The 57,671-nt window shown below is 51.6% G+C and carries 46 protein-coding genes, 1 tRNA gene and 4 pseudogenes (1 of these 51 cut by a window edge); 25 read left to right on the top strand and 26 right to left on the bottom strand.

Translation table 11 applies throughout. The features are described from left to right. Window positions 1-447 precede the first annotated feature (447 nt). Window positions 448-1,854, top strand: coding sequence for a glucuronate isomerase (gene uxaC / locus ROR01S_RS11415; protein ID WP_064359502.1), 1,407 nt, complete (start codon window positions 448-450; stop codon window positions 1,852-1,854). 23 nt (window positions 1,855-1,877) lie between these two features. Further along, window positions 1,878-3,422 (top strand): MFS transporter, encoded by a 1,545-nt coding sequence (locus ROR01S_RS11410; RefSeq protein ID WP_064359492.1) that lies wholly within the window; start codon window positions 1,878-1,880, stop codon window positions 3,420-3,422. Between the two features lie 215 nt (window positions 3,423-3,637). Here the strand turns inward: ROR01S_RS11410 and pspE are convergent, their stop codons facing one another. Next, the gene (pspE, locus tag ROR01S_RS11405) at window positions 3,638-3,976 is read right to left on the bottom strand and encodes a thiosulfate sulfurtransferase PspE (protein ID WP_015585264.1); all 339 of its coding nucleotides are present in this window, start codon (window positions 3,974-3,976) and stop codon (window positions 3,638-3,640) included. A gap of 221 nt (window positions 3,977-4,197) precedes the next feature. Here pspE and ROR01S_RS26110 point away from each other — a divergent pair, with 221 nt between their 5' ends. Next, complete coding sequence (locus tag ROR01S_RS26110; RefSeq protein ID WP_015585265.1) at window positions 4,198-4,356, top strand: YqaE/Pmp3 family membrane protein; 159 nt, start codon at window positions 4,198-4,200, stop codon at window positions 4,354-4,356. Between the two features lie 267 nt (window positions 4,357-4,623). Here the strand turns inward: ROR01S_RS26110 and cspE are convergent, their stop codons facing one another. Beyond that, window positions 4,624-4,836, bottom strand: coding sequence for a transcription antiterminator/RNA stability regulator CspE (gene cspE, locus ROR01S_RS11400; RefSeq protein ID WP_007720208.1), 213 nt, complete (start codon window positions 4,834-4,836; stop codon window positions 4,624-4,626). 627 nt (window positions 4,837-5,463) lie between these two features. Then, the gene (locus tag ROR01S_RS11395; protein ID WP_071824652.1) at window positions 5,464-5,730 is read right to left on the bottom strand and encodes a helix-turn-helix domain-containing protein; all 267 of its coding nucleotides are present in this window, start codon (window positions 5,728-5,730) and stop codon (window positions 5,464-5,466) included. A gap of 116 nt (window positions 5,731-5,846) precedes the next feature. On the opposite strand from ROR01S_RS11395, the gene ROR01S_RS11390 reads away from it, so the two are divergent. From ROR01S_RS11390 to ROR01S_RS11380, 3 genes and pseudogenes are all read left to right on the top strand, one after another. Then, window positions 5,847-6,092 carry a helix-turn-helix transcriptional regulator gene (locus ROR01S_RS11390; protein ID WP_015585267.1) on the top strand — a complete coding sequence of 82 codons (246 nt, stop codon included), beginning with the start codon at window positions 5,847-5,849 and terminating at the stop codon, window positions 6,090-6,092. Between the two features lie 250 nt (window positions 6,093-6,342). Then, window positions 6,343-6,600: a YjhX family toxin gene (locus ROR01S_RS11385; protein ID WP_032716428.1), complete on the top strand. Its 258-nt coding sequence runs from the start codon at window positions 6,343-6,345 to the stop codon at window positions 6,598-6,600. A gap of 66 nt (window positions 6,601-6,666) precedes the next feature. Next, a pseudogene (locus ROR01S_RS11380) lies at window positions 6,667-7,497 on the top strand (SAM-dependent methyltransferase); the annotation flags it as partial. Window positions 7,498-7,697: 200 nt separating this feature from the next. On the opposite strand, the gene ROR01S_RS11375 reads toward ROR01S_RS11380, so the two are convergent. Together ROR01S_RS11375 and xylA are read right to left on the bottom strand one after the other, a co-directional pair. Next, window positions 7,698-9,086: a carbohydrate porin gene (locus ROR01S_RS11375; protein ID WP_064359490.1), complete on the bottom strand. Its 1,389-nt coding sequence runs from the start codon at window positions 9,084-9,086 to the stop codon at window positions 7,698-7,700. Between the two features lie 530 nt (window positions 9,087-9,616). Next, window positions 9,617-10,936 (bottom strand): xylose isomerase, encoded by a 1,320-nt coding sequence (gene xylA / locus ROR01S_RS11370; RefSeq protein WP_015585271.1) that lies wholly within the window; start codon window positions 10,934-10,936, stop codon window positions 9,617-9,619. Window positions 10,937-11,382: 446 nt separating this feature from the next. On the opposite strand from xylA, the gene ROR01S_RS11365 reads away from it, so the two are divergent. The 4 genes from ROR01S_RS11365 (at window position 11,383) to ROR01S_RS27825 (ending at window position 15,235) form a co-directional block, all read left to right on the top strand. Then, entirely contained in the window at window positions 11,383-12,822 is a 1,440-nt protein-coding gene (locus tag ROR01S_RS11365) for an MFS transporter (protein WP_160873654.1), read from the top strand. A gap of 59 nt (window positions 12,823-12,881) precedes the next feature. Then, entirely contained in the window at window positions 12,882-14,561 is a 1,680-nt protein-coding gene (locus ROR01S_RS11360) for a glycoside hydrolase family 43 protein (RefSeq protein WP_064359489.1), read from the top strand. Window positions 14,562-14,846: 285 nt separating this feature from the next. Beyond that, complete coding sequence (locus tag ROR01S_RS11355) at window positions 14,847-15,191, top strand: SymE family type I addiction module toxin (protein ID WP_501161681.1); 345 nt, start codon at window positions 14,847-14,849, stop codon at window positions 15,189-15,191. Then, entirely contained in the window at window positions 15,164-15,235 is a 72-nt protein-coding gene (locus ROR01S_RS27825) for a hypothetical protein (RefSeq protein WP_501161680.1), read from the top strand. Before ROR01S_RS11355 ends, ROR01S_RS27825 begins: the two co-directional genes overlap by 28 nt. Before the next feature lie 396 nt (window positions 15,236-15,631). Here ROR01S_RS27825 and ROR01S_RS11350 read toward each other — a convergent pair whose 3' ends face one another. Further along, a complete protein-coding gene (locus ROR01S_RS11350; protein WP_064359488.1) occupies window positions 15,632-16,240 on the bottom strand; it encodes a toll/interleukin-1 receptor domain-containing protein in 609 nt (202 codons plus the stop codon). Then, window positions 16,237-16,443: a hypothetical protein gene (locus tag ROR01S_RS11345; RefSeq protein WP_064359487.1), complete on the bottom strand. Its 207-nt coding sequence runs from the start codon at window positions 16,441-16,443 to the stop codon at window positions 16,237-16,239. The genes ROR01S_RS11350 and ROR01S_RS11345 overlap by 4 nt, the downstream gene beginning before the upstream one ends. Window positions 16,444-16,687: 244 nt before the next feature. Here ROR01S_RS11345 and ROR01S_RS26105 point away from each other — a divergent pair, with 244 nt between their 5' ends. From ROR01S_RS26105 to ROR01S_RS26095, 3 genes and pseudogenes are all read left to right on the top strand, one after another. Next, window positions 16,688-17,194: an SH3 domain-containing protein gene (locus ROR01S_RS26105; RefSeq protein WP_073972296.1), complete on the top strand. Its 507-nt coding sequence runs from the start codon at window positions 16,688-16,690 to the stop codon at window positions 17,192-17,194. An 88-nt stretch (window positions 17,195-17,282) separates the two neighbouring features. Continuing rightward, window positions 17,283-17,510, top strand: a pseudogene (locus ROR01S_RS26100) (phosphorothioated DNA-binding restriction endonuclease family protein); the annotation flags it as partial. An 862-nt stretch (window positions 17,511-18,372) separates the two neighbouring features. Next, complete coding sequence (locus tag ROR01S_RS26095; RefSeq protein WP_073972295.1) at window positions 18,373-19,233, top strand: helix-turn-helix transcriptional regulator; 861 nt, start codon at window positions 18,373-18,375, stop codon at window positions 19,231-19,233. A gap of 205 nt (window positions 19,234-19,438) precedes the next feature. Here ROR01S_RS26095 and ROR01S_RS11335 read toward each other — a convergent pair. Then, window positions 19,439-20,540: pseudogene (locus tag ROR01S_RS11335) on the bottom strand (IS3 family transposase). Window positions 20,541-21,063: 523 nt separating this feature from the next. On the opposite strand from ROR01S_RS11335, the gene ROR01S_RS26090 reads away from it, so the two are divergent. After that, complete coding sequence (locus ROR01S_RS26090) at window positions 21,064-21,867, top strand: AraC family transcriptional regulator (RefSeq protein ID WP_073972294.1); 804 nt, start codon at window positions 21,064-21,066, stop codon at window positions 21,865-21,867. Window positions 21,868-22,170: 303 nt separating this feature from the next. Here the strand turns inward: ROR01S_RS26090 and ROR01S_RS27055 are convergent, their stop codons facing one another. From ROR01S_RS27055 to ROR01S_RS11295, 8 genes and pseudogenes are all read right to left on the bottom strand, one after another. After that, on the bottom strand, window positions 22,171-23,394 hold the full coding sequence (locus ROR01S_RS27055; RefSeq protein ID WP_155728884.1) for a hypothetical protein: 1,224 nt from the start codon (window positions 23,392-23,394) through the stop codon (window positions 22,171-22,173). A 41-nt stretch (window positions 23,395-23,435) separates the two neighbouring features. After that, window positions 23,436-23,939: a fimbrial protein gene (locus ROR01S_RS11325; RefSeq protein ID WP_064359484.1), complete on the bottom strand. Its 504-nt coding sequence runs from the start codon at window positions 23,937-23,939 to the stop codon at window positions 23,436-23,438. Between the two features lie 4 nt (window positions 23,940-23,943). Beyond that, window positions 23,944-24,663, bottom strand: a complete 720-nt coding sequence (locus ROR01S_RS11320; RefSeq protein ID WP_081213139.1) for a fimbrial biogenesis chaperone — start codon at window positions 24,661-24,663, stop codon at window positions 23,944-23,946. Next, window positions 24,629-27,109 carry a fimbria/pilus outer membrane usher protein gene (locus tag ROR01S_RS11315; protein WP_073972292.1) on the bottom strand — a complete coding sequence of 827 codons (2,481 nt, stop codon included), beginning with the start codon at window positions 27,107-27,109 and terminating at the stop codon, window positions 24,629-24,631. The genes ROR01S_RS11320 and ROR01S_RS11315 overlap by 35 nt, the downstream gene beginning before the upstream one ends. A 420-nt stretch (window positions 27,110-27,529) precedes the next feature. Further along, window positions 27,530-28,222, bottom strand: coding sequence for a fimbrial biogenesis chaperone (locus ROR01S_RS11305; RefSeq protein ID WP_064359480.1), 693 nt, complete (start codon window positions 28,220-28,222; stop codon window positions 27,530-27,532). 64 nt (window positions 28,223-28,286) lie between these two features. Beyond that, the gene (locus ROR01S_RS11300) at window positions 28,287-28,871 is read right to left on the bottom strand and encodes a fimbrial protein (protein WP_064359479.1); all 585 of its coding nucleotides are present in this window, start codon (window positions 28,869-28,871) and stop codon (window positions 28,287-28,289) included. Window positions 28,872-29,752: 881 nt separating this feature from the next. Beyond that, window positions 29,753-30,228: pseudogene (locus tag ROR01S_RS26810) on the bottom strand (integrase arm-type DNA-binding domain-containing protein); the annotation flags it as partial. A gap of 199 nt (window positions 30,229-30,427) precedes the next feature. Then, window positions 30,428-30,512, bottom strand: a tRNA-Leu gene (locus ROR01S_RS11295). Between the two features lie 290 nt (window positions 30,513-30,802). On the opposite strand from ROR01S_RS11295, the gene ahr reads away from it, so the two are divergent. The 7 genes from ahr to ROR01S_RS11260 all read left to right on the top strand — a co-directional run bounded on the left by ahr (window position 30,803) and on the right by ROR01S_RS11260 (window position 38,109). Beyond that, entirely contained in the window at window positions 30,803-31,822 is a 1,020-nt protein-coding gene (ahr, locus tag ROR01S_RS11290; protein WP_015585286.1) for an NADPH-dependent aldehyde reductase Ahr, read from the top strand. A 157-nt stretch (window positions 31,823-31,979) separates the two neighbouring features. Next, on the top strand, window positions 31,980-32,852 hold the full coding sequence (locus tag ROR01S_RS11285; protein ID WP_064357604.1) for a carbohydrate ABC transporter permease: 873 nt from the start codon (window positions 31,980-31,982) through the stop codon (window positions 32,850-32,852). Then, complete coding sequence (locus tag ROR01S_RS11280; RefSeq protein WP_064359478.1) at window positions 32,842-33,729, top strand: carbohydrate ABC transporter permease; 888 nt, start codon at window positions 32,842-32,844, stop codon at window positions 33,727-33,729. The genes ROR01S_RS11285 and ROR01S_RS11280 overlap by 11 nt, the downstream gene beginning before the upstream one ends. A 10-nt stretch (window positions 33,730-33,739) precedes the next feature. Beyond that, window positions 33,740-34,564, top strand: a complete 825-nt coding sequence (gene gpdQ, locus ROR01S_RS11275) for a glycerophosphodiester phosphodiesterase GpdQ (protein WP_064359477.1) — start codon at window positions 33,740-33,742, stop codon at window positions 34,562-34,564. Window positions 34,565-34,569: 5 nt separating this feature from the next. After that, the gene (locus tag ROR01S_RS11270) at window positions 34,570-35,643 is read left to right on the top strand and encodes an ABC transporter ATP-binding protein (protein ID WP_048022985.1); all 1,074 of its coding nucleotides are present in this window, start codon (window positions 34,570-34,572) and stop codon (window positions 35,641-35,643) included. Next, the gene (locus ROR01S_RS11265; protein ID WP_064359476.1) at window positions 35,636-36,946 is read left to right on the top strand and encodes an ABC transporter substrate-binding protein; all 1,311 of its coding nucleotides are present in this window, start codon (window positions 35,636-35,638) and stop codon (window positions 36,944-36,946) included. The genes ROR01S_RS11270 and ROR01S_RS11265 overlap by 8 nt, the downstream gene beginning before the upstream one ends. Before the next feature lie 404 nt (window positions 36,947-37,350). Continuing rightward, window positions 37,351-38,109, top strand: a complete 759-nt coding sequence (locus ROR01S_RS11260; RefSeq protein WP_004857393.1) for an IclR family transcriptional regulator — start codon at window positions 37,351-37,353, stop codon at window positions 38,107-38,109. 4 nt (window positions 38,110-38,113) lie between these two features. Here ROR01S_RS11260 and ROR01S_RS11255 read toward each other — a convergent pair whose 3' ends face one another. The 8 genes from ROR01S_RS11255 to iolD form a co-directional block, all read right to left on the bottom strand. Beyond that, the gene (locus ROR01S_RS11255) at window positions 38,114-39,733 is read right to left on the bottom strand and encodes a glycoside hydrolase family 43 protein (RefSeq protein WP_064359475.1); all 1,620 of its coding nucleotides are present in this window, start codon (window positions 39,731-39,733) and stop codon (window positions 38,114-38,116) included. 12 nt (window positions 39,734-39,745) lie between these two features. Continuing rightward, window positions 39,746-41,125: a glycoside-pentoside-hexuronide (GPH):cation symporter gene (locus ROR01S_RS11250; RefSeq protein ID WP_064359474.1), complete on the bottom strand. Its 1,380-nt coding sequence runs from the start codon at window positions 41,123-41,125 to the stop codon at window positions 39,746-39,748. A gap of 359 nt (window positions 41,126-41,484) precedes the next feature. Beyond that, entirely contained in the window at window positions 41,485-43,452 is a 1,968-nt protein-coding gene (locus ROR01S_RS11245) for a YjhG/YagF family D-xylonate dehydratase (protein WP_004857383.1), read from the bottom strand. A gap of 14 nt (window positions 43,453-43,466) precedes the next feature. Beyond that, window positions 43,467-44,375, bottom strand: a complete 909-nt coding sequence (locus ROR01S_RS11240) for a dihydrodipicolinate synthase family protein (protein WP_015585290.1) — start codon at window positions 44,373-44,375, stop codon at window positions 43,467-43,469. A gap of 411 nt (window positions 44,376-44,786) precedes the next feature. Then, window positions 44,787-45,686, bottom strand: coding sequence for a myo-inosose-2 dehydratase (gene iolE, locus ROR01S_RS11235; protein ID WP_004857371.1), 900 nt, complete (start codon window positions 45,684-45,686; stop codon window positions 44,787-44,789). A gap of 23 nt (window positions 45,687-45,709) precedes the next feature. After that, complete coding sequence (locus tag ROR01S_RS11230) at window positions 45,710-46,594, bottom strand: sugar phosphate isomerase/epimerase family protein (protein ID WP_004857366.1); 885 nt, start codon at window positions 46,592-46,594, stop codon at window positions 45,710-45,712. A 42-nt stretch (window positions 46,595-46,636) separates the two neighbouring features. Beyond that, window positions 46,637-47,650 (bottom strand): bifunctional inositol 2-dehydrogenase/D-chiro-inositol 1-dehydrogenase, encoded by a 1,014-nt coding sequence (gene iolG, locus ROR01S_RS11225; protein WP_004857363.1) that lies wholly within the window; start codon window positions 47,648-47,650, stop codon window positions 46,637-46,639. Between the two features lie 47 nt (window positions 47,651-47,697). Beyond that, complete coding sequence (iolD, locus tag ROR01S_RS11220) at window positions 47,698-49,638, bottom strand: 3D-(3,5/4)-trihydroxycyclohexane-1,2-dione acylhydrolase (decyclizing) (protein WP_004857359.1); 1,941 nt, start codon at window positions 49,636-49,638, stop codon at window positions 47,698-47,700. Window positions 49,639-50,166: 528 nt separating this feature from the next. Here iolD and ROR01S_RS11215 point away from each other — a divergent pair. Further along, entirely contained in the window at window positions 50,167-52,080 is a 1,914-nt protein-coding gene (locus tag ROR01S_RS11215; protein ID WP_064359473.1) for a bifunctional 5-dehydro-2-deoxygluconokinase/5-dehydro-2-deoxyphosphogluconate aldolase, read from the top strand. A 150-nt stretch (window positions 52,081-52,230) separates the two neighbouring features. Next, on the top strand, window positions 52,231-53,091 hold the full coding sequence (locus ROR01S_RS11210; RefSeq protein ID WP_004857352.1) for a MurR/RpiR family transcriptional regulator: 861 nt from the start codon (window positions 52,231-52,233) through the stop codon (window positions 53,089-53,091). Between the two features lie 447 nt (window positions 53,092-53,538). Here ROR01S_RS11210 and iolB read toward each other — a convergent pair whose 3' ends face one another. Next, a complete protein-coding gene (gene iolB / locus ROR01S_RS11205) occupies window positions 53,539-54,348 on the bottom strand; it encodes a 5-deoxy-glucuronate isomerase (RefSeq protein WP_064359472.1) in 810 nt (269 codons plus the stop codon). Window positions 54,349-54,366: 18 nt separating this feature from the next. After that, on the bottom strand, window positions 54,367-55,872 hold the full coding sequence (locus ROR01S_RS11200; protein WP_004857345.1) for a CoA-acylating methylmalonate-semialdehyde dehydrogenase: 1,506 nt from the start codon (window positions 55,870-55,872) through the stop codon (window positions 54,367-54,369). A gap of 352 nt (window positions 55,873-56,224) precedes the next feature. On the opposite strand from ROR01S_RS11200, the gene ROR01S_RS11195 reads away from it, so the two are divergent. After that, the gene (locus ROR01S_RS11195; RefSeq protein ID WP_064359471.1) at window positions 56,225-57,046 is read left to right on the top strand and encodes a TIM barrel protein; all 822 of its coding nucleotides are present in this window, start codon (window positions 56,225-56,227) and stop codon (window positions 57,044-57,046) included. A 98-nt stretch (window positions 57,047-57,144) separates the two neighbouring features. Next, window positions 57,145-57,671, top strand: the beginning of a protein-coding gene (locus tag ROR01S_RS11190) for a helicase HerA-like C-terminal domain-containing protein (RefSeq protein ID WP_004857337.1). Its footprint extends 976 nt past the window's final position; 527 of the gene's 1,503 nt are visible here — the first part of the coding sequence; the start codon lies at window positions 57,145-57,147; its stop codon lies off the right edge, out of view.

Here is a 57,671-nt window from a genome sequence, read left to right as displayed (position 1 = left end):
CTTAATCGTTGCTGCTATGCATTTTACGAGATGTACCATACTAGTATTGAGTAGCATATGCAGTAATTATCGTTTGATCAACCACCTCGTTAAAAAAGAGTGACGACGCGATAAAAAGACTCATGGGCTGAACGGATCTTCATTATCTCTGTTGCGGTTAATTGTTTTTATATTGTAAAAAAATAACAAATTCAGTTTAAATTAATCATCCTCTATAACACGATTTTATTTTTAGCCATTTAATTCATCCCGGTTTTTATTTCAGGTTATGAATATCGACGACGGAATACATGCGTTAAGTCACAATTTTATCATTACATCTTGTATGGTAGTAGACAATCAATGAAAAGGAAGCTTACCCTCAACGCCATTATGTTCCCGTCATACACCGGCCCCGGCTTAACGCTGGGGATGCGTAGTAAAAGCGACATCGTGTACGGAGTTTTTATGTCACTGATAAACAATAGCTTTATGATAACCAACGCGCCAGGTCAGCGGCTGTATTCTGAGATAGCAAAAGCGTTACCGATTATTGATTACCACTGTCATCTTGATGCCAGAGCCATTTGGGAAAATAAACCGTTCACGGATATTACTCAGCTCTGGCTGGAGGGCGATCATTACAAATGGCGGGCAATGCGGGCGAATGGAATATCTGAACAAAAAATTACCGGCAATGCTTCCGCCGAAGAAAAATTTGCAGCCTGGGCGCAAACTGTCGAAGCCAGTTTTGGCAATCCCCTTTATCACTGGACCCACCTTGAGCTGAAACATTATTTTGCGATCGACGAAACGCTTAATAGTAAAAACTGGCGCGATATTATGGCACGGTGTAATGCGCAATTACGCCACGACGATTTTTTACCCCAGGCGCTCATCCGCCGTTCAAACGTTGAAGCGCTGTGCACGACCGACGGGCCGCTCGACGACCTGGAATACCATCGGCTGCTGGCAGCAAAAAGTGATTTTTCCCCTCGCGTTTTGCCAACATTTCGTCCTGATGAGCTGTTCGACGCCTGCCCCGATCGCTTCCTGACGTTCGTCTCCCGACTGGCGCAGAAAACCCAGCGGGCGATAACCTCGCTGGATCGGTTCCTGGCCGCTCTCGAAGCGCGTGTTGATTTTTTCCACAGCACGGGCTGTCGCGTATCGGACCACGGTCCGCTGGCGATCCGGTTTTGCCCGCTTGATGAGGCCGGGCAGGCCGCGCTGTTTCAGCGTCGGCTGGCAGGAGAGACGCTGGATGAGCATGCCCTTCAGGCCTGGGAAAGTATGATTTTTGTCGCGCTGGCCAAAATGTACAAACAGCGCGACTGGGCCATGCAGATTCACTTTGGCGCCATTCGTAACAACAACGCGACCATGTTCAACAAGGTCGGCATCAACTGCGGCTTTGACTCGATTGGCGATCAAACTCACCTTGCGCAGAGTCTGAACGCGTTGCTTAACGCCATGGTGGAGAATGACGGTCTACCGAAAACCATTCTTTATAACCTCAATGCCAGCTATAACGACGTGGTCGCTTCGACTCTCGCCAACTTCCAGAGCGGCGAGGATGGCATGAAATCACCGCTGCAGTTCGGCTCCGGATGGTGGTTTAACGATACCCGACGCGGCATGGTTAACCAGCTCAATACGCTGGCCGAGCAGGGGCTGCTGGCCAACTTTATCGGCATGCTGACTGATTCGCGCAGCTTTGTCTCCTACACCCGACATGATTATTTCCGCCGGATCCTCTGCGACCTGGTTGGTGGTTGGGTAGAGAAAGGTGAAGTGCCGGAAGATCGCGCCATCCTCGACGCCATGATCCGCGGTATTTGCGTGGACAACGCCCGTCGTTATTTTCGTTTTTGACCCGTCAGATACAGGGATAAACTATGACTCGTAAGAACAGAAAAGTGACCATCCCCGTCAGTATCGGCTACGGTCTGACGGATATTATGGGCGGCGGCGCATTTACCGTCATTGGCGCATGGCTGCTTTTCTTCTATACCACGTTTGTCGGCCTGTCGCCGATTGAAGCGGCGTCGATTGTCGCGATCGCGCGTATCGTGGATGCTATTGTCAGCCTGTTTATGGGCAGCTTCACGGACCATTTCTATAAAAACTATTTGGGTAAGAAATTTGGCCGGCGGCGCTTTTTCCTGCTGATCGGCGCACCGCTCATGCTGGTTTACACCCTGCTGTGGCTAAACGGCATGAACTACTGGTTCTATCTCGCGGTGTATCTGGCTTTTGAGATCATTGCCGCCATGGTACTGATCCCGTGGGAAACGCTACCCTCAGAGATGACCAAAGATTTTAATGGCCGGACCAAGCTTTCCACATGCCGGATGTTCCTCTCGGCATCCGGGACCTTTCTCGCCACCTTTATCCCCGGCCTGCTGATTGGCGCACTGGGTGAAAATAATGCCGACGCCTATCTGGTTAACGGCGTGGTGTTTGCCGTGATGTTCATGGTCTGCGTCTTTATCTCGTGGAAAGTGACCTGGGAACGCGAGCTGACGCCGGAAATGCTGGCGGAAATGGAAAAAGAGCGCAAGTCCACCACGGCGGCCGAGAAGTTTGTCGCCTTTGGCAACCTGTTTAAGGAGTATGCCTCTACTCTGAAGGTGCGGGCGTTCCGTAAGCACCTGGCGATTTATCTCTTTTCCTTTACGGCGAAGGACGTCTACAACACCGTGTTCGTCTTTTTCTGCGTCTACTGCCTGAACGTCTCGTCCTCTCTGGCGGGCACGCTGCTGTCGATGAGTATCGTCGGGCTGCCGGTTACGCTGGCGGCGGGCGTAGCAATCATTAAGTATGGTCCCTCTCGCCTCTATGTCTTCGCCTATAGCCTGATGCTGCTGTGCCTCGGCGGGTTCTTCCTGGTGTATCAGTTCCCGACCGACAACAAGGTGATGCTGCTGGTGATCATCGCCGGTATCTATCAGGTTAGCCGCTGCGTGCTGGAATTTACGCCGTGGAACGTCTTTCCGTTTATTCCCGATATTGACGAAATGATTACCCGCCAGCGCCGTGAAGGCCTGTTTGCCGCGGTGATGACGTTCTCGCGTAAAACGACGGTCGCCATCGCTACCTTTGCCGTGGGCCTGCTGTTGCAAAGCGGCGGTTTCGTGAAAGGGAGCCAGACTCAGCCTCAGGAAGCGATTAATACCATCGCGACGCTGCTGTTTGCCGGCACCGCCGTGCTGCTGCTGATTGCTCTGTGGCAGGCGCTGACCTTCCATCTGAACAAACGTACGCACAAGATTTTTGTCGATGAGATTGAGCGCCTGAAGGCGAACGGTCTTCAGCAGGACGTCACGCCTGAAGCGCGCCATGTGGTTGAAGACCTGACGGGTTATCGCTATGACACGCTCTGGCGCGATACCCCGCCCGAGCGAGCAAAGGCGGGCGAACCCACCTCGGTACTGAACTGACAGATACCGCCGGCAGCGGCATCATGCCCGCTGCCACGCGGTTGCCCTGCCCGGCTGACCCGATTAAGGTCAGCCGAACCATCGCCGTCTCTTATCCGCCAGACATGCTCCTGATTTGATCATTCGACGACGACAGACGCATAAGCCGCGCAAGTGAAGCCGGAGCAGTGCAAAGAGGTGGATTTAAGGCACATTCTCGCGATGGGGCAAGCGGATTATTTCACCATCTTCTGCGTTTTCTCGACATCCTTCAGTCCGCCTTCGTTGACGGCATTCTTATAGCCCATACTTTGCAGCATTTTTTCTGCTTTGCCGGACTGGTTCCCCGTATTGCAGTACAGGTGCAGCGTGTCATTCTTATCTTTTGCCACTTCGCCGATGCGCGCATCCAGCTGTTTCAGGGGAATATTCACCGCTCCTTCTACATGCGTTTCCTGAAACTGGTCTGGAGTGCGGACATCAATCCAGTGCTCAGCCGCCCACAGTGAGGTGGACGCCATCAGCATGGCGCCGGTCAAGATCGTTTTTTTCATTACCCGGGTCAGATTAAACATGACGATAGTTCTCCTTATTTGTTTTTCCTGGTCACCAGGAATGATACTAGCGAAGGCATCCCGGGCAATCTTTGACCTGATCAGGAAAATGGGCAGAAAGCGGATACTCGATGATATGCGCGCAGAGGCAACACGGCAGGCAAACTGGCGGTCCCCGTTAAAATTACTATGCTTAAAGACAGCGTCACCTGTTTCAACGTTGATTTTTATAGGGAGTATGTATGGGGTTCTGGAGAATTGTTTTAACGATTATTTTGCCGCCACTTGGCGTATTACTGGGTAAAGGATTCGGCTGGGCATTTATTCTGAATATTGTACTGACCTTGCTGGGTTATATCCCCGGCCTGATTCACGCATTCTGGGTGCAAACGCGCGATTAACCAATATCATCATGACGGCGCAACGGCGCCGTTTATTTTTTCAGGTATTTTTCATCTGAATCTTATTTTATTTTTACGCGATTACCTGCCGCTACCGAATGGCGAATGGCGAATGGCGAATGGCGAATGGCGAATGGATTTTAATTCGGCAAACTGAATGCAACAAAAAACCCGCACAGGGCGGGTTCATTTTATTATCAGCGGAGCTTATCTGCTCAGGCTATCGCCTTCATCGCTATTGTAAACGTCGCTGATAATGAGCGCGGCTTACAGCGGAGTGACGTTGCCGGCTGCCGGGCCTTTCGCGCCATTTTCAATGGTGAAAGAGACCTGCTGGCCTTCATCAAGGGTCTTGAAGTTGTCACTCTGGATAGCAGAGAAATGTACGAATACATCTTTGCTGCCGTCGTTCGGAGTGATAAAGCCAAAACCTTTATCTGCGTTAAACCATTTTACTAAACCAGTCATTTTATTAGACATAGATACTTCCTTAATTAATGAGCCACTAAGCGCGGCGATGATGGCCTGTATTTAGAGTTACTTATTTGGCACTTAGGAGGAGGCTCATGAAGAAGGGTATCTGTGGATAGCTCTTGAACTGAGGACTGCTTTACTAAAACTGCTTTCATAAGGTCTGTGTTCCAAACCGATGACGTTATTAAGACATAGAGAAATTATTATAGCAAGGTTTATGTTTTTTATTTTGACCGCTTAAACACCCGGATGGCCATATGTCTGTAAAAGGTAGCCGCTATCAACAATCGCTATCTCAATTTCGCACAAGAGTAATGCGTCCGGTATTTCACGAATTCGTTTTCGTTTTTTGCACTCATGAAGCATCTCTGTGCCGCGGGCATAGATATCGAGAGAAAACAGGAACCAATGAGCAAATGAACCGGCGCTACACGCAGGCCGGACTGGCTAAACATGGATAAAAACCGGCTGAACGGACAGGCGTGAGGCCGACTTAAATGGCGGTGGAAACAGGAATGTGCCCTTCTCCCCGCTCACGCTATCCCGCTATCCCGCCGGTGATCACCGCCAGCCGGTAGCCGGATCGACTGCCTTGCGCAGGGGCATCCGCTCCTGCCGTCACACGCGGATTATTCACCCTTTTACACGAATCCGTTTCTTTCTGTCGATCGGGTTGCCCTGCCGATCGAAGTAGCGACTCGGCCATATTTCCGCAGGATCGATACCCAGCGCCTGCGCGATTAAAAACTCCCCCTTAGGCCAGGGACGAGACAGCGTGTTGGCTAACGTTGACGAGCTTAGCCCCGCCTGGCGGGAGACCGCCGCCAGAGACAGGTTGCGCTTTTTTAATTGCGCAATGATATCAGCCGGATGCATATCAGTTCTGTTCATCTCATTCATTCCTTTGCGTTAGTGAAGCCGTTCATATTATCGCCACAACACTAAGTAATACTTAGTACATTTTCAACTAACAGCTACCAGAATCGTGATTCTGTTTCCAGTCTTTCAGGATCATCATGCTGCCGCACCGTCTAAAAGAAGCGCGCCTCAGAACGGGACTCTCCCAACAAAAGCTGGGTATCCTCGCGGGTATTGATGAGGCGACGGCGAGCGCGCGGATGAACCAGTATGAACGCGGCATCCACACCCCTGACTTCGCGCTGGCCTGTCGGCTGGCAGACGTGCTGAAGATCCCGGCCTGTTATTTCTATACCGTTGAAGACGATCTGGCGGAAGTGGTCGCCGGCTGGTATCAGCGCTGAGCGTCAGGCGAGTTTATCCGGATCACACTTTTTAACCTGGGCTATTCCCTGATAAAAAACAGGTGTTATCATTCACCCCGTAAATACCTATCTACTCAACCCGAGGCTTTGATGCTGGAGAATGTCATCATCGGATAATCAGTTCCCCGACCTTTTCAGGCCGGACTGATTATCAATGCGCCGAAATCGAATGCGGACACCGCTGTGTGTTTGCACGTTTTGCACATGATGATTAAACAGGTTTTCCAGTATGAATTTATCCCGTCAGGAACAACGTACCTTACACGTTCTCGCCAAAGGTGGACGTATTGCGCACGTCCGCGATGCATCTGGCCGCGTCACTTCCGTGGAATGCTACAGCCGAGAAGGGCTTCTGCTCGCCGACTGCACGCTCGCCGTCTTCAAAAAACTCAAAACCAAAAAACTGATCAAATCCGTCAACGGCCAACCCTACCGCATTAATACCACCGGGCTGAACAACGTTCGCGCCCAGCTCGATAACCGCTAAGGAGAGCATGATGGATATCAGCACCCTTATTTTCGCCCCCCGGCACATCCAGCTGTCAGCGGAAGAAAGCTGTTTGCTCTGCTGGCTGAAAAAGCAAAAACCTCACAGGAACTCCCTCTTCATACTCAACGCTATATAAGGAATTTAACATTGGATATCCCACGTATTTTTACGATTAGCGAAAGCGAGCACCGCATTCATAATCCGTTCACCCCGGAAAAGTACGCCACGTTGGGTCGCGTGTTACGCATGAAGCCGGACACCAGCATCCTTGACCTCGGCAACGGCTCGGGGGAGATGCTCTGCACCTGGGCCCGCGATTATGCCGTGACCGGCACCGGCATCGATATGAGCCCGCTGTTCACCGCGCAGGCCAGGCGGCGCGCGGAAGAGCTCGGCGTCAGCAGTAAGGTGCATTTCATTCATGACGATGCCGCAGGGTATGTTGCAGAAGAGAAATACGATGTGGCCGCCTGCGTCGGCGCGACATGGATTGCCGGTGGGTTTGCCGGGACAGTCGGGCTGCTGGCGCAGAGCCTGAAACCGGGCGGGATCATGCTTATTGGCGAACCCTACTGGCGTCAGCTACCTGCGTCGGAAGAGATAGCCCAGGCCTGCGGAGTCTCCTCGGTGGCTGATTTTCTCCCTCTCCCCGACCTTGTGGCCTCTTTCGACAACCTCGGCTATGACGTGGTGGAAATGGTGCTGGCGGATCAGGAGGGCTGGGACCGCTACGAAGCCGCGAAGTGGCTCACGATGCGCCGCTGGCTGGAGGAAAACCCTGACGATGACATGGCCCCCGAGGTTCGAAATGAGCTGACGACAGCCCCCCAACGTCATGTCACCTGGACCCGGGAATACTTTGGCTGGGGCGTGTTTGCATTAATCGCCCGATGAAATGAAGCTGGCGGTATAGCTCAAACCGGCTATACCGCCATGACCTCCCGCGATGGCGCCCCCTGCGACAGATTGCGCTTTTGCAATTGCGCAATAATCTCCGCTGGGTGCCAGGGTCGTCGCCCACTAAAACTGGCTACCGTGTTCGCCTTTTTCAGTATCGATGCGACTCACCAGAAGGATAGCGTCTTAACGAGACATCAGAACCACGCTTCAAACATGCCGCCGACGTTCAGGGAGTCCAGCTGCTCGTCGCGGGTGCCGTTCACCTTCGCGGTATGGTTATTATCGACCTGACCGCCGGTGACGTAGAAGCGCAGCATCGGACGGAACTCCGGCCCCATCCCGATGGCGATGTTCTGCGACAGCGTCAGCTTCCAGCCGTGGTTATCCCCGCCCTGATCGTAATCAACGCGCTGGTAGCCCGCTTCCAGCCAGGTGGAGTGCACATCGTTCCAGAAGTACATCGGACGGACGATGGCGCCGTAGTTCTTGCGGTTGTCGGTGTTGTCCTTGCTGTTGTCATAGTCATGGAAGGCCAACAGGTATTCGACCTGCGCCTGCCGGGTGAACTTATAGTTACCTTCGAAGCTGGCGTAGACGGTGGTCAACCCGTCCGTTTTGTTGTAAACGCTGTTATCGGCGTTATCGGAATAGCGCAGGATAACTTTGTTCACGCCGCTGTCGTCGCTGTTGGCGTGGCTCAACAGCAGGCCGCCCTGCCAGGCATCAATCTGCGCGTCGTTGTCCACCGCCTTGGAGTCAAAGCCGTAGTTGGCGTAGACCTCGACATCGATGGGGCCGGCCTTAATGTTGTGGGTTTTGGTGGTCAGCGCATAGTGACCGTCGTCGCCGGTCCCGGAGCCGCCGGTACAGGTGATGCGCGACGGGTTAGACTCATCGGCCATGACTTCCGGACTACAGGACTCGACCTGCGAAACCGCGGCGACATCGAACTGAACGCCGCCGATATCGAAGTTTTTCACCCCGGCGCCCTGACCGTCGTGGTTCATCCAGAAGTAGTCGTTGATCCCCTGCTGTGGACGCTGGTGGAAGTCACGACCGGCCCAGATATAGGCGCCGGGATTGGATGCCAGCACGTTGGTGACGCCAACGTAGGCCTTCTTGAGGTTAACTTCGTCGCTCCAGTGGTCGAACATCACGTTGATATCCCAGATGGCGCCCTGGCTGCTCTTAAAGGCTTTGGTAATCTGGAACTCGCCGCCGTTGCCTTCGTTACCCAGACGACCAATCGCCGAGGCGCCGTTATAGGAGCCATCGACGCCAACGAACTTCTGATCGCCGGTCTGGAAATGGGCGCCGTAGCGGGCGTAGCCGCTAAACTTCAGACCGAATGGAATCGCCATATCCGGCGAAGCGGCGGTGGTTTGCGGGTTGGTTTCCAGATCCACCTTCCTGGCGGCGGCGGCGTCCATTTTCGCCTGGCGGTCAGCCAGCGCCTTATCGACGGCTTTCGCCACAATGGCGTCAATTTGTTCCTGAGTAAATTCTTGGGCCATAACAGAGGAAAAAGGGCAAAGCGCGGCGATAACCGCCATCGTTAATGGAAGTTTTTTTATCATGTTCATGTCTATCTCAATATAGTTTAATTGTATTCAGATAATAACAATCCCATTCTGGGTGACAGAATATGTCGCTATCATAAGAACAATATCATTGTTATTTTTACGGTCGCAGAGGCTTTACGCTATTATCGTGATAATGTCTCCATGAGTGATATTTGCTGATGCGTGCTGATGCAGATGAATCATATCTTCGGATAATTCACCAACCAGCATTATCGATGATTGCCATTACAGCGGTCTTTGGCCCTCCTTCTCGGTTTGTCGTAGACAACAGGTGCTGCCCCAGCAGAGGTTGTCGGCAAAGGCAGGTTTCATCAATGGTTCTCTTTAACTTTATTCCCCGCAATTTCTGTGGCCCGAGGATTCTCTGTATTTTTTGCTCTTCGGTAGTGCTGAGAGTGTATTTATCAGTACGCAGAAGTCGTCTATATATCAGTACCGCATCGGGTTCACAGCGAATGCGCCGAAATAAATTCCAGTCATGATAAATAACACCGGCAATAAATGCCCCCGCAGGGGCATGCAAGCAGGATTCAGTCGAAGAGATACGCGTTAACCAGGTTTTCGAGTAATTCCTGATGTCCGCTTTGATGCTGAGGATTAAGGTTATGCTGTTCAGCGTAGCGAGCAGTTTGCGCCAGCGACATTTTCCCTTGCAGAATTTGCTGACCCACTTCATCGCTCCAGCCGGCATAGCGTTTTGCAACACGTTGCTCCAGCTGACCGTCTTCAATCATGCGAGCGGCCTTTTTGAGTGCCAGCGCCATCACATCCATCGCGCCAATATGGCCATGGAACAGGTCATATTTATCGGTGCTTTGGCGACGGACTTTGGCATCAAAGTTCAGGCCACCGGTGGTAAAGCCGCCGGCTTTAAGGATCTCGTACATGACCAGCGTGTTTTCTTCTACGCTGTTCGGGAACTGATCCGTATCCCAGCCGAGCTGGGCATCACCGCGGTTGGCATCAACGGAGCCGAAAATATCCAGGGCAATGGCGCTGGCGATTTCATGGTGGAAAGAGTGCCCGGCAAGCGTTGCGTGGTTGGCCTCAATGTTCACCTTGATCTCTTTTTCCAGGCCAAATTGCTTGAGGAAGCCATAGACCGTCGCGACATCGTAATCATATTGATGCTTCGTGGGTTCCTGCGGTTTAGGTTCGATAAGCAGCGTGCCACGGAAACCCGTTTTGTGTTTGTGCTCAACCACCATCTGCAGGAAGCGGCCAATTTGCTCGCGCTCCTGGCGCAAATCCGTATTCAGCAGGGATTCGTAGCCTTCGCGACCGCCCCAGAGCACATAGTTTTCGCCGCCCAACTGGTGGGTGGCATTCATGGCGGCAACGACCTGGGCTGCCGCCCAGGCAAAGACGTCCGGATCGGGGTTGGTTGCCGCTCCGGCGGCGTAGCGCGGGTTGGTAAAACAGTTAGCAGTCCCCCACAGCAATTTCACCCCGCTTTCCTGCTGTTTTTGCGCCAGCACTTCGGTCATTCTGGCGAAGTTATTCAGATATTCTTTTAACGATGCGCCTTCTGGCGAGACGTCCACATCGTGGAAGCAGTAATACGGCACGTTGAGCTTATGGAAGAATTCGAAAGCGACGTCAGCTTTACATTTTGCCTGGCTCAGCGCGTCCCCCGCTTGTTGCCAGGGTCGTTCAAAAGAACCGCTGCCAAACATATCGGCGCCATTCCAGCAGAAGTTGTGCCAGTAGCAGGCAGCAAAGCGCAGGTGGTCTGCCATCCTTTTTCCCAGCACGATTTCATCCGGGTTGTAGTGGCGAAAAGCCAGCGGGTTTGCTGTTTTTGGACCTTCAAAACGTATGCGGTCAAGCTGTTCGAAATAAACTGGCATAATGAACTCCGTCATTCAGGAAGCGAAAAATAAATAATTTTGACCTATCCTGTATTTTCCTGGCAGGTGGCTCAATTACGTTATTTCATTCGGCAATTAAGAAAATGCGCAAATGTGAACCATCTCGCAAATAATAACGTCATATATTAAATACATTGATAACCATACTTCCCCTTCCCTTCCCGAGGGTTTCAGGTGACAATCACTAAAATAAAAATCAGCTGTTGCCGGGGGACATTTACCTGCCGCAGATATTGCCTGTCAGCGGCGCGTCAACAGGCGGGATACGCGGCCTCGAGAGAGCCTGAGTTTCGATGATCACAGAAGTAAAAAAACATAATTACTTAATGTAAAATCGTAATGGATTCCCGGAGGTCATCTGTGTCAGAAAGTGTTTCACATTCTCAAAAGAAACCGGAGACTTGATTAGAATGAGCAAAAACATAATGCAAAGTCGGCATGATGAATATCATAAATTAACTCGTGGGGAACGCATTGGTTATGGGATGGGTGATTTTGCGCAAAACCTTGTTTTTGGTACGATAGGCGGTTTTCTTGCTCTTCACATGTTGACGGTAAATACCATCAGCACCGCGACGGCGGGGTTTATATTTCTGTTTGTGCGCATCGTTAATGTTTTCTGGGATCCGATGGTCGGCACCTATGTTGACAAAAGAAGTTCAAGTGCGGGTAAATATCGCCCCTGGCTTTTAAGAGCGGGCATTCCCCTCGTGATTCTTTCCGCGTTGCTTTTTGCGCCTATTCCCGGAATAAGAGGTTCGGTTCCATTTGCGTTTATCATTTATCTGGCGCTGGATTTAGTTTATTCATTGGTGAATATTCCTTATGGTTCGCTTAATGCATCATTGACGAGAGATCCTGAATCGATTGATAAACTGACCAGTACCCGCATGATGCTGGCAAACAGCGCCAACCTGCTTGTTTATACCCTGTTCCCGATGTTTGTGCAGATGGCCTCCCCCAAAGATCGCAGCCTCAAGGATACGGGTTTTTTTGGCCTCCAGCTGAATATGGGTAACTATACCGACCCGTCGGCTAACTATGCGTGGTTTGGCGTTTACTCAATTTATATGTTAATCGGCGCAGCGGCGCTTTTCTTCTGCTATAAATTCACCAAAGAGCGTGTGGTTGCGACGGCAGAACAGACGGCTAACGTAAAAGCGACAGATTTATTCCTTGAACTCAAAAATAACCGGCCGCTTGTCATTCTCGGATTCTTTTTCATGTTAGCTTTTACCTTCATGTTTTTCATGAACACGGTAAATGGCTTTTTCAATCAGTTTGTTGTCGGTCATTCTGAATGGATGGGAGCGATTGGTCTTGTCGCCTCAATTCCCGGCATCATCTTCCCTATTTTCTGGTCCAGACTGAAGAAAATCTTCGGTAAAAAAGGCTTCTTCCATCTTTTCCTTGGCATGTTTATTGTGGGTGAATTACTGACCTACGTGTGGTCACGCGAAGGCATGCACGATGCCCTGTGGCTTGCTTACGTCGCAACCTTCATTAAACAATGGGGCTTAACCTCGGCGACTGGCTTCATGTGGGCGCTTGTTCCAGAAGTGATTGCCTATGGCGAATTAAAATCAGGCAAACGCAATGCCGCAATCATTAATGCGATTATGGGACTGTTCTTCAAGATTGGTTTCACGATTGGCGGCGCGATTCCACTTTGGTTACTGGCCGCCTATGGCTTTAGCGAAACCGGCGCGCAACAAAGTGCCAATGCGATCGACGGAATCATTATGACCGCGGTGTGGATGCCCATTGTGTTAGCCGCTATTTCGATGATCATTATTCAACTCTATCCTATCTCAGACAAAAATGTCACCGAGATCAACCGTCAGCTGGATGAGATCCGGGTATAGTTAAAAATTAATAAAAATTCAGAAATATAAATTTGGAAATTTTAAAAAGGTAGAATGATATGTCACTTATTCAAAACCCTGTATTACCCGGATTTAATGCAGACCCCAGTATTATCCGTGTTGGGGACACCTACTATATCGCCAACTCGACATTTGAGTGGTTCCCTGGCGTTCGTTTGCATGAGTCAAAGGACCTGCAACACTGGAATCTGCTCCCCAGTCCCTTGTCGACGACGACCCTTTTAGATATGAAAGGCAATCCTTCATCAGGTGGGATTTGGGCGCCGGCGCTCTCGTATGCCGATGGCCAATTCTGGTTAGTGTATACCGATGTGAAAATCACCGAAGGCGCCTTTAAAGACATGACCAACTATCTGACCACCGCGACCGATATCCGTGGTCCGTGGACAGATCCTGTCAAACTGAATGGCGTCGGTTTTGATGCCTCGCTTTTCCATGACGATGATGGGCGTAAATATATCGTGCAGCAAACCTGGGACCATCGAGAGTACCATCACCCCTTCGATGGCATCACGTTAACTGAGCTTGATACCAGGACACTGAAATTAAAACCGGCAACCGCGCGGACCATCTATCGGGGCACCGCCGTTGCACTCGTCGAGGGGCCACACCTCTACAAACTGAACGGCTATTATTATCTTTTCGCCGCGCAGGGGGGGACCGTCTTTACCCACCAGGAGGTTGTTGCGCGCTCCAAAACCTTAGAGGCCAACAGCTTTGAAACCGAGCCAGGGGAAGTCTTCTTAACAAACGTCGATACCCCGGACAGCTATATCCAGAAACAAGGGCATGGCGCTTTGGTCTCCACCCCGAAAGGTGAGTGGTATTATGCCTCGCTCTGCGCCCGTCCGTGGAATCGTCCAGGTGAGTCGGCCTATGATCCTCGTGGCTGGTCAACTCTGGGCAGAGAAACCGCGATCCAGAAAGTGTATTGGGATGCGGACGGCTGGCCGCGTATCGAAGGGGGCCACGGCGGAAAAACCTTTGTCGAAGGGCCAACCGATGCCATTTACACCGAAAGTGCTAAAGACCATAGCCAGTACGATGCGTTTAAAACAGCAACGCTCGATCCTAACTGGAATACGCTGCGGGTTCCATTCACAGAAAAAATGGGGACCACCGGCGATGGCAAGCTGACGTTAATCGGCCAGGGTTCATTAGCCAATACGCATAACCTGTCGCTTATTGCCCGACGCTGGCAAGCCTTCTATTTTGATGCCCAGGTTAAAGTGAAATTTAATCCGTTCAATTATCAACAGATGGCAGGATTAACGAATTACTACAACGATCGCCACTGGAGCTTTGTGTTCATCACCTGGAATGAGATTAATGGCTCAGTTATTGAGGTCGGTGAAAATAACCGTGGGAAATACACGTCATATTTGAAAGATGATGCTATCAAGATCCCCGAAGGGACCGAGTTCGTCTGGTTCCGCAGCAAGGTTCGCAAACAAACGTATAGCTATGAATACAGTTTTGATGGGATCAATTTCACGGAAATCCCCGTTAAATTAGATGCCGCCATTCTTTCCGACGATTACGTGCTGCAAAGCTATGGCGGATTCTTTACCGGGGCGTTCGTTGGCCTTGCGGCTGTAGACTACTCAGGTTATGACGCCAGCGCAGAGTTTTACGATTTCCATTATCAGGAGCTGGGCGATGCGTTAATGGCCGATGGTACGTATAGCTGGCAAGCCAGCGAATCACGGTTTAATTAAATAATAATGAACCTACGTTATCTTAACGATAACGTAGGTTTTTGTTGCTGTTTTTCAGCCTTCACGTTATTCATGGCATTGTCATCCCACGCGGTTAAGTCCTTTCATTGCCACACAGAAATAAGCCTATCCAGGTGCTTTGCTTTCGCAGCGTAAATATCCACGTCAAATATTATTCTCTGGTTCTTAAAGCAAGCCAGAACGCGTCTATTAAGTTTTATCATCCGCTGGACTTTGTCTTTTTCACTGGTTAAATTTACAGGTGTTATTTAGCGCGATGCGGATATGCGCCAACACATCCGCATCGCTCATCACAATCACTATTTATACGGAATAGCAATTATGACTGAAGTCGATTGTATTGCAGATTCATTCGATGCAGAAGCGCCAGTGAAAAATAAGCGCCAGCTTACCGTGAGCTATGCGAGCCGTTTTCCGGATTACCGCCCTATTCCGGCGTTAACGATGAAGGGTCAGTGGCTGGAAGCCGCGGGGTTCGCGACGGGTACAAAGGTGGAAGTACGGGCAATGGCAGGCTGTATCGTGCTGACGGCAGTAGAGCCGGAACGGAGCTGGAAGCAGCGATGCGTCGGGTTGAGAAGCTGTCGGCAAGGAAGCAGAAACAGGTAAGAGAGTTTATCGGGGTGATTGCGGGGAAACGTGTACGAAGCTAATAAATATCGCTCCTGATGCGTCAGGAGCGGTTCACCTATATTGGAGTATCTTGCTATTATTCACAATTTTCTTGGCTAGAAATGAGTTGAAGGCACAATACCAAAGCTTACGGATAGAAAACTGGAAAACACAAATCCGAAGGTAACAATGTTACAGCTATATGTAATGATATAATCCCCATGGTCGCAACAATGGCAGCACTGATTAACTTCCATAATAGTAACATCCTTGTATAAAAGCCGCGTAATTCTAAGTCTATTCAATAGACTAGAATATCCTATCCACCATCAAAACACATATAAAAAATTATGATATTTTTAGAGACAAATATTTTAGCTGCACAAAATACTTGCCTCATTCCAAAATATAACATTACAGTTAGTAACTTCAGAACCTCATTGTTTTATTATCTTATTAATAGCGTTAGCAATCTCCGGTAGACTTGCACCATTATTCCAGGAAATATAGCGGTAAGCTTTCATCATTGCTAACATATTTTTAGGTGACACACCTGCATCCAACATAAGCACTTTTTTGTTTGACTTCATCAGATCCGTGAAAAAGGTGGAGAATTCAGCTAAGGGCCAACCACTTTCACTATTAAAAAAATTATCAGTCAGGACAAACAAGCCCACAGCTGACTCTTCAATCCCTTCATTAACCTTGATAAAAATATTATCTCCATAATCAATTTCATAACTATCTAGCCATGTTGCTATATCATTAGCCTGTAAATAAGCATTTAATGGATTGACAATATTAAGTTTATCTTTTGATGAATGACTAATAAATACCTTGGATTTCTTTTCATTAATATTTTTATATTGTGGGTGTTGCTTTTCAAACAATTCACGCTCAGGCCAAAGAAATAAATGACCACCGCCTTCAGGTGTTATAGCAAAATCGACCATGTCGGCATTAATAAAAGTTTGAACATTATACTGAGGGATATCTTTTGTGAAAATATTATATCTTTTCAGTTTTCCTGGATAATTATCTTTCAACCATAGCTCAAAAAAATAGGATCTTTTTGTAAATTAACTGCAATATGAAATGCTAAACAGTATGGATTGTTATTTACAACAACACCTACCATTGTCGCATAATCTTTATCAAAATTATTTAAAATATCCTTCAGAAATTTTTTTTCGCGCGTACGAGATGCATAGTCACACTCAAACATATATAGATAATTTTTCTCCATCATTTATCTCCCTTAGCATTTTAAGCAATAAATAACAATCCAATATACAACCAATATAAATTAAATCAAGCATTTCCAGTTGATTAAAGAGGTGGAATCGCGGAGCTGAAATAGAGAAAAGGAGGCCTATTGCGGTGCCAGACAATCTAACATCAATTAAAATCCTGATTTATGATAAAACGCACATTCACAACTCATTAAAATATTATATAATTTATATAAAAATAAACATGTGTGTGAATAAAAGATGAAGAACAAAAGCATCGGATTCATTGTTATTGTATTACTTGTATGGTTTTTTTCTAAGGGTAATAAAGCACCCAGCTATCCTGCAGCTAAACCTGCCCAAGAATCAGGCATGTATGAACAAGCGAAGATTGTCTATGTTAATGCTAATACGCTAAAAGTGCGTTCTACGCCTAATGGTTCACCTTTGGAATCGTTACAAAGAGGGGCTCAGGTCAAAGTATATGAGCAACAAAATGACTGGAGCAGAATAAGTACCGCCAATGAAAAAGAGCGTTGGGTATCATCATCTTATTTATGTGAATCAACCAATTGTTATGTCAAAAAAGTCACGCCACCTTCCCCCGAAAAATTACGAACGGAACATCGAACAACCCCCTCCCGGCAACACTCAGCCCCACAAAACTATGGTTCATCGTGCTCCTGCTCTTCAGGCACAGTATGCATAGGGCCTCGGGGAGGACGTTACTGCATTACTTCTGGCGGAAATAAACGTTATGGCGTTTAGATAAAAGGCGCTTCTCGCAGGCCCATCAACTTGATCGGGTTGTGTTTTGCGAGCATCATCGCAATTATTTAGCAGATGACGTAACGCAATGCCTTCCAGTAAAACTCTACAACAAGCAATTGCCGACATCACTATCTGGCGTAAAGGGGAACAACGCGCGCCTCATAAGCCGCTGTTGCTACTCCACGTACTGGCCCAGTATCAGCGCGGACATTCACGGATGTTCGATTACGCCTCAGAAGTTCGCGATCAGCTACATAGCTTACTGGAACGCTTTGGCCCACAGCGAGCTCAATACCAACCTGATATACCCTTCTGTTAACTGCAGGGTAAAGAACAACATAAAATTGGCTTTACAAATATCAATGCAGACATCATAAAATGAGAATCGATAACTATTATACAAACCCATCAGACAAACCAAAGGCTGTTCACATTGAAAACATTCATTCTTGACAAATAATCTAAACTGTACATGCATTGTTATTTCTATCACCTAAACTTGATTTTTTAAAACACCCAATAATTATTAATTTAACGAGAAAGCACAGTGTATTTCGTTGCGACCATATAACATCATTTACACTCAAAATTAATCGTTGCAATCTCTATAGACCACGATAATCAGCAGTAAAATCTTATACAAATTACAAATTACAAATTACAAATGAGCATCATTCATATTATGTTTTTATTCCACGCACACCAACATTATTCCAAATCAACATTCTTATCTTTTTCACGCGGCCAATACGCATCATGAATGAGCTTACATAATGATTAATCAACTTAATTAACACATTAAATATGAGTTGATACCAGAAGATCTGTAGAATCATTTAACAATTGAAAAGAAAACGTGAGTCAAATTCCGCCAATTGAGGATACATTCACATAATGGCGCTAACTAGAAATAATATTACCCATACCCAAAAGAAGAATATACACGATTGCTTATTTGACATTATATATTCACACACAGAAGCATTAACCTGATCCTTTATATAATTAATTACAATCACCCATGAACCAATATTACATTACGATAACCCACAATTTGTCTTTTTTATATATAAAGCACTCACCAATAAAAACAATTTTTCATATGTAAATATATTACAACACTTCAAAACACTGCTATAATCCACATCATAAATCATGAGTTACGGGTTATTTTAATGATAACTAAACGTGAACAAAAAAACATGAACCACACACAAAAAGTAGTACTCGATATAGTTATGTGGATTGAAAGATGCTTATGTGAAGGCAAAGTTATAAAAACTGATACACTTGTAAAAAAATCAGGTTATAGTCATAGACACATACACAACACATTCAAAAAAGAAGTGGGAGTCACACCGGGTAAATATATTAGGAACAGGCGAATGACATTGGCAGCCTTATTGGTGAGATTTACTGCAAGGAGTATTTTTGAAATATCACTAGATCTTAGCTTTAATTCACAGCAATCATTTAATAGATTATTTTCATCTCAATTCGGTTGCTCTCCACTGAAATACAGGAAAAGAACATTTATCGACACATCAAAACTATATCCTCCTCACACACATAAATATAAAAACATTGAATTCAAAATAGAACACATACGTGAATTTAGTTTAAATGTAGCTAAATATCAACGCGAAGACTATGTTATTGGTAGTAAAAATGAAAAAGTACACTCTATTAGGCATAAAAACATAGCTAAATTATTGCAGAATCATGAAGCAGTCTATATTGCATCTGACATTGATTTACAAAATAATAATAAACTAACAGTTGGAGTAAGAACATTCATTGGATCTAAAATGGCATCTAATATGGATAACACCATGAGCATCCACCATAAAAAATACTTAACTGTAAATTTCAAAGGGACATGGAATGAATACATAAACTTTAATCAAAGGTTATTGGTTAATTCAAGCTTCCTTAGGGTTAATGGTTATGAAATAGAGGAGTTTCGTTTAGCAACAAAAAAGGGTAGTAGCGCCGACGAACTAATTTTCGAGGTAAAGAGACTGATGCCGATATAGCATCTAAATTTAGCTATAGATATTGACTTTATAACCAGAATAATTGTTCCCATCCATTTGAAAACTCAACTTTTTAGCTCCATATACTTTTCGAGACACAGTTATTTTGACCCTGTTCCAAATTCAGTACAGTGCTAAATCAGAGATCTTTATCTTTTTGACCCTGACCCGAATATGCTCCAGTCATAATCAGGAATAACCGGCTTCATGTTGGTTGCGTGTTCTGGCAGCCGGCAGACTTTTCAGCAAATTCGGACGGGGTCATCCAGCCCAGTGCAGAATGGGGACACCTCTGGTTATAGTTTATGCGCCAGGCCTCAATTTTGCACCGTGCATCCTCCAGCGATATGAACCCGTTTTCGTTCAGGCACTCCTGCCGCAACCTGCCGTTGAACGACTCCACTGTGGCATTGTCCGTTGGTGTTCCCGGTCGTGAGAAGTCTATACGGATCCCTCGCTCATACACACACTTGTCCAGCATTTTTCCTGCAAATTCAGAGCCGTTATCAGCAACTGTGGTAAGGGACATCTGAGTGCAATACTGTTCAGCATCTCCGCAACTTCCGTTGAGCGCAGATTCTGACCCACGCAGATCCCCAAGTATTCACGTGTGAAAAAATCGATTACCGTCAGCAGACGCAATCGCCTTCCGTCAAACAGAGCATCGGAGACAAAGTCCACGCCCCAGAAATGGTTCGGATACAGCCCCTGAGGCTGGGGTTGTCGCCGCTGTGCTGATTTATTACGACGTGGACGTTTGAGACGCAGCGACAGACCATACTCGCTGTAGAGTCGATAAATGCGTTTATGGTTATCCCGCCAACCCTCCCGCCTGAGCATGACATGAACTCTGCGATAACCATAGTGGATCCGGGTTTCAGTGATCTCCCTGATACGCAGGTGTAGCGCACTGTCGTCTGCCGCCACAGAACGGTAGCGGAAAGAGCTGCGGCTGACCTGCAACGCAAAACAGACCTGCCTCTCGCTGGCCCCGTAACGTGCCTGCAGGTCCAGGACCCATTCGCTCAGGCGTGCCAGCGTCAGTTCTTTTTTGCCAGCACATCCTGCAGCATGGCCTTGTCGAGGTTGAGATCGGCAACCAGCTTCTTCAGCCTGAGATTCTCTTCCTCAAGCTGACGCATGTGCTTCAGCTCAGAAGGGGAAATCCCGCCGTATTTTTTTCGCCAGGTGTAAAACGTGGCATCGGAGATGCCTAGCTTACGGCAGACTTCAGGCACGCTCGTACCCAGTTCGGCCTGTTTCAGGGCAAAGACAATCTGCTCTTCGGTGAATCGTGACTTTTTCATCGGCACAACCTCCGCTCAGGGAAGTATTCATCATGCCGGAATTCGGTTTCTGAATGGAGCAGGATCTTGGGTCAGGGTCAGTCAGAAAGACCGGGCACTTCAGTTTAGACTGACACTGTTTAGGGGACGGAACTGAAGATCATATACTATAAGATTTCTTGGTTTGTAATTTTTGTTGGCGATATTCTTACAATATTACATTTACATAGAAATCTTAACCTCCCCCGCACAAATGATAAGAAAATATCACAAGTAATCACAGGACTATCTTTTGGCTACAAAGTGCCTTTTTTGTTAAAAAAGCATCCCAAGAGAGAATATAATCCCCTGCACATGTCATTTAAATATCAAACGCAACACAAAAACAGTGCTACCTTTATAGCACTATTCTCAGGATAATGATGAAAATAATATTTACTTTTACACTGCCGTACTAATTAAAAAAACAAGAATCAACACTGACATATCTTAAAGATAATAACAAACAAGTATGAATAATAATTTTTATTAGGATACACGTCACATGAAACTTAAAAACATACATTTATATAACTACATTATCCTCTTCACAGTAAATTGTGAAGTAAAAATAAATAACTCACATGATAAACTACATATCCCACACAATACGATTGTCATTTTAGAGAAAAATATCTTTTTTGACATTGAAATAGTAAAGACAGGGCCAGGGCGTCCCTATGAAATTTATGACCTTGACAATGATAGCCTTTCTATTTTAAGAGATATTCTAGAACCTATTGTGATCGTGCCACCTGAAGCCTACACCCAGAAAAGAACATTAAAAGATAAAGTATTTAAAATTAAACCTTGCGATATTGCTGTAGAGTTTTTTCACAGACTAAAAGGTAGGGGTTGTGATAACTTCTCTAGAAGATGCAAGTTATCTTATTTAGTTTCAAAATGCGAAAATATATTCAAGCTAGCTGTATCATTAAATGGTTCAGTTACAATAAGATTTTCTGAGAAAATAACACAGCTACTTTTTTCTGATTTAACAAAAAAATGGAAAATATCTGATATCGCTGATGAGTTGAATATATCTGAAATTTCAGTGAGAAAAAAACTTGAGCAAGAATCAATAAGCTTCAATCAACTACTATTGGATGTAAGAATGAATAAAGCGGTAAAATATATATTACAAGGCGATCATCAAATAGGCATGATTGCCAGTTTAACTGGGTACACAAGTACATCATATTTTATAAAAACATTTAAAGACTACTATGGTATAACACCAAAACAATTCCATGTAGAGATAAAAACAAATCATTGCTGGAATAAAACAAAAAACCATCTAATAAGATAAAAGAACAGCGGAGAGATAAAAACAAGTAACATCTTTTATTAACCTTCGGGCATGAGCATATCTTCGCTCACATATGGGTTTATTGAAATCGTACTTAATAACGTTAGGCGCCCTCCCCCTAACGTCAACACTTTAAAAAAGTACAAATCGACTTTCTGACAATCGCTCTAATTAATTAGAGCGATAAACCGCAACAACCATCAAACATTATCTTTATGGCACTATGGGATATAGGCTACCATTTATAAATACAACAAGATATCTCACGCCGTACTAAAACAGAACTTTGTAATTAAATAAAAGTCAATTTGTCACATTATATCTGACTATTGCATTCAGAGATGTCTCATATTTCCCCGGGCTTGTTATTAAACCAAACTTACAGAGTCCAAAATAAACATCTCGTGAGGTAGATAGGTTGTTTTTATCATGTGACACCAATAAACTACCCGTTGAAAAAATCTCATTATTGGTTTCATAACAATTAAGATTTTGTGTCAATGATGCTGTAATTCCAAGTGATGAAGAACTTCCAGGAAATACTGCAGCGGAATATGAACTGTGCAACTCCTCTGGGCTAATAGTCAGAGTTGCATCAACTGTTGCTGTCCCCAAATTGTTGCATGTTGAAACAAAGGTTAAAACCTTCGTTTCAAGTGGTGTCGAGCTGGGCGGTTCAGTTCCTTTAATCTGATTAAAGGATGCAGAAACAGGAAAAGTTACCGAGCAACGTTGTGGTACAGTAATAGTCACATCCGCATAAAGATACCTTGTGGTTCCTCTATACGAACGCCCGCTAGTACCGTCAGGATAGTAAATCAATGATAGATATCCCAAAGACAAATTACGGAATGAATGGATTCCTGCACTTAGGTTCTGTGGTACTTGTACATAAATATTTATATCTCCAGAACCAGAAGATTCAACCTTAGCAGCAGATGTGGCTAGTCCGGCATATGCGATGCCATTCAGACATGACCAGTAATATGTACTACACCCACTTAATGTATGTCCCCAAGAAGTCGTAGCCGTATTCCAGTGCCCCTCCCAGAAGAACGTTGTAGAATCACCAAGACGGCCAGATGTAAAAGTAGATATAGTACTCCTGTTAAACCTTGAAGCCAGAGCCACGTAGTTATCTCCATATCTCTGCATGCCGTAATAGACAGCCATATTATCCATTGTGAAGTCAAAAATAACAGTTGCCCCGTTAGCTATAGTTCGTGTTACCGGAGTTTTATCGATTGTCATATAGACGTACCCACCGGTTCCGTACGCATTTATATTCGTAAGTGTTCCTGTTGCCGTGGTGCATAACAAAATATCGGATGGGCAAGAGTCATATGTACGAGGGACAGTTCCTGTTATAACATAATTTGAAGTATATGCTTTTACCCATGAACCTGGAGACTGGCCTGTTAAATCAACACTGCCAGCACTGATTGTCAGGTTTGCTGCCAAACTAGCAGCTGGGACCAAGAGGTTTAAAATACAACCCCAAAAAATCTTATTCCTGTTTAGTTTCATATCTTTTCCAAAAATAAAATTTCACAATAGCAATTATCTTATTATCGATACGCTACAACGATATCCAGACTTGTGCTAATAAGCCCGCTTCGGATTTTCTCCCCGTCCATTGGTTCTAATATGGCGCTAAGTTTAAACGCATCCCCCTCCCGAGGTGAGTTTTGCGTTATTTGCTGATGAAGATTCACAGGACTACCATCCTGTTGAAAAGTGATTTTTACTCCAGATGCCTGTCCATCACCAGCTCTGTTTTTCAAAAAGCTGCCATCGTCCGATATATTCTCCCCGGAGAAACTAACATCAGCATTTTCTGCGTTACACCCACTGAATATCATGCTGACATCTCTGGTTAAGCCTGACGCGGACAACTCTTTTTTGTGTATTTCACCGAAGTCTACTTGGCTGGTATAGGTAGATAATGTGCATGTCAGTGATACCTCAACATCAAAGTTTATACTTGATGAATATTCAACATTATCGCCAGCCTCAATGGAAAATGGTGCTAGCAGAAACAACAAAGACATAGATTGAATTGAACGAATCATAAATTCACATACTCACACAATTGATTTCCTTTGTTTCTATCTTACCTTCATCAGCCATATAATTAAAACTAATCAGTTGACCTACATTGACTAGTTTTTTAAACTCATGATTACTTTTAGGCATCAGAACTGTCTCAGTTGGGAGATAGAATGAATCATGTTCAAAATTCAATCTGCTAAGAGAGAAATGGAATTGGGTATTATTAGTTACGCGGATAATATCGCCATCACTTTCCCATTTTAATGAACATGGATCTGGTACCTGGTTCGCCAACAATGGTGGCCGATAAAATACTTTTACTCTGTAAGCAACCGGAAATGTCAATACATTCTCCGTGAGATATTTGGCAGGTATAAACCTGACAGTTAACCAATAAAGACTCTCTAATTCAATGGAAGCATCGTCAGGTATAGATACTGAGAGTTTAAATTCTGAATTCCCATGAAGCCGAGCTACTTCAGGAAAGATCATGCTTTTGATAATTTTTTTATTTCCTTTCCTGTCTATATTATCCATGGCATTCATTTCCACCAAGGACTGAAATAACCAAGGTAGGTCTCCGCCATTGTGTATCAATAATGAACCTTTTTTACTATTCAGAATTAATCTCTGTGCATTAATTGATGGCACTTTCTGTGATGAAGCATATGCTAAAGAGAAACACAGCAGCATGACAAATAAACCTGTATTAACTACACAGATAATTTTTTTCAGATAAAGCATCCTGAGGTTCTCCAGATAAATCAAACATCACCGTGCAGGTATTACTCCCTCCCCATGACACTTCAAGAGTACCTTTATCCGGTATTCCAGCCAGATATACCTTACCGCCATCGCCGACAATACCTGTGGATGGAACTTTGGCTCCTTTCAGCGCTACTACTGCCCCAAATGGTACTTGATTGCCATCACTTTTCATCAGCCCAAAGACTCCCTGTCTACCTATAAGTGCATCAAACCGTACTAACGCAATCGAGCCTCTAGAAGGGTAAACATTTTTCTCATTCTCTGGAAGAACCACATTGTCCGGCAATTTCAAAGCATCGATTTTCACAGTGTTCCGGTTGTAAAAACTGACACCACTATATACAGCATTCCCGAACCAGTCTGTTGCCTTGCCCCCAGCGCCATATAACGACGCATTTTCTACTCCATCGATATTAACCAGAATGGCGCCATTCGTGATAGTATCAGGTGAAAGTGTAATTCCTTTTTCATGCATTACTGCAGAACCAGACATGCCGATTGAACTTGTGCTATAGCCATTCTCCCTCGTGTAACTGCCATTTATTTTCGCACTATTACCATTATAGTTTAATGAGGCCGATCCATAAGAGTAGCCAATATTGTTCCAGTTATGCTGTGTAGAGTAATCAATCTTGTCATTCAGTTGTCCGTATACCGTCACATAATGTGAAGAATTAACACCGGAATCCATATATCCATACCGAAAATATGTACCAGATGTGTCTTTTTTATCAAAAAAACTAAAAGGAACAGAAATACCAAAGTTAAATTGCCGGTTCTTTTTCGTACGTAAGTCATCATAATAATCAATAGAATAACTGGTACTGAAGTGTATTTTTCCCCAGTTATACGTATGAGACAAACTAAGAGCGTCTGAGTTCGTATTATTCCAGTATTCTATCCGACTCCCGTTAAAATTGAGATGCCCCATCTCAAATAGTGATTGACTAAGTAACAGGCTCCATCTGGCTTTTGTCTTCTGATGATCCCTATACTGATTATTTCTTAGCAAATGTTCTTCAAAAGAATAGAAATCGCGAGTAGCATACCGATATGATGCTAGTGTTACTGTTGTACCTGAGGAAATAGCACTTTTAGAATAACGTAAATTGTATGACTGCCCAGTTGATCCCTCATTATTTTTATGCGATCGTGAAAAAGTAATATCTGCAGATGCAGCCCCCCACGCCCCGAATGAATAAGTACTGCCGATTGCACCAGCATAGTAATTTTCGGCAAAAAGGCCCGCGGTATAAAGAGTTATCCCGTTATCAATACCAAAGGCATAATCCCCCTGAATAAATTGACTATTATTATAAAAATCCCCATATTGAGTTTTACCCATAGACAGATTGTAATCATATATACCAGGACGAAGCATCTCAGCAAGAGTAGAGTACGTTTGAATGAAACTACGTATTTCACCACTAGCTTCCTTTATCGTTACCAAAATATCCCCACCATAAATAGGAATATTAAGTTCATCCAACTCAAACGGCCCTGGAGGCACGTTTGTCTTATATACAACCCTACCATTTTGATTTAATTCAACCTCGGCGTTACTGTTAGCTACGCCTCTTATTACTGGGGCATAGGTGTAAAGCCCACTTTTCAACATTTCTTTGTTATTCTTAAGCTGTACACCTTCAAACATCACATTATCCAGTACACTTGATACTGTAGATATTCTGCCGGCGAGGAATGTGGAATTAAATTGACGTATATCTTTTTCGAGATAATTCCGACTAAAATCAAAGGTGGATGACTCATAACGACCATTATTTATATAGTTATACGTTCCTAACCCGCGCCAGCGCCAGCCTGCCAAATTCGCGCCAGAGGTAAAATTTGAAAATAGACTCGATGTAGAACGTCCCTCAGATGAATATTTATTACGGTTTCCGGTGATGTTGTAATCAAGTAATAAAGCTGGAACGCCATCATCCCAAAGGTCCGGCGATACTTTATACTTTGAAGTTTTGAAATAGGCCTGAGGTATAGATATATCTAGCCGACCTTCCCCTTCAACCAATTTTGTATGGCTGTGCGGAATAACTTTTTCTATGTTGAAGAATTCCTCCGCCCACTCTTCTTTTTGATTGCTAGCATCAAAATATGGGAGAGTATTATTATTGGGTTCAATCATGACTTCCATTTCAAGCAGAAGGCGACGATTCACTTCTGGCTTAAGCGCACCACTTTCATCATTTTTAAAATTTAATTCTCTTCTGCCAAAAAAAGTATCGTTCACATAAATAGATACTTCTCGGATCCCTGCAATCCCCCCTTCCGGATTATTAAATACGGATAGATCTATATCCTCACGCTCACCATTAAGCTGAATTAAACTTAAATCAAATTCCGAGGATGCAAGCACACACGGAGAAAAAACAAAAGGTATCGACATATACAATTTCTTCATAGCTACCCTCATAATTATTAATGCAACCACCTCCCCTTCACTTTTATCTGCATCGTCAGGTTTATAGGGATTTCATATAAGCTAAATGAGTTTTTTTTCTTGGGTGCAAAATGAATATATATATAATCCTCAGTTTCCTGAGCGCCGCTAAGTGCGATTACACCAAGTTGAACTTTACCTTCAGACTTAACTATCCCTACGGGGGGATAAACAATATATCTATTCGTTGATATATTCCCAATAATAGAGCTGGGGCTACCCCCGGACACTATCCCAGCCCGATAGATATACTCATCCCCGCTGTGATTGACTATTTCTATAAACTCTTTATTACGAACAGACCGGTCTATAATAACTTCAGGAGGAGATACAGAGATTTCACCGCCATATACGTCACAGGGGAGCACTAATAACAGATAACTACATAACAACTGCCGATACATTTTTGACATACCCATAGTCATTTCTGTATCCAAAATTTATTTTATCGCCTAAATTCGCGCTAACTTTTAATAATTGCTTTTCATAAGGCCTAAGAAACTTAATATTATCATGAAAACCTACTGATTTTCCATTAACAGAAACGTTTACGAATGATATAGAGAAAGGAGTATTATTAAAAACTTCAATCTCATTTGAATTATGTCTCTTCCAAGAAACAGCAGCAAAATCAAACTCCATGCCTTTCAACTTTTCCGGTCGATAAATAAGAACAGACTTAAATCTATATGCAAGATTGAGTCTATTCTCTGGTAGGTTTTTATCTTTTTCCGGTACAGAATGGGCTACAGCCCAGAACACACTCTCTCTGTCATCAGGTAACGCTTCATTCTTTCTTAAACCCACCCTAAATGTCGATTTTTTGTTCATGCGCAGGACAAATGGCTGAGATAATATAGCCTCAGTTTTTTCTTTATCGAAATTCTCTACCCAAGTCTGAACAAGCCAAGATTTCTCACTCCCTGAGTTATCAAGCGTATAACCTCCCTTCTCTCCATGCATGATTATCCGCGATTCAGAAATGCCAAATGTAGAAATTTTTTTTTGCGCGGTTGCATAGCATGCATTTATAAACATGCAAAAAAATAAGATATAATATAACAACACTTTCATATATGTTCTATATCCTTACAGTCACCACATTTTACCGTGGTGACTGCTATTGAATAGATATTAATTAATAAGTCGTGATAGATACAGAAGCGGATGCATTAACATAACCAGCCGTTGGAGTTTGGTTCTCGATCCCTTTCAGGTATGCATCGAAACTAATGACTTGCTGTGGCCAAGCGGCATTATTATTGCCCGCATCAACAGAAGCTTCCATATCTGCTGGTTGACCTAAAGTTAGGTCTGTTCCGTTATTGATATGCGCTATCATCACGCCAACACCAGTTGCCTCAAGGCCATTACCCTGAGAAGTATTAGTAAGGTAGTTTCGTGATGAGTCTGACCCATTATTGTCTTCAAATGTCACTTGGAAACCTTGAGTTTGATCATCACAGTCAACTAAATTGATGCTGAAATTCTGACGAGGCCCCATGCCACCATTTTGCAGTGAAGCCACTTTGACCTCACCCATATTGACCGTCTGCTGCACGCTTGAAGTATCTAACTGGCAAGTGTTTGACGTCACGGAGCCACTGAAATCAACGGTAGCTACGCTCGCATCTGATGCAGTCACATCCGCCGCAGCAAATACTGACGACGAAACCCCCATACCCAGAGCAATAAATGCTGCATGAAGAGTTTTAATTTTCATAACAAAAAAATCCTTTCAGCTTAGAGTTAGAAAATAACTTAACTTAGAACGCGGTCATCCCCCGCATTCGCCAAAAATAATAAACAACACCACGCAAAAAAGGAGATAAATAAATAGCAAAACCGACACTAACAAACAAAAAAACAGGCATTATTGCTTTATATTTTTTTATAGTTTTTTTACGCGGCGAAATTATCGCATGTAAATCACATCTTTAAAATGTATATTACATTTACCGAACGCTATTTTTATAAAATCAACCATGAATGCAACGCATGCAAATGACAATACAATTACAGAAGATTGTAAATACTAGTACTATCAGGCCATAATTAGCATAAATAATCCAACATTCCCTTATACAACGAAAACTTACCACGCACTATTAATTACAATTAATATTCACTTGCTATTTTATAGGTAGAGAATGATAACTATTTATTTACTCCTTTTTTATGAAAGCGGTCTTCATTGTTAATGATAAATCTGAACCGTTCTTACTATCGATAGTACTGTAGGCCGAAGAATATGGTGAGTTGATGAAACTTATCAAACCAGGCAAGCCGACATAGACTGCCTTTATCGAGTGATTTAACTGGACATCCCGGGCCGAAACTTCTGTTTTATAGCTTCTAAGGAAGCTGCATAAATCCCGAAAAATAATGGAAAACTGACTGACAAAATACAATAGTAGTGCCCTCACGAATCCATGAGAAACCTGCCTCTGGAAGAATACTGACTGATGGCCGAGCAACTGGAGACCTGAAAAGTATAGGGAGATAAAATAGATATGCTTACACCATCTTCTGTGCGATGGTTATAATCGCTCAAACCGCTTTGAATTCACGAATAATTGTACTAATATGCAGCTAAATATGTAAAGCCACTTCAAAGCATCCTACAGCCTCAGAGAATTTAACGGGAACAATAAGATCCTGCGAGCTTAAACGCTCAATACTCCGTTTGCCTACGGCAGGGAAGAGGTGGTCTCTCCAGACTATTGAGCTCCCGCCGGCTATGCTATGGTCTTCCAACCATTTCTTGTTAGAAGCATGTCAATATCTGGCAACAGATTCAGAAATAATAGTTCCTTTTTACAGCACGTTTATACTCACGAGAATTAATACTGGCTACAACTTGCCTCCAGGCTTCACCTCGTTTCTTACGATCGTCGGTTAACGATGTTTCAGGATATACCCCTCGCGCCATTAGGTGCTGCTTACCACCAAAGCGAAAAAGGAACCGCCAGTATTTTGAGCCGTTAGGGTGAACCAGCAAAAACATGCCATCCCCATCGACATGGGTATACTCCTTTTCCAGCGGTTTTACAGAACGCTTTGATATCCGTCAGAGCCATAAAAGTTCTCCTTTCCTGTACCGCTGCGAGTATACGATCATTATCGACCCAGCCTATGTGCTCGGTTCTGCATTTACAAACGGCTTGATATGGGTTGACTCAGATTGACTTCTGTTGAAAGGAAAAGCGCAGAAAACCTTGCGATTACTGAATTTCAGACACAAAAAAAGCCGCTCTTGAGCGACTTGATTGTATCTTTTGGTGCCGAAGGCCGGACTCGAACCGGCACGTATTTCTACGGTTGATTTTGAATCAACTGCGTCTACCGATTTCGCCACTTCGGCACTGAAGGGATACGGAAACGTTGTGGATTATACCTGTCGATGGCCGCCATGCAAGCAGCAGCGTGTCTCCGCCACGCTAAGTGTCGAAAAAAACAGCGCCCGGCCTGCTCAGGAGCGTCTCAGGTCACATTTTCCCCTTCGCCTGCCCGGCAAGCTTACCCCGCTCGACCTCCCCTTCCCCTTCCCCTTCCTTCTTCGATTGCCCCGTCTGCCTGCCTCCTTCTGCCAAGCGTCGCCCCGCCCCATGCTCTACACTTTCTGTTTATCTACGCCAAACCAAGGAAATCGTGATGAGCACAATTAAAAGCTACGCCGCCAAAGAAGCGGGCGCCGATCTGTCGCTGTGGGAGTACGACGCGGGCGAACTCCTGCCGCAGGATGTCGAAGTACAGGTTGAATACTGCGGCATCTGCCACTCCGACCTGTCGATGATCGACAACGAATGGGGCATGTCGAGCTATCCGCTGGTTGCCGGCCATGAGGTGATTGGCCGCGTGGCGGCGCTGGGCAGCGCGGCGCAGGATAAAGGACTGAAAGTCGGCCAGAAGGTGGGCATCGGCTGGACGGCCCGCAGCTGCGGGCACTGCGATGCCTGCATCAGCGGCAACCAGATCAACTGCCTCGAAGGCTCGGTGCCAACCATCATCAACCGCGGCGGCTTTGCCGATAAGCTGCGCGCCGACTGGCAATGGGTGATCCCGCTGCCGGAGAGTATCGATATCGAATCCGCCGGCCCGATGCTGTGCGGCGGGATCACCGTCTTTAAACCGCTGCTGATGCACCACGTCACCGCCACCAGCCGCGTGGGCGTCATTGGTATCGGCGGCCTCGGCCATATCGCCATTAAGCTGCTGCGCGCCATGGGCGCCGAAGTGACTGCCTTCAGCTCCAGTCCGGCGAAAGAGCAGGAAGTGCTGGCGATGGGCGCCGATCGGGTGGTGAACAGCCGCGATCCTGAAGCCCTAAAAGCGCTGGCCGGCCAGTTCGATCTGATCATCAACACCGTGGCGGTGGATCTCGAATGGCAGCCGTACTTCGAAGCGCTGGCGTACGGCGGCAACTTCCATACCGTCGGCGCGGTGATGAAGCCGCTACAGGTTCCCGCCTTTACCCTGATTGGCGGCGACCGCAGCATCTCCGGTTCAGCTACCGGTAACCCGTCCGAGCTGCGCAAGCTGATGAAGTTTGCCGGACGCAGCAAAGTGGCCCCGACTACCGAGCTGTTCCCGATGTCGCAGATCAACGAGGCGCTGAAACACGTGCGCGAGGGTAAAGCCCGCTATCGCGTGGTGCTGAAAGCCGACTTCTAAACCCCCTTATCCGCCGGGCGGCGCGTCTGCCCGGCCTGTTCCCTCAGCCGGCGCCCGCTGAAGGTTCATTAAACGGTCATCTCCCCGCCATCCCCTTGCAGTCATTCGTTCTCACAATCCGGGCTTCCATAAACGCCTGAACGAGACGTCTGCCACCATGAGAAAAACCTGGCTCCCCTGGCTGATACTGTCGCCCTCCCTGCTGTTTTTACTGCTGTTTACCTGGTTCCCGCTGGGCCGTTCGGTGTACGACAGCCTGTTCGATACCCGCATGGCCAGCGACAACGCGCCGTTCGTCGGGTTGGATAACTTCGTCCGCCTGTTCGCCGATAACGTCTTCTGGCAGTCGCTGCTCAACAACCTGCTCTATATCCTGCTGACCGTGGTCCCCGGCGTGACGCTGGCCCTGCTGCTGGCCGTCGCGCTGAGCGAAAACCACCGCGTTAACCGCTGGCTGCGCACCGCCTTTTTCTTCCCGATGATTATCCCGATGGTCAGCGCCGCCGCGCTGTGGCTGTTTATCTTTATGCCCGGGCTCGGCCTGCTCGACCACTATCTGGCGAAGCTGTTCGGGCCGATGAACAACAACTGGCTGGGGCGCAGCAACAGCGCCCTGCTGGCGCTGGCGTTGATCGGCGTATGGAAGTTCGCCGGCTACTACATGCTGTTTTTCCTCGCCGGGTTGCAGAGCATCCCGGTCTCAACGCGTGAAGCGGCGATCATGGAAGGCGCCACCCGCAGCCAGGTGTTCTTTAAGGTGACGCTACCGCTGCTGCGCCCGACCCTGAGCTTCGTGATCACCACCGCGCTGATCTACTCCATCACCCAGATTGACCACGTGGCGGTGATGACCCGCGGCGGGCCGGATAATGCCACCACCGTGCTGCTCTACTACATCCAGAATCTGGCGTGGGATACCCACGACCTCGGCAAAGCCTCCGCCGCCACCTTCCTGACCCTGGCCGGGCTGTTCGCCTTCTCGCTGCTTAACCTCAAACTGCTGGAGAAAGGAGCCCACTATGAGCGCTGAAGCCTCGCCGCTGGTTGTTCGTTCGCCGGTCGCCTCACTACCGCTGTGGCTGCGCCTGCGTCGCTCGCAGCCGTTCACCCTCAGCGTGCTGATGTGCTGCCTGGCTCTGCTGTGGGTCAGCCCGTTTATCTGGATGCTGGCTACCGCGTTCAGCACCACCACCTTCGGCGAGGATATGGCCTCCCTGCTGCCGCGCCTGCCGCTGACGCTGGATAACTTCCGCGACGCCTGGGCCAGCGCCGACTGGCTAAGCCTCTACGCCAACACCCTTATTTTTACCTTCGGCACCTTCTTCGTGCAGCTGTTGACCATCACCACCGCCGGCTATGTCTTCGCCTGCCACCAGTTCCGCGGCAAGCAGACCCTGTTCCTGCTGTTCCTGGTCCAGCTGATGATCATGCCGGTGGTGATGATGGTGCCGAACATGCTGACTCTGAAGACCTTCGGCCTGCTCAACACCCTCACCGGGGTGATGATGCCCTACTTCACCTCGGCGTTCGGCGTGTTCCTGATGCGCCAGGCGTTCCTCGCCATCCCCAAAGAGCTGGAAGAAGCCGCGCTGATGGAGGGCTGCCGCTGGTGGCAGGTGCTGTTCCGCGTGCTGCTGCCGATGTCCTGGCCGTCGGTGCTGGCCTTCGCCACCGTCAGCATTACCTACCACTGGAACGAGTATCTGTGGCCGCTAATGATGCTCAACGATCCCGATAAGCAGGTGCTGACCGTGGGGCTGGTCTCCTTCGCCATGGGCGCCGAATCCGGCGGCCAGTGGGGCACCATCGGCGCCGGGACGCTGATGGTCTGCCTGCCGCTGATGCTGGCGTTCATCCTTTTCCAGAAACAGTTCCTGCGAAGCTTCGGCTTCTCCGGGATCAAATAAGGAGTTATCTATGCTGTTAGCCCAGATTTCCGATACCCATTTCCGCAGCCGCGGGCAGAAGCTGTACGGCTTTATCGACGTCAACGCCGCCAATGCCGACGTGGTCTCCCAGCTCAACGCCCTGGCGGAGCGCCCGGACGCGGTGGTGGTCAGCGGCGATATCGTCAACTGCGGCCGCCCGCAGGAGTACGAGGTTGCCCGCCAGATCCTCGGCAGCCTGAACTATCCGCTGTATCTGATCCCCGGCAATCACGACGATAAAGCCCTGTTTCTCGAATACCTGCATCCGCTGTGCCCGCAGCTCGGCAGCGACCCGCAGAACATGCATTACGCGGTGGACGACTTCGCCACCCGCCTGCTGTTTATCGACTCCAGCCGCGCCGGCACCTCCAGCGGCTGGCTGACCGACGAAACCATCAAATGGCTGGAGGCCCAGCTGTTCGACGGCGGCGATAAGCCGGCGACGGTGTTTATGCACCACCCGCCGCTGCCGCTGGGCAATGCCCAGATGGACCCCATCGCCTGCGAAAACGGCCATCGTCTGCTGGCGCTGGTGGAGCGCTTCCCTTCCCTGACGCGCATCTTCTGCGGTCATAACCATAGTCTGACCCTGACCCAGTATCGCCAGGCGATCATCTCCACCATCCCGGGAACGGTCCATCAGGTGCCCTATTTCCACGAAGACCGTCGCCCGTACTACGACCTGTCGCCGGCGTCGTGCCTGATGCACCGCCAGGTCGGCGAGCAGTGGGTCAGCTACCAGCACCCGCTGACCCACCACGCCGGGCCGTGGCTGTATGACGAAAACATCAGTTGCCCAACGGAAGAGCGTTAATTCTCATGCTTAGTTTGCAAAACATCAGTAAGCGTTTCGACGGTAAACCGGCCCTCGACGCCCTCTCCCTCGATATTCACGAAGGCGAATTCGTGGTGCTGGTCGGCCCCTCCGGCTGCGGCAAAAGCACCCTGCTGCGCCTGCTGGCCGGGCTGGAGCCGGTGAGCGAAGGCGAGATCTGGCTGCACGACCAGAACATCACCGCCCTGTCGCCGCGCGAGCGCAACTTCGCGATGATCTTCCAGAACTACGCCCTGTTCCCGCACCTGTCGGTGCAGGACAACATCACCTTCGGCATGAAGGTGCGGAAAGAAGATAAGGCCAGCTGGCAGCCGCGGGTCGATAAAGTGGCGCAGATGCTACAGCTGGAAACGCTGCTGGACCGCAAGCCGGCGAAGCTCTCCGGCGGCCAGCGCCAGCGGGTAGCGATGGCCCGCGCCATCGTGCGCAACCCGCGCCTGTTCCTGATGGACGAACCGCTCTCCAACCTCGACGCGCGTCTGCGCAGCGAAGTACGCGACAGCATCATGGATCTCCACCAGCAGCTAAAAACCAGCACCGTCTACGTCACCCACGATCAGACCGAGGCGATGTCGATGGCCGATCGCATCGTGGTGATGAACGGCGGCCACGTCCAGCAGGTCGGGCGGCCGGAGTATCTCTACGCCCATCCGGCCAACCTGTTCGTTGCCGGGTTTATCGGCTCACCGGCGATGAATCTGCTGTCGCTGCCCTGCGCCGACGGCGAGGTGCAGCTCGGCGACCTGCGCCATCCGCTGCCGCCGCGCTACCGTGACGAGTCCCGGGTCTGGTTCGGCATTCGTCCGGAACATATCAGCGATCGCGTGGAGGAGGGGCATCTGCGCCTCTGTGCCACCGTCCTGCAACGAGAACTGATGGGAGCCGATTATCTGCTTCACGTCAGCACCCCCATCGGCACCCTGCGCTTTAGCCGCCGCCATCGCGGCGCGGTGCCGGAGAAAGGCGACACGCTGATCCTCGGCTTCTCGCCTGCCGATATTCATCTTTTTCATGCTGAGCAACAGCACAATTTACTCCAGGAGATTGACCATGCTTAAACCTCTGACGGCTCTCGCGGTTGGGTTAAGCCTCGCGCTGAGCGGCGCGGCGCTGGCAAAAGAGAAGATCGATTTCATGTTCCCGGCGCCGGTAGACGGCAAGCTGACCATGGAGATGACCCGCGTCATCAAAGCCTTTAACGATTCACAGCAGGATGTCGAAGTGCGCGGGATCTTCACCGGCAACTACGACACCACCAAGATCAAAGCGGAATCGGCGCAGAAGGCCGGACAGCCGCCGGCATTGGTGATCATGTCCGCCAACTTCACCACCGATCTGGCGCTGAAGGATGAGATTCTGCCGATGGACGATCTGTTCCAGTATGGCGATCAAAAAGCGGGGGACTTCCTGGTCAAGGAGTTCTGGCCGGCAATGCATAAGAACGCCCAGGTGATGGGCACCACCTACGCTATTCCGTTCCATAACTCGACGCCGATCCTCTACTACAACAAAACGATGTTCGATCGAGCCGGGATCGCACAGCCGCCGCAGACCTGGGCCGAGCTGCTGGCGGATGCCAAAAAGCTGACCGACGAGAGCAAAGGCCAATGGGGGATCATGCTGCCGTCGACCAACGATGACTACGGCGGCTGGATCTTCTCGGCGCTGGTACGCGCCAACGGCGGAAAATACTTTAACGAAGACTATCCGGGCGAGGTCTACTACAACACGCCGACCACCATCGGGGCGCTGCGCTTCTGGCAGGATCTGATCTACAAAGACAAAGTGATGCCCTCCGGCGTGCTCAACTCGAAGCAGATCAGCGCCAGCTTCTTCTCCGGCAAGGTCGGGATGGCGATGCTCAGCACCGGCGCGCTGGGCTTTATGCGCGAGAACAGCAAAGATTTTGAGCTCGGGGTGGCGATGCTGCCGGCGAAAGAGCAGCGTGCGGTACCGATCGGCGGCGCCAGCCTGGTGAGCTTTAAAGGTATCAATGACGCGCAGAAGAAAGCGGCCTATCAGTTCCTGACTTATCTGGTGAGCCCGCAGGTCAACGGCGCGTGGAGCCGCTTCACCGGCTACTTCTCGCCGCGCAAAGCCTCGTACGATACGCCGGAGATGAAGGCCTATCTGCAGCAGGATCCGCGCGCGGCGATTGCTCTGGAGCAGCTGAAGTACGCCCATCCGTGGTACTCCACCTGGGAGACCGTCGCCGTGCGTAAAGCGATGGAGAACCAGCTGGCGGCGGTGGTTAACGATGCCAAAGTGACGCCGGAAGCGGCGGTGCAGGCGGCGCAGAAAGAGGCCGATACCCTGATGAAGCCGTACGTCGACAAAACCGCCCTCGCTGAGGTGAAGTAAGCCCCTTGTCGCTCCGGCGCCTCTCCCCGGTGGCGCGCTGCTTACCGGGGCTACTGACCAGCGCCGTATCGTAACCTCCCGCTGGCGTGACGCTTACCGGAGTTACTGACCAGCGCCGTACCGTAACCTCCCGCTGGCGCGACGCTTACCGGGGCTACTGACCAGCGCCGTACCGTAGCCCGGGCAAGGAGTTTACCCCGCCGCCCGGGAACCTCCCGCTGGCGCGACGCTTACCGGAGTTACTGACCAGCGCCGTACCGTAGCCCGGGCAAGGGGTTTACCCCGCCGCCCGGGAACCTGCTCCCCGAGGTGATATTGCTCGCCCTTTCCACGCCAGCCGTTTGATTTTTCAGCGTAAAAAGGGTACGTTTTCACCTTCCCCCCAGCGTGAGCAGTCTTGCATTATGCCTATTATTCAGTCTGTTGAACGAGCCCTGACGATCCTCGACCTGTTTAACGAACAAGCCACGGAACTGAAGATCACCGATATCAGCAAACAGATGGGCCTCAGTAAAAGCACCCTCCATTCGCTGCTCAAAACCTTACAGCTGCACGGCTATATCGATCAGAATCCGGAAAACGACAAATACCGCCTGGGCATGAAGCTGGTTGAACGCGGCCATTTTGTCGTAGGGACGATGGATATTCGCCAGAAGGCGAAAAGCTGGCTGACGGATCTCTCGCAGCGCACCGGGCAGACCACTCACCTCGGCATTCTTGACGGCCACGAAGGCGTCTACATCGAGAAAATCGAAGGCAGGCTCGCCGCCATCGCCTACTCGCGCATCGGCCGTCGGCTTCCCATCCACGCAACGGCGATCGGTAAGGTCCTGATCGCCTGGCTGAGCGAGGCGGAGCAAAATACTCTGCTGGAAGGCTATCAGTACACGCCGTTTACCCCCGCAACGCTGACCTCCCGCGAGGCGCTGCTGGCGGCGCTGGCGCAAACCCGCGCCCAGGGCTATGCGCAGGACAGCGAAGAGAATGAGCAGGGCGTGCGCTGCGTGGCGGTACCGGTGTGGAACCATGAATCGCGGGTCATTGCCGCACTGAGTCTGTCAACGCTCACCTCTCGCGTCGATGAGGCTGAGCTCGCGCGCTATCGCGCCTTGCTGGAAGAGGCCGGGCGCCAGCTATCGAAAGCGCTGGGCTACCCGGCCTGAGGGGTTATCCGACTACCGGCTCATAGCTGAAGTAGTCAAAGTCCGCATAGCAGCCGTCGCCGCTGATATCCTCGCAGTGCAGGCCGACAAAGGCGCCGGTAAAGAACCCGCGCCCGCCGATGTAATCGTCTGATAGCTTCCAGGCGGCATATTCCACCGGCACGGTGTGCCACTGCTCGCCGTCAAACGAGTAGCTGTAGCGATAGACGAGATGGTCGACGTCGACCCGGAGCCATATGCTCTGCGCGGCATCCGGTACCGCGATCGGGTGTTCATGCAGCGGCCACGACGGCACGTTATGATCGAGCTGCAACACCTTAATGGTTCTGCCCTGTCCCTCTTCATAGTCAACGAAGCAGTAGCTCCAGTTTTTGCTGTTGTAATAACAGGTTAATCCGGCGCTCTGTTGAAAATTCTGCGGGGCAAATTCCATTCGCGTTTCGGCGCGGAAGGCAAAGTGCTGCCAGCGCCGGGCGACGGTGGACTGGGTGAACGTCGAGTTGAGCGAATCGTTGCCGTACAGGCGCAGAAAGCCGGGACGGGCATTCAGCGACCCTAAGATGTCATCGAAGGGAATACGCAGCGTTTGCAGCTCCGGGTTGAGCGTCGGGCGGTTGAACTCTTCTCGCCAGCGCTCATCAGCCACGACACGACTTTCAGCCATTTGCGGCCCCGGCACGTTTAGCTGCGCGTGTTTGCCCCCTTCCACCGACGGCCAGCCGTCGTGCCAGGCGATGCGCGCGATGCCGGTTTCCCGCCCCAGCGAGCAGTAGCCGCGCCCGCCGGAGGCCAGCAGCGGCACACCGGGCAAGCGCTGCGGACGGCTGGTGAGATAGGCCATATACCATTCGCCGGTGTGGGTCTCCAGCAGCGAACCGTGGCCGCTTTTCTGCAGCGGATTTTCCGGCAGATGCCAGCTGGTCATCAGCGTCCCGTCCGGATGCAGTTCGTACGGCCCGTCGATATTTTTCGCTCTGAGCACCACCACCGCATGTTCATAACTGGTGCCGCCTTCGGCCACCAGCAGATAGTACCAGCCCTCTTTATGGTACAGATGGGCCCCTTCGGTATAGCGCAGCGCCGTGCCGGTAAACAGGGTTTTTCGCGTCTTCGACAGGGTCTGCGTCTGCGGGAAATACTCCTGCAGGACGATCGTACAGTGCGGGTCACTGTGGTGACGCGGCCCCCACGGGCGGTAAATATAATATTTACGCCCGTCCGAATCGTGAAACAGCGACGGGTCAAAGCCGCCGTTACCCATCGCGATCGGTTCACTCCACGGCCCCTCAATAGAGGGGGCGGTGACCAGATAGTTGCGACCGTTTTTCCACGGCGAGTCGACGATTTTCACATCGGTATACAGCAGCCAGAACAGCCCGTCGGCGTAGCTCAGACACGGCGCCCAGATCCCGCCGGAGTCGGGGTTGCCTTTCATATCCAGCATCGACACGCGATCCAGCGGCGTGCTCACCAGCGACCAGTTTTTCAAATCCCGCGAGTGGTAAATCCGCACTCCCGGAAACCACTCGAAGGTGGAGGTGGCGATGTAGTAATCCTCGCCCTGGCGACACATTGACGGATCCGGGTTAAAACCGGTCAGAATCGGGTTAGTTATCGTGTACATATTGCCTCCTGCTTAATGGGATGTCGCGGCAGCGGCGGCAGGGACGCCCTCTTCCTGCGCCGCGCGATGTTGACGTAACTGCTGGCTGATGGCCTCCACCCGGGCATCGGTCAGCTTGTAGAGTGAGAGCATGGTGAACATGCCGATATAGAGCACCACCGGCACCACGCAGAACAGGATTTTGATGGTGGTTAGCACCTCAACCGGCTGCACGCTGCTGCTGGCGGAGTAGTTCACGTAGGCCAGAATCCAGCCCACCACCGCGCCGCCAATGGCCAGGCCAATCTTCAGACTGAACAGATAGGTGGAAAAAACCAGTCCGTCGAGACGGCGGCCGCTGCGGCTTTCTTCGTAATCCACTACGTCTGAGGCCATCAGCCACTGCAGCGGCGTGGTGGTGTTGAAAACGAACAGGAAGACGATGTTGAGCGCGAAAATCAGCGCGATATAGTCAGCCGGGGTAACGAAAATCAGCAGGCTAATCAGGGAATAGACCACGATAATCCCTTTAAAGGCCTTCACCCGATCGAAGCGCCCGAGCAGGCGCGAAGAGGCCAGCGAACCGAACATGGTGGCGATGCTGCCGTAGAGCAGAAACTGCATCGCCAGCTCCGGGCGGTCCATCACGTATTTCACGAAGTAGAGCGTTGCCCCGCCGCGAACCACGTTGGAGCAGGTCGCCATCATTTTGAAAGCACACATGATTCGCCACTGAGTGTTGCCGAACAGCAGCTTAAGATCTTTCGCCACCGATGCGCCCGGCTGCACGTCGAAGGTATAGCGCTCTCTGGTCGTGAAGAAGCACACATACAGCAGCACGACGCCGGTCAGCCCGAGCACGCACATGGCGCCAAAGTAACCCACCTGCTCGTTGCCTTTGCCAATGATGCTCACCAGCGGCAGCGCAATCCCGCTAATCGCCAGCGATCCCGCGGCCGCGAGGAAAAAACGCCACGACTGCAGGGCATGGCGCTCTTTCGGATCCGCCGTAATCACCCCCGGCATCGCGCAATAGGGGACGTTAACGAAGGTGTAGACCAGCGTCAGCAGAATATAGGTCACGCAGGCATAGATAATTTTGCCCTGCGCGGAAAAGTCCGGCGTGTAGAAGGTCAGCATACAGACGATGCCGAACGGAATGGCGCCCCACAGCAGGAACGGGCGGAACTGGCCGTAGCGGGTACGGGTGCGGTCCACCAGCAGCCCCATCAGCGGATCGGTGACGGCATCCAGCACGCGGGAAACCAAAAACAGCGTGCCCATAATACCGGCGGAGAGGCCAAACACATCGGTGTAGAAATAGGCCAGCAGAAACATCGTCGCCTGCCAGACGAAACCGCACGCGGTATCGCCCAGCCCGTAGCCGATTTTATCTTTCATGGTTAATTGCATATTTATCCCCAACCCCAATGAGTGGAATGGCGCAAACGTCAGGGACCTGAAAAGGGAATACATACCCGCTGCAACGTCAGGAAATCACCCATTATACGTGTGCTTACTGTTCACGTTTTCGTGTTAATAGAGTGTAAGAAGATGTGCATTTTTACGGCAATGGTCATTTTTAATTTATGAATTATGTTTTTTGGTTTTTGTGATTGCCATCGTTATAAAAAAGGGAAGGCCATAATATTTTTTCGTCTTAATTTTTAAATGGTTACAAAAAACAAAAAATAAGCATAATGGTATTTAATGCAGACGCAAAAAAGCCGTCCGCGGACTATTTCCGCAGACGACATTGCAGCTGAATTTAATTAAATACCGAGCGCTTTTTTACCGGCGTTTATAACCTCGATAATTTTATCTGTATCGTATATACAGCCTTTCCATGTCCCGCCGCTGACCGATTGCAGCGCCGCCCACAGGCGGGTATCGTCCGGTAAAAAATCATGGGCGTGCAAATCGGGATGCGGCGTTCTTGCCGCCAACTCTGCCGCCCCCTCTTCCGGCGTCAGCCGCTGGTGCGCCGTACCGATAAAATTGACGTGACCGGTGAGCGCCAGCCTGTCGACGACGATCTCAATCACATCGTCATCGCGCAGCTTGCCGATGGGTCCGCCCGCCAGCGCTTCCGGGGCGACGTGGCCGAAGCAGGCGCCGGTCGACACGCCGGAGAAACGGGCATCGGTGATCAGCGACACCGTCTTCCCCCACGAGACATGTTTCAGCGCCGAGGTGAGCTGATAGGTCTCTTCCATGCCGGTCCCGGACGGCCCGCCGCCGATCACCACCATAATATCGCCCTGCTCGATCTCGCCGTTTTTGATCGCCTTGATCGCCCGGGCTTCCGAAACAAATACCCGCGCCCGTCCGGTGTGGCGATACACGCCGTCGTCATCCACCACCGACGGATCGATCGCCGTGGCTTTGATCACCGAACCTTCCGGCGCAATATTGCCTACCGGGAAGGCCACCGTGGAAGTGAGGCCTTTGGCTTTCGCCCGCGCCGGCGGGAGGATCACATCATCCGGATCGACGCCGTCCTGTTCGCGCAGACACTGCCGGAATTTCTCACGCCGCTCGGAAGTCTGCCACCAGTCGAGGTTTTCTCCCACCGTCTGACCGGTGACCGTCATCGCATCCAGATGCAGCAGACCAAGATCGCGCAGGTGCAGCATCACTTCCGGTACTCCGCCGGCGAGGAAAGCCCGCACCGTGGGGTGGTAGTCCGGCCCGTTCGGCAACACGCTGACCAGACGCGGGACGCTGCGGTTGATCCGCGTCCAGTGTGCAACATCAGGAATGGTGCACCCCGCCGCATGGGCGATGGCGGGAATGTGCAGCAGAAGGTTGGTCGAGCCGCCGAACGCCGCGTGGATAACCATCGCGTTTTCGATCGCCTTATCGGTCAGAATATCGCGCGTGGTAATGCCGCGATTATCCAGCTCACTCACCGCCCGCGCCGACTGGCGAGAGATTTCCAGCCAGACGTCCTGCCCCGACGGCGCCAGCGCCGAGTGCGGCAGCGCCAGGCCGAGCGCTTCCGCAACGACCTGCGAGGTCCCCGCCGTGCCCAGGAACTGGCAGCCGCCCCCTGGCGAAGCGCAGGCGCGACAGCCTAATTCCGCCGCTTCCTGCAGCGACAGCTCGTGGTTGGCGTAGCGTGCGCCGATGGTCTGGACTTTACCGGCATCTTCGCCAAAGGTCGGCGGCAGCGTCGCCCCGCCGGGCACCAGAATCGTCGGCAGGTCATGCATTGCCGCCAGGGCGATCATGGTCGCCGGCAGGCCTTTGTCGCAGGTCGCCACGCCGATCACCGCCCGACGCGTCGGCAGCGAGCGGATCAGACGACGAAACACGATCGCCGCATCGTTGCGGTACGGCAGGGAGTCGAACATGCCGTGCGTACCCTGAGAGCGCCCGTCGCACGGGTCGCTGACGAAGGCGGCGAAAGGAATCCCGCCGTTGCGGGTAATCTCCCTGGCCGCCGCCTGCATCTGCAGGCCAATTTCCCAGTGGCCGGTGTGGTAACCCAGCGCCACCGGGCGGCCGTCGCCGGCGCGAATCCCCCCCTGAGTGCCGATAATCAGCACCTCTTTGCCGGTGAGTTTGTTGGCGTCCCAGCCCATGCCGGCGTTTTGCGTCATCCCGAACAGATTACCGCTCGGCGACTCCATCAGCATTTGCGGCGTCAGCGGCAGCGCCCCCTGCGGGCCGGCAGCATGGGTGATGACCGCATAAAACGCATCATTCTGGGGCGTGAAAATCGTCTCTATTGCCATCTTAATTTTCCGGTTCAGCAGAGTCTGAGCTGTTGTAGTAGCGTTTTGAGCTGCCGCTTTTTCGCCTCGTCCAGCGGAGAGGACGGGGGCAGCACATGCGTGGAGATCGGCCGCCCGCACAGCACGATCGCCTCTTTAATCACATTCACAAACGGCGTATCCAGCTGGTACAGCTGCGGGATTTGCAGCAGCGTCTGATGGTAGCGCGCGGCTTCCGCCAGGTTGCCGTCGCGGAAGGCCTGCAGCAGCTTTACCGAGATCTGCGGGGCAAAGTTACCGCTGGCCGAGATGGCCCCGTCGCCGCCCAGCAGCAGGGTGTTAAACAGGTGGTCATCGTAACCGCACAGCACCGAGAAGTGCGGGTGCGCCGATTTCACCGTCTCAATCATGCTACGCAGATGAGCCACCGAGTCGATGGTGTCTTTGATGCCGACAATATTGCTGCGCGAGTCGGCGAGAGTTTTGACCAACGCGGGCGTCAGATCCTGACCGCTCAAGGCCGGGAAGTTATACAGCAGCACCGGCAGCGTGACGCTCTCGGCTACCTGCTGGAAGTAGCGAATCAGGTTGGGCTCAGAGACTTTCCAGTAATAGGGGTTAATGACCACGATCCCGTCGGCGCCGGCCTGCTGCGCGTGCTGGCTGAGTTCGATGGTCTCCCGGGCGTTGGTGCCGCCGGTACCAATCAGTACCGGTACCCGGCGATCGACGTGGGCGATGGCGAAGGCGGCAATGGCTTTGCGCTCATCGGCATTAAGCTGCGAGAACTCCCCGCCGCTGCCGAGGAAGAACAGGCCGTCGACGCCCGCGGCGATCATGTCGTCGATCAGCGCGGCGGTACCCGGTTTATCGAACTGGCCATCGGCGGTAAAAATGGTGGAGACAGGCGGAATAATCCCCGAGAACTGCACGGTTTGCGGCATGAGATCTCCTTGCTGAATCATTTTGTTCTACATTATAGAACAGCGTTCGTTTATTTAACGACCATACTATGTCGCCTGCAAAGAGAAGGTAAATGGGGTGACGGACGTAAGTGCACGTTTTTCAGACTGGATCACAAAATGCTGCAACGCCTTATGCGTGCGACAAACCGGCCTCTCTTGCCCGGGCTACGCACCGGCCCCAGCCGTAGCCCCGGTAAGCGTCGCGCCACCGGGGAGTGTTCCTGGATTACAGAAGATAAACTGTTCGCTGTGCGGCCCGTTCGGCAGCAGCAGCGCGGTGCGAGGGGGATTATCGGGGCGTTAACCTGCCATGGACGGGTTTGGTGGTGCGGCCCGTAAAGCGGAAAAAAGCAGGCCACAACGCTGTGTGGCCTGAAAGTGGATCAACGATTAGATTCCTGCCGTTTCACGAATGTATTTACGCGCTTTGAGGGCGTATTCGAAGGGGTTAGCCAGCGCCGGATCCTGCTCGGCTTCAACCACCATCCAGCCTTTATAGCCGCGATCGTCCAGCAGTTTGAACACCGGACGGAAGTCGATCACGCCATCGCCAGGCACGGTAAAGGTGCCTTTCTTCACGCCATCAAGGAATGACAGCCCTTCACGACGAACCTGCTCAATGACCGACGGGCGCACGTCTTTCAGGTGCACGTGGTTAATACGCGGCAGGTATTTCTCGAGGATCGCCAGCATCGGCGCTTCGCCCCCTTCGGAATACCAGGCATGTCCGGTGTCGTACAGCAGGAAGACTTTGTCATCGACCAGCGACATAAATTTGTCGATCTCTTCGGTGGTCTGAATACCGGTTCCCATATGGTGGTGCAGACACACCTGCATGCCCTTCTCGGCGGCCAGGCGCCCCAGCGTGTTGTAGCCTTCGGCGACACGCTGCCACTCTTCCTCGCTGAAGCAAGGTTTTGCCTCGCCGAGAATCGGTTTTTCCAGCCCCTGAATGCTGCCGCTTTGCTCGGAGCAGCCAATCACTTTCGCCCCCATCGCCTGCAGGAAATTCATGTGATTCACAAACTCGTCAATGGTCTTTTCCCGCTGCCCGTTGGCAAAAAAGGTGCTGAACCAGGCATTGCAGATCTGAATGCCGCGAATATCCAGCATCGGCTTGAGCACCGCCGGATCGCGCGGGTATTTGCTGCCCACTTCGCTGCCGCTAAACCCCGCCAGCGCCATTTCGCTGACTATCTGCTGAAAGGTATTTTCGCTGCCCAGTTCAGGCATATCATCGTTGGTCCAGCCAATAGGGGCGATCGCCAGTTTTACATTATCTTTGTTCATAAAAATGCTCCTGTTGCCGCGCTTTAGCGACGCAGCAATTCACGTTCGATGAGTTCACGGGTTTCCACTGCCTGGTATTTCATTTTTTCCGGGTAGCCAAATAGCGAGGCGGCCACAATCGGCGCGCCGCCGACTTTGAAGGTCTGCTCAGCAAAGTTCATTTCGCGCAGCGTGCGGAACAGCGCGTCGAAATCCACGTCCCCCTCGCCAACGCCAACGTGCTGGTGGACCGCGGCATCCACGCCCGGCGGATTAACGATATAGCGGCAGTGCTTTGTATGATTTCGGGTATCGGCAATCAGCACGTGTGAGAGATCGCCGCCGGCATAGCGCAGCATTTTCTCGACCTCACCTTTCCCTTTGTCATAAAAGAAAGTGTGCGGAACGCTGTATACGTACTTCACATTCTCGCTACGGAACGACTTCACGATATCGACGGTTTCGTTATGTTCTTCGCAGAAGTCCCACGGATGCGCCTGAATCTCCACGCGAATACCTTCGCGCTCGAAAATGGGCAGCAGCTCGTCCATCGAGCGATAGAACATCTCTTCACAGATCTCCGGCTGATTCGGATCGCCGGAAAACTCGGTGTTGATCACCTGCACACCCATTTCTACCGCCACTTCGATCAACCGTTTCCAGTTTTTTACCGCCGCCTGACGGCGCAGTTCATCCGGGCCGGACCAGCGGTAAACGCAGATAAACGAAGAGATCTCCACGCCAGTTTCACGCAGCGCCTGTTTGTACTCGGCAATCACTTCCCGACCAGCGCGCGGGTGTTTGTAGAACGGGTTAATCTGCGGATGGGGCGATTGCTCAATGTACTTGTAACCCCATTCCGCAACCTGGTGGACCATCCGGGTAATCCCGAGATCGCGAATCACATCAACGTCGAAAGCAATTTTCATCGTCGTTACCTGTTCAAAGAAGTTCCGTAAGCGGGAGACGGATTAGCGCTGATAGAACGCCGGGCACTCGGGCAGCGTCACCGCGACCGGTTCGCTGCTCTCCTGCGCCTGCAGGCAGGCATCGGCCGCAACGGAGGCCGCATAGCCGTCCCATGCCGACGGTCCCTGCAGCTGGCCGGCTTTCACATCATTGATAAAGGCCTGCAGCTCCACGTCGTAGGCTTTGATAAAACGATCTTTCCAGTCGGTCAGGATCGCGGTCGACAGGTTGGCGCTTTTACGCATCTGGATTGCAGATGGCTCCGGCAGACGGGCAATCCCCGTTTCCCCGACTACTTCGCACTGGATGTCGTAGCCGTACTGGCAGTTGACGAACACTTCGACGTCGATCAGGGTGCCTTTACGCGTTTCGAAGGAGACGATCTGCGGATCTCTCAGGCGCGGATGGGTGTGAGAGGTCGAGCGCGGGAAACGCACCTGTACCGAACGGTAGTCATCGTTGAGCAGCCAGCGCAGCACGTCCAGCTCGTGGATCAGGGTGTTGGTGATCGCCATGTCGGTGGTGTAGTTCTCGCCGACCGACTGGTTACGGTGCGCGCAATGCAGCATCAGCGGCGCGCCAATATCGCCATCATCAATGACTTTTTTCAGCGCCAGGTAGCCTTCATCGTAAGGGCGCATAAAGCCAACCTGCACCAGGCGGCGGCCCGCTTTCATTTCCGCATCGACAATGCGTCGGCAGCCTTCCGCACTCATCGCCAGCGGCTTCTCGCAGAACACCGGTTTGCCGGCGGCGATCGCCGCGAGGGTATACTCTTCGTGCGTCGGATCCCACGAGGTGACAAGGATAGCGTCGACATCGCCGGAGCGGATAACATCGTGGCCGTCGGTGTAGATTTCCGCCTGCACGCCCGGCAGCGCTACCGCCGCACGTGCGCTCTCCGCATTGATATCCGACACCGCCACCACGGTGGCTCCCTGTAAGACCTGGGTGCAACGACGGATATGTTCTTTACCGATGGCGCCAGCGCCGATGACACCTAATTTGAGTGACATAGTGGTTTTCTCCGTGATTCTGTAGGGTTCAAGGTGAGCGTTCTGTTCTAGTAATCCCGCGCTTCGGCGCGTTTTTCATTAATCATTTCAGCAACTTTGCGAATACGTTCTGACAAGGCCGTTTGGGCGACGCCGACGTTCCACCAGCTGCCGTAGGAATGCACCATGGTCTTCGGCAGCACTTTAATATCAATCAGCGTGCTGATCGTCTCGCGACGCGCGGCATCCAGCGCCTGACGCAGCTCATTCAGGGTAGTGACGCGCCAGGTTTTGCAGCCGTAGCCCGCCGCAATAGTGGCGAAATCGACCGGCACCAGGCCGCCCTGCAGCTGCCCGTTCTCCGCTGAGCGATAGCGAAACTCGGTGCCGAAGCTGCCCATACCGTGGCCAATCTGCAGGTTGTTGATGCAGCCGTTGGCCATATTGTCGAGCAGTACAACGTTGATCTTCGCCCGCTCCTGCAACGAGGTCACCAGCTCAGAGTGCAGCATCATGAAAGAGCCGTCTCCGACCAGGGAATAGACTTCGGTTTGCGGCTGCGCCAGCTTCACGCCCAGCGCGGCATTCACTTCATAGCCCATGCAGGAGTAGCCGTACTCTACGTGATAAGTGTTGGGTGCTCGGTTACGCCAGACGCGCTGCAGATCCCCGGGCAAGCTGCCCGCCGCCGCCACAATCACCGCATCCGCCGGAAGCGTTTCATTGAGTACGCCCAGCACGCTACTCTGGGTCAGCGTGGAGTCGGTTATCTGGCGAAATTCCCGATACACCGACTCGCGATCGAGAGCATCATCGACTTCCGGGACAAAAGCCTTTTCCTGCCAGACGGCCTGATAGACGCGCTGGGTCTCTTTCAGCTGGCGGCTCTGGACGCTGTCGATCTGCGCGCCCCAGCTCGCCTGCCAGCCTTCGCCGGCCAGCGCGCTGTCCAGTGACGTCAGGGCTTCGCGGGCATCGGCCAGCAGCGGAATGCCGTCAAGCTTCCAGGCATCGAAGTTGCTGACGTTCACATTCAGAAAACGCACGCCTGGGTGCTGGAACAGCCATTTTGAGGAGGTGGTGAAATCGCTAAAGCGGGTGCCGATACCGATAACCAAATCGGCCTCTTTCGCCAGCAGGTTGGCGGCCAGGCAGCCGGTTTCACCGACGCCGCCGACGTTCAGCGGATGGGAGGAGACTACCGTCCCTTTCCCGGCCTGGGTTTCTGCGAACGGAATGCCGTAGCGTTCCGCGAAGCGGGACAGCGCTTCCCCGGCACCGGCATATTTCACACCGCCGCCGCATATAATCAGCGGCTTGCGGCTGGCCTTAATGGCCGCGACCGCATCCGCCAGCTGGGCGGCGCTGGCCGGGCGGCGATCGAGACGATGCACGCGGCGCACAAAGAACGACTCCGGGTAATCCCAGGCTTCGCCCTGCACATCCTGCGGCAGACAGAGAGTGACGGCACCGGTTTCCGCCGGATCGGTCAGGACGCGCATCGCATTAATGCAGGCGCTCATCAGCTGTTCCGGACGCGTAATGCGGTCCCAGTATTTGCTGACGGCCCGGAAGGCGTCGTTGGTGCTGATGCTCAGGTCATAGCTCTGCTCAACCTGCTGCAGCACCGGGTCCGGCTGACGGGTAGCAAACACATCGCCGGGCAGCAGCAGCAGAGGAATGCGGTTGGCGGTGGCCGTCGCGGCGGCGGTAATCATATTGGCCGCGCCCGGACCGACGGAAGAGGTGCAGGCGATGATCTGGCGGCGCAGAGACTGGCGGGCAAAACCGGTGGCGACGTGCGCCATACCTTGTTCGTTACGCCCCTGGAAGACCCGCATGTCGCCGCTGTCTTGTTCCAGCGCCTGGCCCAGCCCCAGCACGTTGCCGTGGCCAAAGATGGCGAAGATACCTTTTACGAATTTATGCTCTTCGCCATCGACGTCGAGAAACTGGTTATCAAGGAACTTCACCAGCGCCTGCGCCATTGTCAGTCTCAGTTTGCCCATCTTGCACAATCCTTATTGTTCAGTATTTGTGTGTGGGTTAGCGCGTTTTCCCCGTGCTACACGCTTGTCACAGCCGCGGGAAATCGTTAACGTCCACTGGAATACTTTTGGATTATAGGCAAACATTTTTTTCATTAAATAGAAATACAGAAAAAATATTTCATTTTGCGAGAGGGATCAAACTCTCTCCCTGTTTCACCCGTTTCACCCAGCCCGGTCACCCCGCCATCGGCCGTTCAAGGCGCGCCGCCGCTTAATTATCCCTTTTAAAATCATGCATAAAGCACTCACCTACTGAACCATGCCGCACCAGGCGTCACCCGCGCCCTCGATCCTGTGCAGAATGGGGCCTGGCGCGGCAGAGTGGTAGATCCCTCACACTTTTGGTTTTTTAATTTCGATCTCATTTGCAAATGAAATATTTATTTCTCAAACTAGGGATAACCGTTCACCCTCAGGCTGTGTGTGGAGACCTTGTCGGCATTCCGACCCTTCCGTACAGCAGATATGCAAAAGGAAAACCTAGCTATGAATGCAGCAGTAAAGCGGCTCGACGTCATCTGTATTGGCCGGGTGGCTGTCGACCTCTATGCCCAGCAGATTGGTGCAAGGCTAGAAGATGTTGCCAGTTTCTCTAAATATCTGGGCGGATCTTCCGGCAACGTAGCCTTTGGTACCGCCATTCAGGGATTAAAATCAGCCATGCTGGCGCGCGTCGGCGATGAGCACAATGGTCGTTTTCTACGCGAAACGCTCGCTCGGGCCGGGGTCGACACCGAATACCTGATCACGGATAAACAGCGTCTTACCGCGCTGGTGATGCTGGGCATTAAAGATCAGGAGACCTTCCCGCTTATTTTTTACCGTGATAATTGTGCCGATATGGCGCTGGTGCCTGAGGATATTAACGAAGAGTACATCGCCTCTTCCCGTGCGCTGGCGGTAACGGGCACGCACCTCTCTCATGCCAGCACCCGCGCGGCCGTCCTGAAGGCGCTGGAGTACGCCCGCCGTCACGGTCTGCGCACCGCGCTGGATATCGATTACCGTCCGGTGCTATGGGGATTGACCTCGCTGGGAGACGGTGAAACGCGTTTCATCGAATCCGGTACGGTCACCAGCCAGCTTCAGGAAGTGCTCCATCTGTTCGATTTAGTGGTCGGTACAGAAGAGGAGTTCCATATTGCCGGCGGCAGCACCGATACGCTGACGGCGCTGAAAAATGTCCGCCATGCGACTAAAGCGACGCTGGTCTGTAAACGGGGTCCGATGGGCTGCGTGGTGCTGGAAGGCGACATTCCCGATAGCTGGGACAGCATTCCGCTCCAGCAGGGCGTGCGGGTTGACGTACTCAACGTGCTGGGCGCGGGCGATGCCTTTATGTCCGGTCTGCTGCGCGGCTGGCTGAATGATGAAGGCTGGGAGCAGGCGTGTCGCTACGCCAATGCCTGCGGCGCGCTGGTAGTCTCACGCCACGGCTGCGCGCCGGCGATGCCGACCAAAGTCGAGCTGGATGATTATCTGCTGCGGGCGGAATCCGTCCCGCGTCCGGATATCGACGCGCGATTAAACCATTTACACCGCGTCACCAGCCGCCGTCAGCAGTGGCCGGAGCTGTGCATTTTCGCTTTTGATCATCGTAAACAGTTGGCGGATCTGGCCCATGAAACCGGATGCGATCCGGCCTCTATTCCCCAACTCAAGCTGCTGCTGCTGGCTGCCGCCGAAGCGGCCGCCAAAGAGGCGGGGCTGGAACAGCGGAGCGGTATTCTCGCTGACGGCACCTACGGTCAGAGCTCGCTGAATGCCATTACCGGTAAAGGCTGGTGGATTGGTCGCCCTATCGAGCTGCCGGGTTCGCGCCCGCTGCGTCTGGAACACGGCAACATTGGTTCCCAGCTGATCGACTGGCCGCTGGAGCATGTGGTCAAATGCCTGGTCTTCTACCACCCGGCAGATCCGGCACCGCTGCGGGCTGAGCAGGATGCGCTGCTGCTGGAAGTCTGGCAGGCCTGCAACAAGTCCGGACACGAGCTGCTGCTGGAGGTGATCCTCCCGGAAAATGGCCCGGATAAAGACGAGCGCCACTACCGCACGATGCTGGAACATTTTTACCAGCTTGGCATTCAGCCGGACTGGTGGAAGCTACCGCCGCTCTCCAGCGCCAGCTGGGAGAAGATCGCGGGTCTGATCGCACGCGAAGATCCCTGGTGTCGCGGGATCCTGCTGCTGGGCCTCGATGCGCCGTCAGATCGACTGCGCGCCGGGTTTGCCGAGGCCGCCGGCCACCCGATCATCAAAGGTTTCGCCGTCGGACGTACCATCTTTGGTCAGCCTTCACGACGCTGGATGGCGGGCGAACTGAGCGATGAGGCGCTGATTGGCGAGGTGAAACAAAACTACCTGAGGCTCATCGACTACTGGCGTGAAGCCCGCGGTTAACCGCGATAAAACCCGCCCGCACCTCCCGGTGCGGGTTTTTTTTCTGTTTCTTCGTGAAATGAATCGCGTATTTCATCGCAAAAAATGAAAAATTCGCTTCATTTGGTACACTGGAAGTTATATTCCTTTCATTTTCTCAGAGCGCAATCTATGGCCAATAATCCGACCCAACTGACCATCCTGCAGGATGAAATCCGGCGTCGCTACGACACATTAAGCAAACGCTTAAAACAGGTGGCACGCTATATTCTGGATAACAGTAATAGCGTCGCTTTCGATACCGTCGCTTCCATCGCCCAGCAGGCGGATGTCCCGCCATCGACGTTAATCCGTTTCGCCAATGCGTTCGGTTTTAGCGGCTTTAACGAAATGAAGCAGATGTTCAGACAGCATCTGATGGAAGAGACCGCCAACTACACCGAACGCGCGCGCCTGTTCCGCCAGACGACCAACGATGAAACGTCGCCGCCGGAAACGCCAACGGAAATTCTCAATATGTTCACCATGGTGAATACCCAGGCGCTGCAGCAGCTAGCGATGCAGACCTCTGGCGATGATCTCGAGCGCGCGGTCGGCCTGCTGGCGGAGGCGGAGAATATCTATGTGATTGGCCTGCGCCGCTCGTTTAGCGTCGCTTCCTATTTGACCTATGCGCTGCGTCATCTTGATCGTAAAGCGTTCCTGATCGATGGTCTCGGCGGCATGTTCACCGAGCAGCTGAGCCTGGTGGGGCCGAAAGACGTGGTGGTCGCCGTGAGCTTCTCGCCCTACGCGCGTGAAGTGGTCGAGCTGGTTGAACTTGGCGCCCAGCGCAAAGCGCGACAGATTGCAATAACCGACAGCCAGGTCAGTCCGCTCGCGGCCTTCAGCGATGTCTGCTTTGTAGTACGTGAAGCGCAGGTTGACGGTTTCCGCTCCCAGGTAGCCTCTCTGTGCCTGGCCCAGACGCTGGCCGTTTCACTGGCGCTGAACAGCAGCAAAGAACCGCAAACCCAGCAGAACCTCGCCTGACCCTGCCCCCTCTCCCGATGTAGCCCCGGTAAGCGCAGCGCCACCGGGGAAGATCACCGGCGCCGTCGCGAAACCTCCCGGATTGCCGCACCAGCACCTGATCCGGGCGCCCCTCTCCCGATTGTAGCCCCGGTAAGCGCAGCGCCACCGGGGAATATCACCAGCGCCGTCGCTAAACCTCCCGGATTACCGCGCCTGCGCCTGATCCAGGCGCCCCTCTCCCGATGTAGCCCCGGTAAGCGCAGCGCCACCGGGGAATATCACCGGCGCCGTCGCGAAACCTCCCGGATTACCGCGCCTGCGCCTGATCCGGGCGCCCCTCTCCCGATGTAGCCCCGGTAAGCGCAGCGCCACCGGGGAATACCTCCGGAAGGCCACCGGGGAACAACAGAAGACAAAAAGGGCCGCTAAGCAAAACTTAGCGGCCCTTTTAACTCTTGCGATCCGTCAGTCGTGACGAGGATAGTCAGGACTATTGATCCACGCGTGGTCCTCTTCCCAGGTAAACAACCACTTGCGCTCCGGCCCGGCCATCACGTTCAGATAATAACTGTCATACCCGGCAATCGTCGCGACCGGATGATAGCCGCGCGGCACCATCACCACATCGTGGTTGTACGGTGCCATGCAGGCATCCAGGCTGCGGTCATCGGTATACACTCGCTGGAGTGCGAAGCCCTGCGGCGGATCGAAACGGTGATAGTAGGTCTCTTCCAGCTGGGTCTCTTTGCCCAGCTGCGCGGTATCGTGTTTATGCGACGGCCAGGAGCTGGTGGCGCCTTCGTCGGTATACACCTCCACCACCAGCAGACAGTCGGCCTGCGCATTATCCGGCAGGATATTGTGCACCAGACGCTGATTACGCCCTTTGCCACGATGCTCAACGCCCACATCCTGCGGACGAATCACCCGCGCCGGCAGCGTACCTTTACCCGGCGCGCTGCACACCGCCAGTTCAAGGTCAGAATCCGCCGTCACTTCCACCTTGTCCTGCGTCGGGACGTACACCGCCCACGGCGGGGTACGTTCAAACGGCGACATGCGCTGTCCCAACCCTGGGAAGTCGGCCTTCGTCGTTTTGACCGACGCCAGCCCGGCAACCAGCACCAGACACAGCTCGCGTTCGCCGCTTTCCAGCGTAATGCTCTGCCCTTTTTTCAGCATCCACACATCAAAACCGATATAGCGCCAGCCGGCGCTTTGCGGCGTGATGTGCTGGATCTGCCCCTCTTTTCGTGATTTAGCCAGTAACGACATGGCGTTCTCCTTCGCCGATTAACCTAAGGTCGGCATGCTGAATTCAGATACGGTTTGCTGCCCTTGCGGCCAACGCACGGTGGCGGTTTTCATGCGGGTGTAGAAGCGCACGCCGTCAGGACCATGGACGTTGAGGGCGCCAAATACCGAGCGCTTCCAGCCGCCGAAGCTGTGGAAAGCCATCGGTACCGGAACCGGCACGTTCACCCCGACCATCCCGGCCTGGACATCATGCACGAATTCACGGGCGGTGTGTCCATTGCTGGTAAAGACGGCGCTGCCGTTGCCAAATTCGTGGCTGTTCACCAGCTCCAGCGCGCTGTGATAGTCCGCCACGCGGACAATACCCAGTACCGGTCCAAAAATCTCTTCCCGCCAGATGGTCATATCCGGCGTCACGTTGTCGAACAGCGTACCGCCGACATAGTACCCGTCATCATAGCCTGACACGCGCAGCTTACGCCCGTCGACGACCAGTTTCGCCCCTTCGCTGGCGCCTTTATCGATATAGCCCAGCACTTTCTTCTGATGGGTATCGGAAACCACCGGGCCCATTTCGTTCTCTTCTTTGCCGCGCATACATCCCGGCCCGACTTTCAGCGCTTCCACCAGCGGCTTCAGACGTGCAATCAGCTTATCCGCCGTTTCATCGCCCACCGCGACCACGACCGGCAGCGCCATGCAGCGCTCGCCTGCAGAACCAAACGCCCCACCCATAATCGCATTCACCGTGGCATCCAGATCCGCATCCGGCATCACAATCGCGTGGTTTTTCGCTGCGCCAAAGGCCTGCACGCGTTTGCCGTGGGCGCTGGCAGTTTTGTAGATATATTCGGCAACACCGGAAGAGCCCACGAAGCTGACCGCCGCAATACGCGGATCGGTATACAGCTGCTCGGCATCGTCGTTGCTGCAGTGCACAACGTTAAAGACGCCATCCGGCAGGCCTGCTTCCTTCAGCAGTTCAGCCAGGCGTACCGCGGCCGTCGGGGCCAGCGCCGGTGGCTTGAGGACGAAGCTGTTGCCGCAGGCCAGCGCCAGCGGGAACATCCACATCGGCACCATCGCCGGGAAGTTAAACGGCGTAATCCCCGCCACAACACCCAGCGGCTGCATCAGCGAATAGCTGTCCACGCCGGTGCCGACATCAGAGGAGTATTCACCTTTAATCAGATGTGGAATACCGCAAGCAAATTCAACCACTTCCAGACCACGTGTCAGCTCGCCCAGTGCGTCCGACCAGACTTTACCGTGCTCGCTAACGATGATTCCCGCCAGTTCTTCAGCATGTTGCTCAAGCAGCATTTTAAAGTTGAACAGGACGCGGGCGCGGCGTAGCGGCGTGGTGCGCGACCAGCTTTCAAACGCATCACGGGCAACCTGAATGGCATCAGAGACTTCCTGAGCGGTCGACAAAGTGACTTCGCGCACCACCTTGCCCGTCGCCGGGTCATACACCGGCATCGTTTCATTGCTGCTGCTGGTGACGGTTTTCCCGCCAATAAAGTTTCCTGTGATCGTCATCTTCTCGCCTCATGATGTGGGAAGGCCAACGCTGCGGCCCCGTTCCGATTTTGCTGTGCTATAACCGTAGTAAAATGAAACTTATATTTCAATGTTGGCGTATAATGAAATTCTATTTTGGTGATGACCGTCGCATTTCCCGGCCGCGGTGCGCGAGTTTCGTCAAGAAAGCGCCCCCGATAAGATTCAGCTGCGACGCCATCTGTACCCGATGTGACTTAGAGCGGGAAAGTACGATTATTTGCGAAGCAGCTCAAAGATCCACCATTTCATCCATTGCTAATTATGAAATAAATGTTTTGACTTACAGTCGATCGAATAAACCCAATCTATCGTCATTCAGGAGAGCCACATGGCTATCGCACTGCAACGTTTCTGTCTTAATCGCAAGATCGCCCCATCCCTGAGCATCGAGGCCTTTTTCCGTCTGGTGAACAGTCTTGGGCTGAATAAGGTCGAGCTGCGTAATGATTTGCCCACAGGAAAAGTGACCGACGATCTGAGTCATCAGCAGGTGCGCGAGCTGGCCGACCGCTACCATATTGAGATTTTGACCATCAATGCGGTATACCCATTTAACCGCCGCACGGAGCAGGTTCGCGGCCTGGCCGAATCTTTGTTGCAAGAGGCCAGAGCCATTGGCGCCAAATCGCTGGTCCTGTGTCCGCTCAACGATGGCAGCGAGGTGCCGGCCAGCGAAACCCTGAGTGCGCTGCGCGATCTGTCGCCGCTGTTTTCGTTTTACGGCGTGCGGGGCCTGGTTGAACCGCTGGGTTTCCCGCAGAGCTCACTGCGATCTGCGGCACAGGCGCAGACGCTCATCCGCGATGCGAAGGTACCGTTTAAGCTACTGATTGATACCTTCCACCACCATCTCTATCCGCAGGCGGATGCCGAGTTTAGCCAGGTGGATATCGCTGACATCGGGCTGGTGCACCTTTCCGGCGTGGAAGACGCCCGCCCACGGGAAAACCTGACCGACGACGAACGAATCATGCTGACGGAAAAAGATCGGCTGCAAACCGGTGAGCAAATCAAACACCTTGAAGCCCGGGGTTATCAGGGGGTGTATGCGTTCGAACCGTTTGCGCCGGAGCTGGCATCCTGGAGCGAAGAGGATATCCGCCGCGAGACGGAACGGAGCATCGCGCTCATTCAACACCATTGCGCCTGAGAGAAATCAACGTCACGCCAGGCGAATATAGCGATTTCTCACATCGGTTTACGGCCAGTTTGCCTATAATCGACGCAGGATAAATGGAGGAATCGATCATGAGCGCACCCCTGCTGATTGCCCGCACGCGGGAAAAACAGCTGCATTTACTGCCGGGAATGGCTAACCGTCACGGCCTGATTACCGGTGCGACCGGCACCGGTAAAACCGTCACCCTGCAAAAGCTGGCGGAGTCTTTTTCAGAAATCGGCGTGCCGGTCTTTATGGCCGATGTGAAGGGCGACCTGACCGGGATCGCCGCAGCGGGCCAAAATTCGGAGAAACTGCAGGCGCGGCTGGAAAAAATCGGCGTCACCGACTGGCAGCCCCACGCTAACCCGGTGGTGACATGGGATATTTTCGGCGAGAAAGGCCACCCGGTCCGGGCGACGGTGTCCGATCTCGGGCCGCTGCTCTTGTCACGATTACTGAATCTCAACGAAGTCCAGTCCGGGGTGCTGAATATTATCTTCCGCATCGCCGATGACCGCGGTCTGCTGCTCCTCGACTTTAAGGATTTGCGCGCCATCACCCGGTATATCGGCGACAACGCCAAAGCTTTTCAAAACCAGTATGGCAACATCAG

Origin of the sequence: Klebsiella ornithinolytica NBRC 105727 = ATCC 31898, assembly GCF_001598295.1 — a bacterium.
Classification (GTDB): Bacteria; Pseudomonadota; Gammaproteobacteria; order Enterobacterales; family Enterobacteriaceae; genus Klebsiella; species Klebsiella ornithinolytica.
Note: the sequence above shows the minus strand (reverse complement) of the source record. Positions and strands in the feature narration are given on the sequence as shown.

Excerpts from the sequence above, each read along its gene's own strand:
- ROR01S_RS26105 (WP_073972296.1), top strand. The coding sequence starts at position 16,688 with ATGAAGAACAAAAGCATCGGATTCATTGTTATTGTATTACTTGTATGG.
- ROR01S_RS26090 (WP_073972294.1), top strand. The coding sequence starts at position 21,064 with ATGAAACTTAAAAACATACATTTATATAACTACATTATCCTCTTCACA.
- iolB (WP_064359472.1), bottom strand. The coding sequence starts at position 54,348 with ATGTCGTTACTGGCTAAATCACGAAAAGAGGGGCAGATCCAGCACATC.
- ROR01S_RS11245 (WP_004857383.1), bottom strand. The coding sequence starts at position 43,452 with ATGGCAATAGAGACGATTTTCACGCCCCAGAATGATGCGTTTTATGCG.
- ROR01S_RS11200 (WP_004857345.1), bottom strand. The coding sequence starts at position 55,872 with ATGACGATCACAGGAAACTTTATTGGCGGGAAAACCGTCACCAGCAGC.
- ROR01S_RS11255 (WP_064359475.1), bottom strand. The coding sequence starts at position 39,733 with ATGTACACGATAACTAACCCGATTCTGACCGGTTTTAACCCGGATCCG.
- ROR01S_RS26110 (WP_015585265.1), top strand. The coding sequence starts at position 4,198 with ATGGGGTTCTGGAGAATTGTTTTAACGATTATTTTGCCGCCACTTGGC.
- ROR01S_RS11355 (WP_501161681.1), top strand. The coding sequence starts at position 14,847 with ATGCGCCAACACATCCGCATCGCTCATCACAATCACTATTTATACGGA.
- ROR01S_RS11300 (WP_064359479.1), bottom strand. The coding sequence starts at position 28,871 with ATGAAAATTAAAACTCTTCATGCAGCATTTATTGCTCTGGGTATGGGG.
- ROR01S_RS11375 (WP_064359490.1), bottom strand. The coding sequence starts at position 9,086 with ATGAACATGATAAAAAAACTTCCATTAACGATGGCGGTTATCGCCGCG.
- ROR01S_RS11195 (WP_064359471.1), top strand. The coding sequence starts at position 56,225 with ATGGCTATCGCACTGCAACGTTTCTGTCTTAATCGCAAGATCGCCCCA.
- ROR01S_RS11265 (WP_064359476.1), top strand. The coding sequence starts at position 35,636 with ATGCTTAAACCTCTGACGGCTCTCGCGGTTGGGTTAAGCCTCGCGCTG.
- ROR01S_RS11390 (WP_015585267.1), top strand. The coding sequence starts at position 5,847 with ATGCTGCCGCACCGTCTAAAAGAAGCGCGCCTCAGAACGGGACTCTCC.
- iolE (WP_004857371.1), bottom strand. The coding sequence starts at position 45,686 with ATGAACAAAGATAATGTAAAACTGGCGATCGCCCCTATTGGCTGGACC.
- ROR01S_RS11315 (WP_073972292.1), bottom strand. The coding sequence starts at position 27,109 with ATGAAGAAATTGTATATGTCGATACCTTTTGTTTTTTCTCCGTGTGTG.
- ROR01S_RS11385 (WP_032716428.1), top strand. The coding sequence starts at position 6,343 with ATGAATTTATCCCGTCAGGAACAACGTACCTTACACGTTCTCGCCAAA.
- ROR01S_RS11210 (WP_004857352.1), top strand. The coding sequence starts at position 52,231 with ATGGCCAATAATCCGACCCAACTGACCATCCTGCAGGATGAAATCCGG.
- ROR01S_RS11250 (WP_064359474.1), bottom strand. The coding sequence starts at position 41,125 with ATGCAATTAACCATGAAAGATAAAATCGGCTACGGGCTGGGCGATACC.
- ROR01S_RS11285 (WP_064357604.1), top strand. The coding sequence starts at position 31,980 with ATGAGAAAAACCTGGCTCCCCTGGCTGATACTGTCGCCCTCCCTGCTG.
- cspE (WP_007720208.1), bottom strand. The coding sequence starts at position 4,836 with ATGTCTAATAAAATGACTGGTTTAGTAAAATGGTTTAACGCAGATAAA.
- gpdQ (WP_064359477.1), top strand. The coding sequence starts at position 33,740 with ATGCTGTTAGCCCAGATTTCCGATACCCATTTCCGCAGCCGCGGGCAG.
- ROR01S_RS11320 (WP_081213139.1), bottom strand. The coding sequence starts at position 24,663 with ATGCTTTATCTGAAAAAAATTATCTGTGTAGTTAATACAGGTTTATTT.
- ROR01S_RS11230 (WP_004857366.1), bottom strand. The coding sequence starts at position 46,594 with ATGAAAATTGCTTTCGACGTTGATGTGATTCGCGATCTCGGGATTACC.
- ROR01S_RS26095 (WP_073972295.1), top strand. The coding sequence starts at position 18,373 with ATGATAACTAAACGTGAACAAAAAAACATGAACCACACACAAAAAGTA.
- ROR01S_RS27055 (WP_155728884.1), bottom strand. The coding sequence starts at position 23,394 with ATGAAACTAAACAGGAATAAGATTTTTTGGGGTTGTATTTTAAACCTC.
- ROR01S_RS11365 (WP_160873654.1), top strand. The coding sequence starts at position 11,383 with ATGCAAAGTCGGCATGATGAATATCATAAATTAACTCGTGGGGAACGC.
- ROR01S_RS11260 (WP_004857393.1), top strand. The coding sequence starts at position 37,351 with ATGCCTATTATTCAGTCTGTTGAACGAGCCCTGACGATCCTCGACCTG.
- uxaC (WP_064359502.1), top strand. The coding sequence starts at position 448 with ATGTCACTGATAAACAATAGCTTTATGATAACCAACGCGCCAGGTCAG.
- ROR01S_RS11410 (WP_064359492.1), top strand. The coding sequence starts at position 1,878 with ATGACTCGTAAGAACAGAAAAGTGACCATCCCCGTCAGTATCGGCTAC.
- ahr (WP_015585286.1), top strand. The coding sequence starts at position 30,803 with ATGAGCACAATTAAAAGCTACGCCGCCAAAGAAGCGGGCGCCGATCTG.
- ROR01S_RS11345 (WP_064359487.1), bottom strand. The coding sequence starts at position 16,443 with ATGATGGAGAAAAATTATCTATATATGTTTGAGTGTGACTATGCATCT.
- ROR01S_RS11395 (WP_071824652.1), bottom strand. The coding sequence starts at position 5,730 with ATGAATGAGATGAACAGAACTGATATGCATCCGGCTGATATCATTGCG.
- ROR01S_RS11280 (WP_064359478.1), top strand. The coding sequence starts at position 32,842 with ATGAGCGCTGAAGCCTCGCCGCTGGTTGTTCGTTCGCCGGTCGCCTCA.
- iolD (WP_004857359.1), bottom strand. The coding sequence starts at position 49,638 with ATGGGCAAACTGAGACTGACAATGGCGCAGGCGCTGGTGAAGTTCCTT.
- ROR01S_RS11270 (WP_048022985.1), top strand. The coding sequence starts at position 34,570 with ATGCTTAGTTTGCAAAACATCAGTAAGCGTTTCGACGGTAAACCGGCC.
- ROR01S_RS11305 (WP_064359480.1), bottom strand. The coding sequence starts at position 28,222 with ATGAAAGTGTTGTTATATTATATCTTATTTTTTTGCATGTTTATAAAT.
- xylA (WP_015585271.1), bottom strand. The coding sequence starts at position 10,936 with ATGCCAGTTTATTTCGAACAGCTTGACCGCATACGTTTTGAAGGTCCA.
- ROR01S_RS11215 (WP_064359473.1), top strand. The coding sequence starts at position 50,167 with ATGAATGCAGCAGTAAAGCGGCTCGACGTCATCTGTATTGGCCGGGTG.
- pspE (WP_015585264.1), bottom strand. The coding sequence starts at position 3,976 with ATGTTTAATCTGACCCGGGTAATGAAAAAAACGATCTTGACCGGCGCC.
- ROR01S_RS11240 (WP_015585290.1), bottom strand. The coding sequence starts at position 44,375 with ATGCCGCAAACCGTGCAGTTCTCGGGGATTATTCCGCCTGTCTCCACC.
- iolG (WP_004857363.1), bottom strand. The coding sequence starts at position 47,650 with ATGTCACTCAAATTAGGTGTCATCGGCGCTGGCGCCATCGGTAAAGAA.
- ROR01S_RS11360 (WP_064359489.1), top strand. The coding sequence starts at position 12,882 with ATGTCACTTATTCAAAACCCTGTATTACCCGGATTTAATGCAGACCCC.
- ROR01S_RS11325 (WP_064359484.1), bottom strand. The coding sequence starts at position 23,939 with ATGATTCGTTCAATTCAATCTATGTCTTTGTTGTTTCTGCTAGCACCA.